At 72.1% G+C, this 57671-nt stretch carries 51 protein-coding genes and 2 pseudogenes; 28 read left to right on the forward strand and 25 right to left on the reverse strand.

Features of this window, described 5'->3' with window-relative positions:
• From A6Q81_RS08870 to A6Q81_RS08880, 3 genes are all read right to left on the reverse strand, one after another.
• Positions 1-1296: hypothetical protein (locus tag A6Q81_RS08870; RefSeq protein WP_286690231.1), on the reverse strand; the 1296-nt coding region annotated here is incomplete at its 3' end.
• Positions 1297-1474: 178 nt separating this feature from the next.
• Positions 1475-2956, reverse strand: a complete 1482-nt coding sequence (locus tag A6Q81_RS08875) for a vWA domain-containing protein (RefSeq protein ID WP_067857536.1) — start codon at positions 2954-2956, stop codon at positions 1475-1477.
• An 8-nt stretch (positions 2957-2964) separates the two neighbouring features.
• Positions 2965-3840 (reverse strand): AAA family ATPase, encoded by an 876-nt coding sequence (locus A6Q81_RS08880; protein ID WP_067857533.1) that lies wholly within the window; start codon positions 3838-3840, stop codon positions 2965-2967.
• Between the two features lie 36 nt (positions 3841-3876).
• Between A6Q81_RS08880 and A6Q81_RS08885 the strand changes: the two genes are divergently transcribed.
• Together A6Q81_RS08885 and A6Q81_RS08890 are read left to right on the forward strand one after the other, a co-directional pair.
• Positions 3877-4275, forward strand: coding sequence for an SRPBCC family protein (locus tag A6Q81_RS08885; RefSeq protein WP_144433738.1), 399 nt, complete (start codon positions 3877-3879; stop codon positions 4273-4275).
• A 9-nt stretch (positions 4276-4284) separates the two neighbouring features.
• Positions 4285-5595 carry a M20/M25/M40 family metallo-hydrolase gene (locus A6Q81_RS08890; RefSeq protein WP_067857530.1) on the forward strand — a complete coding sequence of 437 codons (1311 nt, stop codon included), beginning with the start codon at positions 4285-4287 and terminating at the stop codon, positions 5593-5595.
• 25 nt (positions 5596-5620) lie between these two features.
• Here the strand turns inward: A6Q81_RS08890 and A6Q81_RS08895 are convergent, their stop codons facing one another.
• Both A6Q81_RS08895 and A6Q81_RS08900 read right to left on the reverse strand, forming a co-directional pair.
• Positions 5621-5818, reverse strand: coding sequence for a DUF5703 family protein (locus A6Q81_RS08895; protein ID WP_253024734.1), 198 nt, complete (start codon positions 5816-5818; stop codon positions 5621-5623).
• 2 nt (positions 5819-5820) lie between these two features.
• Entirely contained in the window at positions 5821-6786 is a 966-nt protein-coding gene (locus A6Q81_RS08900) for an aldo/keto reductase (RefSeq protein ID WP_286690232.1), read from the reverse strand.
• A 48-nt stretch (positions 6787-6834) separates the two neighbouring features.
• On the opposite strand from A6Q81_RS08900, the gene A6Q81_RS08905 reads away from it, so the two are divergent.
• Positions 6835-7674, forward strand: coding sequence for an undecaprenyl-diphosphate phosphatase (locus A6Q81_RS08905; RefSeq protein WP_067857522.1), 840 nt, complete (start codon positions 6835-6837; stop codon positions 7672-7674).
• A 38-nt stretch (positions 7675-7712) separates the two neighbouring features.
• Complete coding sequence (locus A6Q81_RS08910; protein WP_286690233.1) at positions 7713-8405, forward strand: SDR family oxidoreductase; 693 nt, start codon at positions 7713-7715, stop codon at positions 8403-8405.
• Positions 8406-8844: 439 nt separating this feature from the next.
• Here A6Q81_RS08910 and corA read toward each other — a convergent pair whose 3' ends face one another.
• The 3 genes from corA to A6Q81_RS08925 form a co-directional block, all read right to left on the reverse strand.
• A complete protein-coding gene (corA, locus tag A6Q81_RS08915) occupies positions 8845-9804 on the reverse strand; it encodes a magnesium/cobalt transporter CorA (RefSeq protein WP_286690234.1) in 960 nt (319 codons plus the stop codon).
• A gap of 101 nt (positions 9805-9905) precedes the next feature.
• Complete coding sequence (locus A6Q81_RS08920; protein ID WP_286690235.1) at positions 9906-10739, reverse strand: FHA domain-containing protein; 834 nt, start codon at positions 10737-10739, stop codon at positions 9906-9908.
• A gap of 1 nt (position 10740) precedes the next feature.
• Positions 10741-11010, reverse strand: a complete 270-nt coding sequence (locus A6Q81_RS08925; protein ID WP_286690236.1) for a hypothetical protein — start codon at positions 11008-11010, stop codon at positions 10741-10743.
• A gap of 121 nt (positions 11011-11131) precedes the next feature.
• On the opposite strand from A6Q81_RS08925, the gene mshC reads away from it, so the two are divergent.
• Complete coding sequence (gene mshC / locus A6Q81_RS08930) at positions 11132-12346, forward strand: cysteine--1-D-myo-inosityl 2-amino-2-deoxy-alpha-D-glucopyranoside ligase (protein WP_286690237.1); 1215 nt, start codon at positions 11132-11134, stop codon at positions 12344-12346.
• Positions 12347-12377: 31 nt separating this feature from the next.
• On the opposite strand, the gene A6Q81_RS08935 is transcribed toward mshC, so the two are convergent.
• From A6Q81_RS08935 to A6Q81_RS08950, 4 genes are all read right to left on the reverse strand, one after another.
• Positions 12378-13079 (reverse strand): DUF2786 domain-containing protein, encoded by a 702-nt coding sequence (locus A6Q81_RS08935; RefSeq protein WP_286690238.1) that lies wholly within the window; start codon positions 13077-13079, stop codon positions 12378-12380.
• Positions 13076-13921, reverse strand: a complete 846-nt coding sequence (locus A6Q81_RS08940; protein ID WP_308207064.1) for a PAC2 family protein — start codon at positions 13919-13921, stop codon at positions 13076-13078. Before A6Q81_RS08940 ends, A6Q81_RS08935 begins: the two co-directional genes overlap by 4 nt.
• 39 nt (positions 13922-13960) lie before the next feature.
• Positions 13961-17629, reverse strand: a complete 3669-nt coding sequence (gene metH, locus A6Q81_RS08945; protein WP_370200102.1) for a methionine synthase — start codon at positions 17627-17629, stop codon at positions 13961-13963.
• Between the two features lie 259 nt (positions 17630-17888).
• Positions 17889-19181 (reverse strand): MFS transporter, encoded by a 1293-nt coding sequence (locus A6Q81_RS08950; protein ID WP_286690240.1) that lies wholly within the window; start codon positions 19179-19181, stop codon positions 17889-17891.
• Positions 19182-19255: 74 nt separating this feature from the next.
• Between A6Q81_RS08950 and A6Q81_RS08955 the strand changes: the two genes are divergently transcribed.
• From A6Q81_RS08955 to A6Q81_RS08975, 5 genes are all read left to right on the forward strand, one after another.
• Positions 19256-19903: an HAD family hydrolase gene (locus tag A6Q81_RS08955; protein WP_286690241.1), complete on the forward strand. Its 648-nt coding sequence runs from the start codon at positions 19256-19258 to the stop codon at positions 19901-19903.
• A gap of 37 nt (positions 19904-19940) precedes the next feature.
• Positions 19941-20894: a site-2 protease family protein gene (locus A6Q81_RS08960; RefSeq protein ID WP_286690242.1), complete on the forward strand. Its 954-nt coding sequence runs from the start codon at positions 19941-19943 to the stop codon at positions 20892-20894.
• Positions 20891-21778: a tRNA (adenine-N1)-methyltransferase gene (locus tag A6Q81_RS08965; protein WP_253025354.1), complete on the forward strand. Its 888-nt coding sequence runs from the start codon at positions 20891-20893 to the stop codon at positions 21776-21778. Before A6Q81_RS08960 ends, A6Q81_RS08965 begins: the two co-directional genes overlap by 4 nt.
• Positions 21779-21999: 221 nt before the next feature.
• Positions 22000-23712: a proteasome ATPase gene (gene arc / locus A6Q81_RS08970; protein ID WP_253025356.1), complete on the forward strand. Its 1713-nt coding sequence runs from the start codon at positions 22000-22002 to the stop codon at positions 23710-23712.
• A gap of 95 nt (positions 23713-23807) precedes the next feature.
• Positions 23808-24236 (forward strand): GNAT family N-acetyltransferase, encoded by a 429-nt coding sequence (locus A6Q81_RS08975; protein ID WP_286690243.1) that lies wholly within the window; start codon positions 23808-23810, stop codon positions 24234-24236.
• A 35-nt stretch (positions 24237-24271) separates the two neighbouring features.
• Here A6Q81_RS08975 and A6Q81_RS08980 read toward each other — a convergent pair whose 3' ends face one another.
• A complete protein-coding gene (locus tag A6Q81_RS08980) occupies positions 24272-25447 on the reverse strand; it encodes a glycosyltransferase family 4 protein (protein ID WP_286690244.1) in 1176 nt (391 codons plus the stop codon).
• Between the two features lie 140 nt (positions 25448-25587).
• Here A6Q81_RS08980 and dop point away from each other — a divergent pair, with 140 nt between their 5' ends.
• The 5 genes and pseudogenes from dop (at position 25588) to A6Q81_RS09005 (ending at position 30998) form a co-directional block, all read left to right on the forward strand.
• On the forward strand, positions 25588-27090 hold the full coding sequence (dop, locus tag A6Q81_RS08985; RefSeq protein ID WP_286690245.1) for a depupylase/deamidase Dop: 1503 nt from the start codon (positions 25588-25590) through the stop codon (positions 27088-27090).
• Positions 27091-27682: 592 nt separating this feature from the next.
• Positions 27683-27883 (forward strand): ubiquitin-like protein Pup, encoded by a 201-nt coding sequence (locus A6Q81_RS08990; RefSeq protein WP_067857466.1) that lies wholly within the window; start codon positions 27683-27685, stop codon positions 27881-27883.
• 11 nt (positions 27884-27894) lie between these two features.
• Complete coding sequence (prcB, locus tag A6Q81_RS08995) at positions 27895-28710, forward strand: proteasome subunit beta (RefSeq protein WP_067861533.1); 816 nt, start codon at positions 27895-27897, stop codon at positions 28708-28710.
• A gap of 11 nt (positions 28711-28721) precedes the next feature.
• Positions 28722-29294: pseudogene (prcA, locus tag A6Q81_RS09000) on the forward strand (proteasome subunit alpha); the annotation flags it as partial.
• 84 nt (positions 29295-29378) lie between these two features.
• The gene (locus tag A6Q81_RS09005) at positions 29379-30998 is read left to right on the forward strand and encodes an alpha/beta hydrolase (RefSeq protein ID WP_286690246.1); all 1620 of its coding nucleotides are present in this window, start codon (positions 29379-29381) and stop codon (positions 30996-30998) included.
• A 30-nt stretch (positions 30999-31028) separates the two neighbouring features.
• Here A6Q81_RS09005 and A6Q81_RS09010 read toward each other — a convergent pair whose 3' ends face one another.
• Positions 31029-32009 (reverse strand): aldo/keto reductase, encoded by a 981-nt coding sequence (locus tag A6Q81_RS09010; RefSeq protein WP_067857457.1) that lies wholly within the window; start codon positions 32007-32009, stop codon positions 31029-31031.
• A 77-nt stretch (positions 32010-32086) separates the two neighbouring features.
• On the opposite strand from A6Q81_RS09010, the gene pafA reads away from it, so the two are divergent.
• From pafA to A6Q81_RS09050, 8 genes and pseudogenes are all read left to right on the forward strand, one after another.
• Positions 32087-33448, forward strand: coding sequence for a Pup--protein ligase (gene pafA, locus A6Q81_RS09015; RefSeq protein WP_067857454.1), 1362 nt, complete (start codon positions 32087-32089; stop codon positions 33446-33448).
• A gap of 315 nt (positions 33449-33763) precedes the next feature.
• Positions 33764-33958: pseudogene (locus A6Q81_RS17220) on the forward strand (FKBP-type peptidyl-prolyl cis-trans isomerase); the annotation flags it as partial.
• A gap of 352 nt (positions 33959-34310) precedes the next feature.
• Positions 34311-35297: a helix-turn-helix transcriptional regulator gene (locus tag A6Q81_RS09025; protein WP_286690248.1), complete on the forward strand. Its 987-nt coding sequence runs from the start codon at positions 34311-34313 to the stop codon at positions 35295-35297.
• On the forward strand, positions 35294-36259 hold the full coding sequence (locus tag A6Q81_RS09030) for a helix-turn-helix transcriptional regulator (RefSeq protein WP_067857447.1): 966 nt from the start codon (positions 35294-35296) through the stop codon (positions 36257-36259). The genes A6Q81_RS09025 and A6Q81_RS09030 overlap by 4 nt, the downstream gene beginning before the upstream one ends.
• Before the next feature lie 25 nt (positions 36260-36284).
• Positions 36285-36548, forward strand: coding sequence for a twin-arginine translocase TatA/TatE family subunit (tatA, locus tag A6Q81_RS09035; protein ID WP_083516367.1), 264 nt, complete (start codon positions 36285-36287; stop codon positions 36546-36548).
• A gap of 3 nt (positions 36549-36551) precedes the next feature.
• Positions 36552-37409 carry a twin-arginine translocase subunit TatC gene (tatC, locus tag A6Q81_RS09040; protein WP_236749699.1) on the forward strand — a complete coding sequence of 286 codons (858 nt, stop codon included), beginning with the start codon at positions 36552-36554 and terminating at the stop codon, positions 37407-37409.
• A 33-nt stretch (positions 37410-37442) separates the two neighbouring features.
• Positions 37443-38312, forward strand: a complete 870-nt coding sequence (locus A6Q81_RS09045) for a YegS/Rv2252/BmrU family lipid kinase (RefSeq protein WP_286690249.1) — start codon at positions 37443-37445, stop codon at positions 38310-38312.
• A 19-nt stretch (positions 38313-38331) separates the two neighbouring features.
• A complete protein-coding gene (locus tag A6Q81_RS09050) occupies positions 38332-41109 on the forward strand; it encodes a DEAD/DEAH box helicase (RefSeq protein WP_286690250.1) in 2778 nt (925 codons plus the stop codon).
• Here A6Q81_RS09050 and A6Q81_RS09055 read toward each other — a convergent pair.
• Both A6Q81_RS09055 and A6Q81_RS09060 read right to left on the reverse strand, forming a co-directional pair.
• Positions 41099-42061, reverse strand: a complete 963-nt coding sequence (locus tag A6Q81_RS09055) for a 5'-3' exonuclease (RefSeq protein ID WP_286690251.1) — start codon at positions 42059-42061, stop codon at positions 41099-41101. The genes A6Q81_RS09050 and A6Q81_RS09055 overlap by 11 nt on opposite strands.
• A 286-nt stretch (positions 42062-42347) precedes the next feature.
• Positions 42348-43901 carry a M20/M25/M40 family metallo-hydrolase gene (locus A6Q81_RS09060; RefSeq protein ID WP_286690252.1) on the reverse strand — a complete coding sequence of 518 codons (1554 nt, stop codon included), beginning with the start codon at positions 43899-43901 and terminating at the stop codon, positions 42348-42350.
• A 107-nt stretch (positions 43902-44008) separates the two neighbouring features.
• Here A6Q81_RS09060 and A6Q81_RS09065 point away from each other — a divergent pair, with 107 nt between their 5' ends.
• The 3 genes from A6Q81_RS09065 to A6Q81_RS09075 are packed head-to-tail and all read left to right on the forward strand — an operon-like array spanning position 44009 to position 47404.
• Positions 44009-45085, forward strand: coding sequence for a M24 family metallopeptidase (locus A6Q81_RS09065; RefSeq protein ID WP_067857430.1), 1077 nt, complete (start codon positions 44009-44011; stop codon positions 45083-45085).
• Positions 45086-45098: 13 nt separating this feature from the next.
• On the forward strand, positions 45099-46598 hold the full coding sequence (gene lnt / locus A6Q81_RS09070) for an apolipoprotein N-acyltransferase (RefSeq protein ID WP_067857427.1): 1500 nt from the start codon (positions 45099-45101) through the stop codon (positions 46596-46598).
• 14 nt (positions 46599-46612) lie between these two features.
• A complete protein-coding gene (locus tag A6Q81_RS09075) occupies positions 46613-47404 on the forward strand; it encodes a polyprenol monophosphomannose synthase (protein WP_502692810.1) in 792 nt (263 codons plus the stop codon).
• A gap of 1 nt (position 47405) precedes the next feature.
• On the opposite strand, the gene A6Q81_RS09080 is transcribed toward A6Q81_RS09075, so the two are convergent.
• From A6Q81_RS09080 to A6Q81_RS09105, 6 genes are all read right to left on the reverse strand, one after another.
• Positions 47406-47780: an RNA polymerase-binding protein RbpA gene (locus A6Q81_RS09080; protein WP_067857424.1), complete on the reverse strand. Its 375-nt coding sequence runs from the start codon at positions 47778-47780 to the stop codon at positions 47406-47408.
• 62 nt (positions 47781-47842) lie between these two features.
• Entirely contained in the window at positions 47843-49168 is a 1326-nt protein-coding gene (locus tag A6Q81_RS09085) for an MFS transporter (RefSeq protein ID WP_286690254.1), read from the reverse strand.
• Complete coding sequence (locus A6Q81_RS09090; protein WP_286690255.1) at positions 49155-49940, reverse strand: glycerophosphodiester phosphodiesterase family protein; 786 nt, start codon at positions 49938-49940, stop codon at positions 49155-49157. Before A6Q81_RS09090 ends, A6Q81_RS09085 begins: the two co-directional genes overlap by 14 nt.
• A 62-nt stretch (positions 49941-50002) precedes the next feature.
• Positions 50003-51538 (reverse strand): UDP-N-acetylglucosamine 1-carboxyvinyltransferase, encoded by a 1536-nt coding sequence (locus A6Q81_RS09095; protein ID WP_286690256.1) that lies wholly within the window; start codon positions 51536-51538, stop codon positions 50003-50005.
• A gap of 38 nt (positions 51539-51576) precedes the next feature.
• The gene (locus A6Q81_RS09100; protein ID WP_067857412.1) at positions 51577-52545 is read right to left on the reverse strand and encodes a DMT family transporter; all 969 of its coding nucleotides are present in this window, start codon (positions 52543-52545) and stop codon (positions 51577-51579) included.
• Position 52546: 1 nt separating this feature from the next.
• Entirely contained in the window at positions 52547-53206 is a 660-nt protein-coding gene (locus A6Q81_RS09105) for an MBL fold metallo-hydrolase (RefSeq protein WP_286690257.1), read from the reverse strand.
• Positions 53207-53273: 67 nt separating this feature from the next.
• On the opposite strand from A6Q81_RS09105, the gene A6Q81_RS09110 reads away from it, so the two are divergent.
• On the forward strand, positions 53274-54167 hold the full coding sequence (locus tag A6Q81_RS09110) for an alpha/beta hydrolase (RefSeq protein WP_286690258.1): 894 nt from the start codon (positions 53274-53276) through the stop codon (positions 54165-54167).
• Positions 54168-54208: 41 nt separating this feature from the next.
• Positions 54209-55003: an alpha/beta fold hydrolase gene (locus tag A6Q81_RS09115; RefSeq protein ID WP_286690259.1), complete on the forward strand. Its 795-nt coding sequence runs from the start codon at positions 54209-54211 to the stop codon at positions 55001-55003.
• A gap of 27 nt (positions 55004-55030) precedes the next feature.
• Here the strand turns inward: A6Q81_RS09115 and A6Q81_RS09120 are convergent, their stop codons facing one another.
• The 3 genes from A6Q81_RS09120 to A6Q81_RS09130 are packed head-to-tail and all read right to left on the reverse strand — an operon-like array spanning position 55031 to position 57018.
• A complete protein-coding gene (locus A6Q81_RS09120; RefSeq protein WP_286690260.1) occupies positions 55031-55417 on the reverse strand; it encodes a low affinity iron permease family protein in 387 nt (128 codons plus the stop codon).
• Positions 55418-55426: 9 nt separating this feature from the next.
• The gene (locus tag A6Q81_RS09125; RefSeq protein WP_067857397.1) at positions 55427-56599 is read right to left on the reverse strand and encodes an MFS transporter; all 1173 of its coding nucleotides are present in this window, start codon (positions 56597-56599) and stop codon (positions 55427-55429) included.
• Positions 56596-57018, reverse strand: coding sequence for a DoxX family protein (locus A6Q81_RS09130; protein ID WP_286690261.1), 423 nt, complete (start codon positions 57016-57018; stop codon positions 56596-56598). Before A6Q81_RS09130 ends, A6Q81_RS09125 begins: the two co-directional genes overlap by 4 nt.
• Positions 57019-57671: the final 653 nt, after the last annotated feature.

The raw sequence follows: 57671 nt of genomic DNA on the forward strand, positions 1-57671 counted from the left end.
GTTCGGCGACGTCGTCCAGCCGAGTGCGCCGGAGCGGCAGGTGCTGTTCGGCACCCACTCGCCGGCACGGCCCGGCGGCGGGGGCTCAGGCGTCGGGGTCGGGCTCGCCGTCGGCGTGGGCGTCGTGGGCTCGGGCGTCGGTCCCGGGTCCGTGGGGGTCGGCTGCGTGGGCGTCGGCTCGGACGGCGTCGGCTGGGGGGCCGGTGTCGACGGCGACGTCACCGTCACGTCCGCACCGCGGAACCGGAGGGCGGCGCCGCGCGCGAGGCCGTCGCCGCGGTAGACGACCCGGATGCGACTGCCGGAGCGCTCGGTGCGCAGCCGCGCGCCCAGCCAGGCCCAGTCGGTCACGGCGTCGCGGGAGCCGCTGAACGACTGGACGACGCTGCCGTCGGTCGCCACCTCCTGCAGGGTCAGGCGCACGGGACGCGCGCCGCCCACCGTCGACACCTGGCTCGCGACGTGCACGAGCGAGCCGGCTTCCAGGCGGTCGCCCGACCGACGCGAGGTGGCCGTGAGGTTCCCGCTCCCGCTGGCGCGCAGCTGGCAGACGCGCTCGGGCGCGTCGACGCCGGAGAGCAAGGCGTTCGGCGACGTCGTCCAGCCGAGTGCGCCGGAGCGGCAGGTGCTGTTCGGCACCCACTCGCCGGCACGGCCCGGCGGCAGCACCGCGCGCACGCGCACCGGGCGGACGAAGAACCGGGCGTGCCCGCGGGTGCGGGTGTGCACCGGGCGGACGGCGATCCGGCTGCCCTCGTGCGCGATGGTCAGGGTGGTGGAGACGGTGCGGTACGTCCAGCTGCCCGGCACGGCGCGTCCGGTGACGATGCGGGTCGCGCCCGACGTGCGTCGCTCGGTGACCCGTAGGGCCAGCCGGCCGCCGCGCAGGCCCGACGCCATCGGTGCGGTGACCGTGACCCGGGTGCCCGCGGGGAAGGCCAGCAGGCTGGAGCTGCTCTGCGCCGCGACGTCACGGGTGCGGGGCGAGTGGTTCTTCACGACGAGCGCACGACGGGACGAGCGTTGCTGGACCGCCAGGCGGGCACGGTCGCCGGGGTGCCACGACGCACGGCCCGCGGCGAAGTCGTGGTTGCGCAGGACCTGCGCCGTCGTGGGGGAGGTCGTGGCCGAGGCGGTCGTCGCGGTGGCCGGCCCCGGGTCGAGCGAGCGCGCGGGGGCTCCAGCGAGCGCGGCGGAGGCCGGAGCGGCCATCGCGCCGACCGCGAGCACCCCCGACAGGAGGTGGATGCCGATGCGCGGCACCCACCCCCCGGGGGCGATGGTGCGTTCTCCCATGACGTGCCACCTTGGTGTTCTTCTCCCTGGCGCAGCACGCGGTCTCCCGTCCGCGACGCTGCTCGTGGGACGAACTCAACCACAGGTCGGGACTTTGGTCCTGATTTAAATTGAGAATCTTCGGGACAACGTCCCGGGGCCGTCCGGGACCTGCGGGCGAAGGCCCCGGGACACCCGCTCAGGTCGGGAGCAGACGGCCGACGAAGGCCTCGAGCTGGGCGATGGTGCTGCAGGCGTGCATGGGCACGACCTGGGCGTACTCGGGTGCCACGGAGTCGCCGAGACCCCACCGGGTCGGGTGCTCGGGGTTCAGCCAGAACGTGCGGCGCGCGCGGTCCGCCACCGCAGCGAGCGCGGGCAGGCCGAGGGGCTGGTTGTTGTTCCGCGCGTCGCCCAGCACCAGCACGCTCGTCCGCGGACCGACGGCGTCGAGGTGGTGCTCGGCGAAGTCCGCGAACGCCTCGCCGTAGTCGCTCGAGCCGTGCCAGGAGGTCACGCGCGCCTCGGCCGCGATGCGCGCCGCCAGGTCGCCCCCGTCCTTGACGATGTCGGTCACCTCCGCAGTGGCGTTCACGAAGGCGAACACGCGCACCTTGCTGAACTGGTCGCTCAACGCACGGACGAGCAGCATCGTGAACGCCGAGAACCCCGCCACCGACCCCGACACGTCGCACAGCAGCACCAGCTCCGGTCGTCCCGGGTGCGGCCGGGCGTGGACGGGCACGATCGGGACGCCACCGGTCGACAGCGCCTTGCGCATCGTCCGGCGGACGTCGATCCGTCCGCGCTGCGACGCGCGTCGTCGGGCCGACAGCCGGGTCGCGAGCCGACGCGACAGCGGACCGACCGCCACCCGCAGCTCCTCGAGCTGCTGACGGTTGGCGCTCAGGAAGTCGACGTGCTCGCTCGTGCTGCGCACGGCGTGCCGCAGGATCGTGTCGCGCCCGCGCGACTCCGCGGTCCGACGTCGAGCCTCGGACGCCACCATCTGGCGGAACGCCTCCACGAGCCGCCGGACCTCGTCACGCTCCAGGCGGTCGGTGAACGGCGTGGCGTCGACGTCCCCGTCGCCGGACTGCGCGGCAGGACCCTGGGCACCGCCGGGCCCTCGACCTGGCCCCGAGCCACCCTGGCCCTGGCCCGACGCGCCCTCGCCGCCGGCGCCGCGCAGGGCGAGGGCGCGGGCGATCGCCGTCTGCGGAGCCATCCTGTCGAGGGTCTGGAACGCCGACCAGCCCGTGCTGCCCGTCCCGGGCGTCCCCACCGTGCCCAGCGCGTCGACGGCCAGCTCGGCGAGCTGCTCGAGCGTGCGCAGGTCGCCGTCCGCCAGGGCCATGACCAGCAGGTCGCGCAGGTCCTCGGTGTCGAGCGGCCCGTCGTGCTCGGCGACGCTCGCCGACGCGCCGACGCCCGTGGGGAAGAACAGGTCGAAGGTCATGTCGAAGACCTCGCGCTGACCACCGCGGCGCACCAGCGCGGATGCCAGGCCCTCGCGCAGGAGCGCCCGGTCCTCGAGACCGAGCACCGTCGCCACCTGTCCGGCGTCGACGACCTCGCTGGTGCCCACCTGCATGCCCTTCGAGCGCAGGGCGGTCGCGAACGCGACGAGCCGGCCGGCGAGGTCCTCGCCGACCGCTGCCGTCCCGCTGACGTCGTCCACGCGGCCGCTCAGACCTCGAGCGCGGCGCCGACGTCGAGCGTCTCGCGCGCCTTCTCGATGTCCTCGTGGTGCTTCAGCACGACGCCGAGCGTCTGCTGCACGGCGTCGTCGTCGAGCCGGCCCCCGAGGGCGAGCAGCGTCTGCGCCCAGTCGATGGTCTCCGAGACCGACGGCGTCTTGCGCAGCGGCATCGCGCGCAGGGCGTTGACCACGCGCACCAGCGAGGCCGACACCGCGTCGTCGAGGCCCGGGGCCTTGAGCTCGACGATGCGCCGCTCCAGCTCAGGGTCCGGGAAGTCGACGTGCAGGAACAGGCAGCGCCGACGCAGCGCCTCCGACAGCTCGCGCGTGGCGTTCGAGGTGAGCACCACGAACGGGCGGCGGGTGGCGCGGATCGTGCCGAGCTCGGGCACCGTCACCTGGAAGTCGCCGAGCACCTCCAGCAGCAGCCCCTCGATCTCGACGTCGGCCTTGTCGGTCTCGTCGACGAGCAGGACGGTGGGCTCCGTCCGACGGATCGCCGTCAGGAGCGGGCGGGGGAGCAGGAACTCCTCGCTGAACACGTCGGTGCGGGCCTCGTCCCACGACTCGTCGCGTCCCGCGGTGATGCGCAGCAGCTGCTTGGCGTGGTTCCACTCGTACAGCGCCCGGGCCTCGTCGACGCCCTCGTAGCACTGGAGCCGCACCAGCTCGGCGTCCTGCGAGGCGGCGACGGCACGCGCGAGGTCGGTCTTGCCCGTGCCCGCAGGCCCCTCGACGAGCAGCGGCTTGCCGAGCACCGACGCCAGGTACACGGTCGTGGCGATCGCGTCGGACGCGAGGTAGCCCTGCTGCGCCAGGCGATCCTTGACGTCCTGCACCGAGCTGAAGTTGGTCGTGGCCATCGTGCCCCTTCCGGCGATCGTGCCTACCATCGTGCCGTGGGAGCTTTCGAGGTCGTGCGCGAGGTGCCGATGGAGCCCGCCGAGGTCTTCGCGCGGCTCACCGACTGGGAGCGTCACGGCGAGGCCGTGCCCCTCACGCGGATCCGTCGGACGGAGTCCGGGTTCGTGGCCCGCACGGGCGTGGGGCCGCTCGGGTTCGACGACGTGATGGACGTCGTCGCCTGGGACCCGCCACGCTCGTGCCGCATCGAGAAGCGCGGCCGGGTCGTGAAGGGCTGGGCCGAGGTGCACGTGGAGCCCACGCCGCACGGCTCGCGCGTGGTGTGGCGCGAGGTCGCGCACACGGTGGGCGTCCCGCGCTTCGCGGCGCGCCTGGAGGAGGCTGCGGGTCGGCGGCTGTTCGGCCGCGTGGTCGACCACCTGCTGCGCACCTAGACTGCCCGCATGGGCACCAGCGAGCAGTCGTACACCGCCGAGGCCGAGGCCCTGGAGATCTGCCGTGACCTGATCCGGCTCGACACCTCCAACTACGGCGACGGCAAGGGACCGGGCGAGCGCAAGGCGGCCGAGCACGTCGCGGCCCTGCTGGCCGACGTCGGCATCGAGTCCGAGATCGTCGAGGCCGCGCCGGGTCGGGCGAGCGTCGTGGCGCGCTGGGGCGACCAGACCTCCAGCCGCGACGGTCTCCTCGTGCACGGCCACCTCGACGTCGTCCCGGCGCAGGCCGCCGACTGGACGGTCGACCCGTTCGCCGGCGAGGTCCAGGACGGCTACCTGTGGGGCCGCGGCGCGGTCGACATGAAGGACTTCGACGCCATGCTGCTGTCGGTGGTGCGTGCCCGTCAGCGGGCCGGCGTCGTGCCGGAGCGCCCCGTCACGCTCGTGTTCACGTCCGACGAGGAGGCCGGCGGACGCGAGGGCGCCCACTGGCTCGTCGAGCACCGTCCGGACCTGTTCGAGGGCTGCACCGAGGCGATCGGCGAGGTGGGTGGCTTCTCCGTCGAGGTCGGGGGACAGCGGCTGTACCTGATCGAGTCCGGCGAGAAGGGCATCAGCTGGATGCGGCTGCGGGCGCGCGGCACGGCCGGGCACGGGTCCATGCGGCAGAGCGACAACGCGATCACCCACCTGGCGCAGGCGCTCGCGGCCATCGGCGAGCACGCCTGGCCGGCGACGCCGGGACCGTCGATGCAGCTCCTGCTGGCCAAGATCGCCGAGCTCACCGGCGACGACGCGCAGGACCCCGACACGCTCCTCGAGCACGTCGGCCCGGCCATCCGCATGCTCGGTGCCGGCCTGCGCAACTCCACCAACGCGACCATGCTCGAGGCCGGCTACAAGCACAACGTCGTGCCGGGGGAGGCCATCGCCTACGTCGACGGCCGCTACCTGCCGGGACACACCGACTCCTTCCTGCCGGCCGTGCAGGAGATCGTCGGCGACCGGGTGGACGTGGAGCCCTACATCGTCGACCGCGCGCTGGAGTACCCGTTCCGCGGCGACCTCGTCGACGCGATGACGGTGGCCCTGCACGCCGAGGACCCCGACGCGCACATCGCGCCCTACCTGATGTCCGGCGGCACCGACGCGAAGGCGTGGGACAAGCTCGGCATCACCTCCTACGGCTTCACGCCGCTGCGCCTGCCCGGCGACCTCGACTTCACGGCGCTGTTCCACGGCGTCGACGAGCGCGTGCCGGTCGACGCCCTGGAGTTCGGCGCGCGGGTCTTCGACCGGTTCCTCGACCTCGCCTGAGGCCGGGATCCCGGCGGAAGATCGTTCAGAGCGTCGCGCGGACGCGGATGATCTTTCGTCGTAGCCGAACAGTGCGGTGGCCGGAGCGGTCCTTGCGGAGCCGGTCGATCTCCCAGCCCTGGAACTCCGCCGCGTCGGTCAGGAGCCGGCAGACGGCGTTGCGCGACTGCGTCCGCGGGATCGAGAAGTCCCAGAACTCGTACTCCACGGCACCTCGTCGCATGCTCACCTCTCGTCCTCCCAGGTGTGGGGCGCGGACACGTCGTCCAGCGCCGCGATGATCTCCGTCGGCAGCTCGAGCGCGTCCGAGCCCAGGGCTGTGCGCAGCTGCGCCGTGGTGCGCGCGCCGACCAGCGTGGAGGCCACCGTCGGGCGGTCGCGGACCCAGGCGAGTGCCACGTGGGCCGGTGCGGCGTCGAGGCCCTCTGCGGCCCGGACGACGGCGTCGACGACGGGCGCCAGGTCGGGGCCGAGGTACGGGGCGACGAAGCCGCTCCACTGGCTCGACGCGGCCCGCGAGTCGGCCGGCGTGCCCGTCCGGTACTTGCCGGTCAGCACGCCGCGCGCGAGCGGGGACCACGCGAGGTGCCCGAGCCCGAGGTGCTCGGCCGCAGGGACGAGCTCCTCCTCGACGGTGCGGTTGAGCAGCGAGTACTCGACCTGGTGGGCGACGAGCAGCGGTCCGAGCGTGCGCGCTGCCGTCGCCGCGGCCAGGCCCACCTGCCAGCCGGCGAAGTTGGACACCCCGACGTAGCGGACACGGCCGGTCGTCACGGCGTGCTCGAGGGCGGACAACGTCTCCTCCCATGGCGTCAGCGGGTCCCAGGCGTGGAGCTGCCAGAGGTCGAGGTGGTCGGTGCGCAGTGCGCGCAGCGACGCGTCGAGCTGGGCGAGCAGGTGGCCGCGGGAGGCGTCGGTGACCGCGTGGCCCCGCCGGAACCCGACGACGCCCTTGCCGGCGAGCACGACCTGGTCGCGGACCCCGCGCTTGGCGACCAGGTCGCCGACCAACGCCTCGGCCCGGCCCTCGCCGTAGACGGGAGCGGTGTCGATGAGCGTGCCGCCGGCGTCGAGGAACGCGTCGAGCTGCTCCTCGGCCTCGACCTCGTCGACCTGGGAGCCGAAGGTCATGGTGCCGAGACCGAGCCGCGAGACCCGCAGCCCCGAGTGACCGACCTGACGCTCCTGCATGCCAGCACCCTAGACCGCAGGTCCACACCGGAGGTCTAGGCTCGCAGGGTGGATGTCCTGCGATCTGTCGTGCTCGGCCTCGTCCAAGGGCTGACCGAGTTCCTCCCCATCTCCAGCAGCGCGCACCTCGCGATCGTTCCCCGCTTCCTCGGGTGGGACGACCCCGGCGCGGCGTACACGGCGGTCGTGCAGATCGGCACCGAGCTGGCCGTGGTCCTGTACTTCTGGAAGGACATCTGGCGGATCGGCACCGGCTGGCTGCGCGGTCTCGTGTCGTCCGACGCGCGCGCCCTCCCGGAGTGGCGGATGGGTTGGTTCGTCATCATCGGCTCGATGCCGATCGTGCTGCTCGGGCTCGCGCTGGAGAGCCTGATCGACCGGCAGTTCCGCAACCTGTGGGTCATCGCGACGATGCTGATCGTCCTCGGCATCGTGCTGGGTGTCGCGGAGCGCGTCGGGCGGCGCACCCGCCCGATCGAGCAGCTCACCTGGACCCACGCGGTGGCGCTGGGCCTCGCACAGGCTGCCGCGGTGGTCCCGGGCGTCTCGCGCTCGGGCGCGACGATCAGCATGGGCCTGCTGCTGGGCTACGAGCGCGCCGCGGCCACCCGGTTCGCGTTCCTGCTGGCCATCCCCGCGGTGGTGGGCGCGGGTCTCTACAAGCTGAAGGACGTGCCGGGCGGGGAGAACGCCTACGGCTGGGGTCCGACCCTGATCGGCACCGTCGTGTCGTTCGTCGTGGGTCTCGCCGTCATCCACTGGCTCCTGCAGTACGTGAGCAAGCACTCGTACGCGCCGTTCGTCGTCTACCGCATCGCTCTCGGCACACTCGTGCTCGCGCTCCTGGCCTTCGGGGTCATCGGAGCGGGAGTCTCGGCGTCGGTCTAGCGGCTGCGACCTCCCAGGCGTCGTCCTAGGGTCGGGACATGACCCGTCCCACCGCGCTCGTCACCGGAGCCACCCGAGGGATCGGCCGCGCCGTGGCCGAGGACCTCGCCCGTACGCACGACGTCGTCCTCGTCGGACGTGACGTCGAGGAGCTCGACGCGGTGGCGTCGGGTCTCGAGGGCTCAAGCGTCCTGGCGCTCGACGTCGCGGACGCCGACGCGGTCGACGCGGCGTCGTTGCCGGAGCGTCTCGACGTGCTCGTGCACGCGGCGGGCGTGGCGGTGAACGGCACGGTCGGGGAGGTGACGCGCGACGACTGGCGCTCGGTGTTCGAGGTCAACGTCTTCGGCGTCGCTCACCTGACGTCGCGGCTGCTGCCCACGCTGCGCGACGGGGGAGGGACGGTCGTGCTCGTGAACTCCGGCGCCGGGCTGTTCTCGACGCCCGGGAACGCGGTGTACTCGGGCAGCAAGTTCGCGCTGCGCACCTTCGGCGACTGCCTGCGCGAGGAGGAGCGCGAGCACGGCGTGCGTGTCGTGTCCGTGCACCCGGGGATCGTCGACACGGCGATGGGCCGGCAGGTGCTGGAGCGTGGCGACGGCGGCCACCCGGAACGGATGATCCAGCCCGCCACCATCGCCGCCGCGGTGCGCGTCGCCGTCGACGCCCCGCCCGAGGCGCAGTTCGAGACCATCTCCGTCCGCCCGACGCTGGACCCTAAGGGGGACTGAGGGCGGGGGACAGGGGGCCGTTCTGGTGCGCGGCCTCGGCTCACGCTGGGCGCCGTCTCCGCGCGGGCCTCGACCGGGCAGCTGGGCGCGACCTGGTCTGGGTTCTCGGGCCCTGGCGGGGCCTGGGTGACGCACGATTCTGCCTTGGTGTGGACCGTTCCACACGCGCCATCGGTGGATTCCCCACCGCAGAAGCGCTCCTGCGGTTGCAGATCCACCGATAGGACGCGCCAACGCAGAAGCCTGGCCCGAGAACGCAGAAACGAAGAATCGTGCGTCCAAGGGCGGGCCCAGACGAGACGCCGAGACCCGAGGTCGCCCCCAGCCCCGCTGCCGGTCGAGGCCCTCTCGGTGGCTACACCCAGCGCGACCGCAGGCCGCGCACCAGCAGGTGGAGACCCGCAGCTACCGCACCAGCAAGGCCCAGCCCCCACCCGCCCTACAGCCACCCCGACCGCTTGAAGCGCCAGTAGATGTAGAGGCAGAGGCTGCCGATGACGGCGAGGCACAGCGGGTAGCCGAGGTGCCAGGAGAGCTCGGGCATGTACCGGAAGTTCATGCCGTAGATGCCGGCGATCGCGGTGGGGACGGCGAAGATCGTCGCGCCGGCGGTGAGCTTGCGCATGTCCTCGTTCTGCTGGACCGACAGCTGCGCGAGGTGCGCGTTCAGCGCGTTGTCGAGGAGGTGGTCGATCGCGTCGATCGCCTCGGACGCCCGGGCGAGGTGGTCGGCGATGTCGCGGAAGTAGGGGCGCGCCTCCTCGGGCACCGCCACCGTCGCGAAGCGGTGCACCGGCTCGCGCAGGGGCAGCACCGCACGCCGGAACTCCAGCGTCTCGCGCTTGAGCCGGTAGATGCGCGTCGAGTCGCTGGTGCGCTCGTCGGAGAACACCGACGTCTCGACCTCCTCCACGTCCTGCTCGAGCTCGCGGGCGACGTCCTCGTAGTGGTCGACGATCGTGTCGATCACGGCGTGGAAGGCCGCCGTGGGACCGTGCGACATCGCGCCGTCGACCGACTCGGCCCGCCGCCGCGCCTCGCGCAGCGACTCGCCGCCGTGGCGGACCGTCAGCAGGAACTTCTCGCCGAGGAAGACGTTGACCTCGTGCGTGCGGATGTCGTCGTCGCTGTACGTGACGCTGCGCAGCGACGCGAACAGGTGGTCGGAGTAGCGCTCGACCTTCGGCCGCTGGTGCGCCTCCAGCGCGTCCTCGACGGCCAGCGGGTGCAGCGAGAGCGCCGACGCGACCCGCGACAGCTCGTCGACGCGCGGGTTGGCCATGCCGATCCAGATGAACTCGTGGTCCTCCAGGGCGTCCAGCGCCTCGCGGAGCGACTGCTCGTCGTGGGCGGTGTCCTGGCGGACGCCGTCGCGGTAGGTGGCGCAGTCGACGATCACGCACACATTCTGGACCACCGACGGTCCCAGTACGCGCGACGCGCCCCGCGGTGGTCACCGCGGGGCGCGTGGCCGTCCCGTCGTCCTGCGCCGTCGTCGGGTCAGCGCTGGTACCGCGGCGGCTCCTGGGGGCGCTGCCGGCCGATCTCGCCGCCCTGGCGCCCGCCGAACGGGCGACCGTGGTCGGCGAACTCGTCGCGCACGTAGGTCAGGCGCCACGGTCCGACCTCGATCCGCGCGCCCGTGCGCAGCGTCTGCACCGGGAGCTCGCGACCGTTGACGAACGTCGGCGTCGCTCGGCCCCGTGCGCCGATCACGTACTCGTCGTCGTCCGTGCGCGTGACGACGGCCTGCAGCTCGCTCGTGTCGTCGAGCACGAGGTCACAGCTCTCGGCGGCGCCGATCGACGTCTCCCCGAGCGCGAGGTGGTGCACCCGCACCTCGCGCGCCATGGCGGGGACCCGCGTGTCGGAGAGGTAGAGGCGGGGGTGTCCGCCGCCGTACGGGTCGTGGGTGGTCGTCACCCGACGTCGTGCCCACGGCGCGGTGGGCAGGTCCGGCCAGGCGACCGGCGGCGGCACGTCGAGCGCGTCGCCGCCGCTCGTCAGGGCGCGCGTCTTCAGCCGGGCGGCGGCACGCCAGCGCAGCACCTGCACGTGGCGCGAGCCGGTGGCCAGCCGGTGCCAGACGTGCGTCGGCACCGCACCGAGCCGCAGGATCGGCCCGTCGTCGTCGGCGACGTCGAGCGTCCACCCGTCGTCGGCCAGCCGGGCGGCGACCGTGCGCAGGTCACCGCCGCTGCGCCCCGCGACGAGCACGTCGAGGTCACGGCTGTGCAGGACGACGCGGTGGCCGACGGACGTCACGCGCGCCGACGCCACGGCGCCGCTGTCGCGCAGCAGCTCCACGGTGACGTCCGCGGCGAGCCCGGGCATGTCAGCGGCGCGCCGGGTCGGCGCCCGGCAGGTCGTCGTCGCTGGTGGTCACGCGCACCGTGCCGTTGAAGCGCCACAGCGCACGAGGGGCGTCGGGGCCGGTGTCACGCGGCACCTCGACGTCGAGGTCGCGCAGCTCGTAGTTGACCGCGGCGCCACGTCCGGTGAGGTACTCCCACATCTCGCGACCGAGGTCGGTCCAGTCGGTCACCGGCTGCGGTCCGGCAGCCTGTCCGGTCAGGTCGCGGTCGTGCTGAGGGGTGGTGGTCATGTCGGATCCTCCTGTCAGGGGTGCCTCCAGCGTGACCAGCGCCCGAGGGTGCGGCAACTCGAACGGGACAGCCGTCGACTCGCCGCGCGACCCCTCCCGGCCGGCGGATACGCTCGGACCCATGCGCGCCTGGACGGGACCCGAGGTCCCCACGATCGAGCTTCCCGGGGTCGACGTCCCGCCGCTGCGGATCCACGACACCCGGACGTCGGGACTCGTCGAGTCGGCCCCCGAGCGGGTGGCGCGGCTCTACGTCTGTGGCATCACGCCCTACGACGCGACGCACCTGGGGCACGCCTCGACCTACCTCACCTTCGACCTGCTGCAGCGTCAGTGGCTCGCGCGCGGACTCGACGTGTCCTACACCCAGAACGTCACCGACGTCGACGACCCGCTGCTCGAGCGCGCCACGGCGACGGGCGTCGACTGGCAGGAGCTCGCCGAGCGCGAGACCGAGCTGTTCCGCACCGACATGTCCGCGCTGCGCGTGCTGGCACCACAGCACTACATCGGTGCGGTGGAGTCGATCGACCTCGTCACCGCCCTGGTGGAGCGTCTGGGCGACGCCGTCTACCGGGTCGACGACGACCTCTACTTCGACGTGCACGCCGACGCCGCCTTCGGATCGGTGTCGGGGCTGGACGACGACACGATGCGCCGCGTGTTCGGCGAGCGCGGCGGCGACCCCGACCGGCCCGGCAAGCGGCACCCGCTCGACTGCCTGGTCTGGCAGGCGCCCCGTGAGGGCGAACCCTCCTGGGAGTCGCCGCTCGGTCCCGGCCGTCCCGGCTGGCACGTGGAGTGCGCGGCGATCGCGCTCGAGCACCTGGGCACCGACTTCGACGTGCAGGGCGGCGGCTCCGACCTCGCGTTCCCGCACCACGAGATGTCCGCGTCCGAGGCGCGCGTCGCCACGGGCGAGGAGTTCGCCCGCGCCTTCGTGCACGCCGGCATGGTCGGCTTCGAGGGCGAGAAGATGTCGAAGAGCAAGGGCAACCTCGTCCTCGTGTCGCGGCTGCGCGAGTCCGGGACCGACCCGATGGCCATCCGGCTCGCCCTGCTCGCGCACCACTACCGCAGCGACTGGGAGTGGTTCGATGCCGACCTGACGGCTGCCGAGGAGCGTCTCGCGCGCTGGCGTACCGCCGTCGGGCGGCCTACGACGGCGCCGGGCGACGACGTCGTGCGCGACGTCCTGGCGGCTCTCTCCGACGACCTCGACGCGCCGCGCGCCCTCGCGGCCGTCGACGCCTGGGCTGCGGCCGACGGGTCCGACGGGGACGCCCCGGCCAGCGTGCGGGCCGCGCTCGACCTCCTGCTCGGCGTCCTGCTCTGACTCGCCCCGCCCTGGCTCGTCCCGCGGTGCGTCAGCGCTGTAACGACGTGCCGCGCCCCAGGTCGGCGCGCTCCCCGCTGGCGTAGCCGTCGGCGAGCCCGCCGCCGCTGAGCCTGCGCCGCGGAGCGCGCCGCAGGTCGCCGTACCGGGCGTGCATCGCCGACTCGACCTCCGCGCTGCGGTCGGCCAGGACGAGCTCGACCGACGGCTCCTCCTGCGAACGTTCCGCCTGGGCGTCGGCGCGAGCGGCGTCCTCGACGCTGCGCAGCCTGACGTAGACCGCCTGCGCGAAGCCCTGCCACCACGAGCGCCGGAAGGCCGCGGTGTGCTCGCCGGGCGGCACGACGACCCGCGCGAGCTCGTGCGCGGCCTGCAGCAGCAGGCTGGTCACGAGGATCTCGGTGCCCCGCACGTCGGCCTCGAAGCCGAAGACGTGCACCGTCGTCGTGCGCTCGCCACCGACGAGCACCGACTGGCAGCGCAACGCGTGCGCGACGTGCACCGCGAGCGTCGCCTTGTCGCGCAGGTAGGGCGCGTCGAGCCGCAGGTAGGCGTCGACCACCCCGCTGGTGCGGTGCCCCTCGGCGGCGAGCAGCGCGGCGTCGATGCCGTAGCGCGCCATCAGTGCCTCGGCCTTGTCGCGGCACGCCTGCGCCTCGGCAGGGGTCGCTCCCGGGTCGTCGGCGAGCACGAGCAGCTGCCGGACCCGACGCAGGGTGGCGTCGTCGCTCACGGACCGCCGTCGACGTTGCGCCGGCGCAGGTAGCGCTCGAACTCGCGCGCGATCGCGTCGCCGCTGGCCTCGGGCAGCTCGTCGGTCGTGTGCTCCTCCTCGAGCTCCGACACGTACTCGGCGATCTCCGGGTCCTGCGCCATGAGGTCGTCGGCGCCGTGCTGCCAGGCCTGGGCCATCTCCTCGAGCGCGCCCTGGGGGAGCGGCACCCCGACAGCGTCCTCGAGCGACCCGAGGAGGGCCAGCGTGGCCTTCGGGCACGGCGGCTCCGCCACGTAGTGCGGGACGGCGGCCCACAACGAGATGGCGGGCAGTCCGTCGGCCGACGCGACCTCGCCGAGCACCGCGTTGATGCCGACGGGTCCGACGTAGCTGGAGGGCCGCAGCGAGAGCCGCTCGGCCAAGGTGGGGTCGCTCGTGGAGCCGCTCACCGGCACGGGTCGCGTGTGCGGGGTGTCCGCGAGCAGCGCGCCGAGCGTGACCACCTCGGTCACCCCGGCGAGCCGCGCGAGCCCCAGCACGGTGGAGCAGAAGTGCTTCCAGCGGAAGTTCGGCTCGGGTGCCTTGAACAGCAGCACGTCGCGCTCGGACGAGCGCGGGCGCGCGTGCCACAGGGTCGGCGTGGGCCAGTGCAGCACGCGCGCACCGTCCTCGTCCGGGTGCACGATGGGTCGGGTCACCTGGAAGTCGTAGTAGTCCTCCGGGTCGAGCTCGGCGAGCACCTGCGCGTCCCACTCCTCGACGAGGTGGTCGACGACCGACGACGCAGCGTCGCCGGCGTCGTTCCAGCCCTCGAACGCGGCCACCATCCAGGGGTCGTTCAACGGGGGGATCGACTGCACGTCCACCACCCTACGGGGGAGGGTGTGCAGTGCTGCTCCCTACTCGTCGTCAGGGCGGTACCCGAGGTTGGGGGAGAGCCAGCGCTCCGCCTCGGCGACGCTCCAGCCCTTCCGCTCGGCGTAGTCGGCGACCTGGTCGCGGCCGAGGCGGCCGACGACCATGTACTGCGACTGCGGGTGCGAGAAGTACCAGCCGCTCACGGACGCCCCGGGCCACATCGCCATGCTCTCCGTGAGCTCGATGCCGGTGTGCTTCTCGACGTCGAGCAGCTCCCACAGCGTCTGCTTCTCGGTGTGCTCCGGGCACGCCGGGTAGCCGGGCGCCGGGCGGATGCCGACGTACTTCTCGGCGATGAGCTGCTCGTTGTCGAGCGACTCCTCCGGCTGGTAGCCCCAGATCTCGCGGCGGACCCGCTCGTGGAGCCGCTCGGCGAACGCCTCCGCGAGCCGGTCGGCGAGTGCCTCGAGCAGGATGGCGCTGTAGTCGTCGAGCTGCTCCTTGAACTCGGCGATGCGGTCGGCGCCGCCGAGGCCCGCCGTGACCGCGAACGCCCCCACGTGGTCGGGCAGCCCGGTCTCGAGCGGCGCGACGAAGTCGGCGAGGCTCTTGTGGGCGACGCCCTTGCGGTGCTCGGTCTGCTGGCGCAGGTGGTGCAGGACGGCCACGGACTCCTCGCGCGCCTGGTCGGCGAAGACGACCGTGTCGTCGCCGCGCCCGTTGGCGGGGAAGATGCCGACCACGCCGCGCGCCGTGAGCCAGCGCTCGGCGACGATGCGGTCGAGCATCTCCTGGGCGTCGGCGTACAGCTTCGAGGCCGCCTCGCCGGTGGCGGGGTTGTGCAGGATGTCGGGGAAGCGTCCCTTCATCTCCCACGCGTTGAAGAACGGCTGCCAGTCGATGTACTGGCGCAGCTCGTCGAGGGGGTAGTCCTCCAGGACGTGCGGGACGCCCACCTCCCACTGCGGCTGCGGCGGGGCGTAGCCGTCCCAGTCGATCGGGGTCGCGTCGGCGCGGGCCTCCTCGATGGGCAGCAGCTTGCGCGTGTCCTGGCGGGCGGCGTGCCGCTCGCGCAGGCCGTCGTAGTCGTCCTTGAGCGCCTCGAGGAACTGCGGCTTCTGCGCGTCGGACAGCAGCGACGCGACCACCGGGACCGAGCGCGACGCGTCCTTCACCCACACCACGGGACCGTGGTAGCGCTCGTCGACCTTCACGGCCGTGTGCGCCCGCGACGTCGTCGCGCCACCGATGAGGAGCGGGACGTCGAAGCCCTGACGCTCCATCTCGCCGGCGACGGTCACCATCTCATCGAGCGAGGGCGTGATCAGGCCCGACAGGCCGATCACGTCGGCACCGTGCTCCTTCGCCGCGTCGAGGATCTTCTGCGGCGGGACCATGACACCGAGGTCGATCACGTCGTAGTTGTTGCACTGCAGCACCACGCCGACGATGTTCTTGCCGATGTCGTGCACGTCGCCCTTGACCGTGGCCATGATGACGGTGCCGTTGCTGCGGCCCTTGTCGGACTCGTCCTTCGTGGCCTCGATGTACGGGATGAGGTAGGCGACGGCCTTCTTCATCACGCGTGCCGACTTCACGACCTGGGGGAGGAACATCTTGCCTGCACCGAAGAGGTCGCCGACGACGTTCATGCCGTCCATCAGCGGCCCCTCGATGACCTCGATGGGCTTGCCGCCGCGCTCCTCGATGATCGAGCGCAGCTCCTCCGTGTCGTCCTCGACGTGGGCGTCGATGCCCTTGACCAGGGCGTGCGTGATGCGCTCGCCGATCGGGAGGGAGCGCCACTCCTCGCTCGCGGCCTCGGCCTTCTCGCCGGTGCCCGCGAACTCGGTCGCGATGTCGAGCAGCCGCTCCGTGGCGTCGGGGCGACGGTTGAGGACCACGTCCTCGATGCGTTCGCGGAGCCTCTCGTCGACCTGGTCGTAGACCACGAGCGCGCCGGCGTTGACGATGCCCATGTCCATGCCCGCGCGGATGGCGTGGAACAGGAACACGGCGTGGATCGCCTCGCGCACCGGATTGTTGCCGCGGAAGGAGAACGAGACGTTCGAGACGCCACCCGAGACGAGCGCGTGCGGCAGGTTCTGCTTGATCCAGCGTGTGCCTTCGATGAAGTCGATGCCGTACTCGGCGTGCTCCTCGATGCCCGTGGCGACCGCGAACACGTTCGGGTCGAAGATGATGTCCTCGGCCGGGAAGCCGACCTCGTCGACGAGGATCCGGTAGGCGCGCTCACAGATCTGCTTGCGCCGCTCCAGGGTGTCGGCCTGGCCGTCCTCGTCGAAGGCCATGACGACGACGGCGGCGCCGTACTTGCGGCACAGCCGCGCGTGCTCGACGAACGGCTCCTCGCCCTCCTTGAGCGAGATCGAGTTGACGATCGACTTGCCCTGCAGCACGCGCAGACCGGCCTCGATGACTTCCCACTTGGAGGAGTCGACCATGACCGGGACGCGGCAGATGTCGGGCTCGGCCGCGACGAGCTTGAGGAAGCGGTCCATCGCGGCGACGCCGTCGATCATGCCCTCGTCCATGTTGACGTCGATGACCTGCGCGCCGTTCTCGACCTGCTGGAGGGCCACGGCGAGGGCGGTGTCGTAGTCGCCGTCGCGGATGAGGTTGCGGAAGCGGGCCGAGCCGGTGATGTTGGTGCGCTCGCCGACGTTCACGAACAGCGAGTCGGCGTCGACGACGAGCGGCTCCAGGCCCGAGAGGCGCAACGCCGGCTGGACGGTGGCGGGCACCCGCGGGGGGAGGCCCTCGACGACCTGGGCGATGTGCGCGATGTGGTCGGGGGTCGTGCCGCAGCAGCCGCCGACGAGGTTGTAGAGCCCGGCCTCGGCGAACTCGCGCAGCACCGCCGCCGTCTGGTCGGGCTCCTCGTCGTACTCGCCGAACGCGTTGGGCAGACCGGCGTTCGGGTAGCAGGACACGAAGCAGTCGGCCAGGCGCGACAGCTCGGCGACGTAGGGACGCATCTCCTCGGCGCCGAGGGCGCAGTTCAGGCCCACGAGCAGCGGCTTGGCGTGGCGCACGGAGTACCAGAAGGCCTCCGTGGTCTGGCCCGAGAGCGTGCGCCCGGACGCGTCGGTGATGGTGCCGGAGATGACGATCGGCCAGCGCCGCCCGTACTCCTCGAACACCGTCTCGACGGCGAAGATCGCGGCGCGCGCGTTGAGCGTGTCGAAGATGGTCTCGATGAAGACGAGGTCCGCACCGCCGTCGAGGAGCGCCCGCGTGGCCTCGGCGTACGCGTCGACGAGCTCGGTGTAGGAGACGTTGCGTGCACCCGGGTCGTTGACGTCGGGGGAGATCGAGGCGGTGCGGGTGGTCGGGCCGAGCGCGCCGGCGACGTAGCGCGGCCGGTCGGGGGTCCGGGCCGTCACCGCGTCGGCCTCGCGGCGCGCGAGGGCGGCCGCCTCGTAGTTCAGCTCGTAGGCCAGCTCGACCATGTCGTAGTCGCGCAGGGAGACCGCGTTCGCGTTGAACGTGTTGGTCTCGATGACGTCGGCGCCGGCCTCGAGGTACTCGCGGTGGATGCCCGCGATGATGTCGGGCTGGGTGAGCGTCAGCAGGTCGTTGTTGCCGACCACGTCGCTCGGCCAGTCCTTGAAGCGCTCGCCGCGGTAGCCGGCCTCGTCGGGCCGGTCGCGCTGGATCGCGGTGCCCATGGCGCCGTCGAGCACCATGATGCGCTCCGAGAGTCGGGCCGTCAGGTCCTCGGTGGCGTCGGGACGCCACGCCTGGGGTCGGGTCACACGCTGCTCCACTGTCGCCTCAGTCCTCCACGATCGACACGAACGGACGGCGTCCTCCGGCCTGGTGCACGGAGCGATGACGTCCTGGTGATGGTGGGAACCCCCAGCCGGCGGCGGGCTCGCGTGGACCTTCGCGGAGATTCGTGCACCATCATCCCACGAGAACGCAAGGTGACGCGGGAGGTCACGCTCACAGGGGGTGCGCGGCCTCGTCGGCCGGCATCCGCGCCCACACGACGGCGACGACCGCAGCGACCACCGGGACCACCGCGGCGACGAGGAACACCTCGCGGACACCGACCAGCTCGCCTGCCGGACCGGCGAGGGCGACGGACGCGGGCACGAGCAGTAGCGAGACGAAGAAGTCGAGGCTCGACGCTCGGCCGAGCAGGTCCGGCGGCACCCGACGCTGCAGCAACGTGCCCCAGATCACCATCGGCGCGGAGAGCAGGACGCCGACGACGAACAGGGCCGCGGCGATGGCCGGCACCGACGACGTGAAGCCGACGACCACGAACGGCACGCAGCCGAGGCCCCACATGAGCACCATGACGGTGAGGTAGCGCCGCGGCATCCTCAGCATGCTCATGCCGAGCGACGCGAGGGCGCTGCCCGCGCCGTACGCGGCCAGGATCCACGCGTGGCCCGTCGCGTCGCCCCCGCCGTCCTTGACCACGAACGGGATGAGCACGTCCATCGGACCGACGACGAGCAGCAGCATGAGGCAGGCGAACAGCAACGTCGCGAGGAACCAGGGCGTCCTGACCATGTAGCGCACCCCGCCGCGCAGGTCGGCGACGGCGCCGCGCAGGGGGTGGTCGCCCAGCGCCGCGGCGTCGCGGCGCAGCGGCACCGGGTGCAGGAGCAGCAGGGTGAGCAGGCAGCCCAGCTGGCAGACGGCGACGAGCAGCAGCGCCCAGGCCGGGGAGGCCAGCGCCACGACGAGGCTGCCGAGGGCGGGCCCGCCGGCGTGCTGGAGCGTCGGTCGCAGGAACCCCTCGATGCCGTTGGCGGCGAGGAGGTCGTCGGCCTCGACGACCGACGGCAGCAGCGCGCTGTAGGCCGGGAAGTAGAAGCCGACCGCCATGCCGAGCACGGCGCCAGCGACCGTCAGGTGCCAGATCTCCAGCCCGCCGGCGAGCGCCAGCGCCGCGACCACGGCCAGGACGGCCATGCGGGTGGTCGCCGTGGCCATGAGGATGCGCCGCTGGGGCACCCGGTCGGCGGCGACGCCCCCGACGAGCACCGTGACGACCATGCCGAGGGCGTAGCCCGTGACGGCCAGCGAGAGCGCTCCGGGACCACCGCCGAGCGCGATGACCTGCCACACGACCGCGATGACCCAGACGCCCTCGCCGAGCAGCTCGAACGCCGCCGCGCCGATCAGCGGACGGTACTGGCGGTGGCGGAACGGGCGCAGCGGTCCGCGGGCCCACCCCCGGACCGGCAGCGCGCCGCCGGGACGGGGCGTGAGCTCGGTCATGTCGGTCCCAACCTAGGCGTCGGCTCCGACAGGCCGTGTCCGAGGGCGGGGGTCGGATCTCCTAGGCTCGTGCGGTGACCACACCCGCCGCCGTCCTCTGGGACCTCGACGGCACCATCGTCGACACCGAGCCCCTCTGGATGGCCGCCGAGACCGCGCTCGCCGCGCGGCACGGCGCGACCTGGACCGAGGAGGACGGGCTCGGTCTCGTCGGCAACGACCTCATGGAGTCCGCGCGCATCATCGAGGCCCGGATCGACTCGGGGCTCACGCCGGAGCAGATCGTCGCCCACCTGGTCGACGAGATCGCCGTCGCGATGCGCCGCGACCTGCCGTGGCGCCCGGGCGCACGGGAGCTGGTGCACGCGCTGGCCGATGCCGGCGTGCCCCAGGCGCTGGTCACGATGTCCTACCGCGAGATCGCGCAGCCCGTGGTCGACCTCCTGCCGTTCGACGCCGTCGTCACGGGCGACAGCGTCACCCACGGCAAGCCCCACCCCGAGCCGTACCTCGCCGCCGCGCGGGCCCTCGGGGTCGACGCCGCCTCCTGCCTCGCCATCGAGGACTCCGCCACCGGCGCAGCCTCGGCCGACGCCGCCGGTTGCGTCGTGCTGGCCGTGCCGCACATGGTGAGCGTGCCCGACGGACCCCGTCGGAGGCTGCGCACCACCTTGGCCGGCCTCGACCCCGCCGGTGTCGCCGCCCTGTGGTCGGGCGCCTGAGCACGCCGACGCGGCCCGCACCGCTAGGTTGGGAGGCGTGAGCGTCCCGTCGAACCCGCCGCCGCGTGGCACGATCCGCTTCGGCCGGCTGGGCGGCGCCGACCTGGTCGCCCGACCGTCGCTCCTGGCGATGGGCGTCGTCCTCGTGGTGCTGTTCGCGCCGCGCTTCCAGGCGGAGGCCCGGACGAGCGCGTATCTCCTTGCCGCGAGCTTCGTCCTCGCGCTCTACGTGTCGGTGCTCGTGCACGAGCTCGCGCACCTGGGCGTCGCCCGCGCGTTCGGCATGCGCGTCCCGTCGGTCACGTTGCACCTGCTCGGCGGGGAGACGGCGATCGAGGGGGAGAGCCGCACCCCATGGCAGGAGCTGCTGACGTCGGTCGTGGGACCCCTGGCCTCGCTGGGCATCGGGCTGCTCGCGCACGCCCTCGCCGACGGCAGCGACGGCGTCGCGCGGGACCTGTGGTGGTCGATCGGGTGGGTCAACCTGCTCGTGGCCGCCTTCAACATGCTGCCCGGCCTCCCGCTCGACGGCGGCAGGGTGCTGCGTGCGCTCGTCTGGATGGCCACCCGGTCCGAGCGGCTCGGCGTCGTCGTGACCGCGTGGATCGGACGGGTCGCGGCCGTCGGCATCAGCGCCTTCGTCCTCTGGCGCGCCGCGCAGGGCGAGACGTGGAGCGCCCGATGGTGGCTCGACGTCGTGCTCGTCGCGTTCGTCGCCTCGTTCCTCTGGGTCGGTGCCACCGGCGCCTTGCGCGGCGCCGACCGCGGCACCCGCATGAACGGCCTGCGCGCCGACGAGCTCGGCCGTCCGCTCACCGACGACGTCTCGCCCCACTGGCCCCGCCTCAGCGTCCGGACGCAGGGCACCGCCCTGCTGCGCGCGATGACCGCACGCCCGGCCGAGGTGTACCTCCTCGTCGACGACGAGGAGCGGCCGGTGGGCGTCCTCCTGGCGTCGGACGTCGACGCCGCCTACCGAAGGGAATCATGACCACCTGGATGCGCAGCGGACCGTTCGTCGAGGGCGAGTGGGTCCGACTCTCCGACGCCAAGGGTCGCAAGCACAACATCCGGCTCGAGGCCGGGCGGGAGTTCTCGACGAAGAAGGGCCAGCTCCGCCACGACGACATCATCGGCGAGCCCGAGGGCATCATCGTCACCTCCACGCTCGAGGGCCAGTACCAGGTGTTCCGGCCGCTGCTGTCGGAGTACGTGGTTTCGATGCCGCGCGGCGCGGCGATCATCTACCCGAAGGACGCCGCGCACATCGTCACGATGGCCGACATCTACCCCGGCGCACGCGTCGTCGAGGCAGGCGCGGGCTCGGGCAGCCTGACCGCCTACCTGCTGCGCGCGGTCGGCCCGGACGGCCACCTGGGGTCCTACGAGATCCGGGAGGAGTTCGCCGAGACGGCGCGCAGGAACGTGGAGCAGCTCGTCGGCACGGACCACCCGGAGTGGACGCTCACCGTGGGGGACGTGCGCGAGGTCATGGCCGAGCCGGAGATCGACCGGCTCGTCCTCGACATGGTCGACCCGTGGTCGTGCGTCCCGCTCGCGGCCGAGCGGCTCGTGCCCGGCGGCATCGTCTGCGCCTACGTCGCCACGACGACCCAGCTGTCGCGCTTCGTCGAGACGCTGCGAGCCGACGGCGGCTTCACCGAGCCGCACGCGTGGGAGACCATGCAGCGCTCGTGGCACCTCGAGGGTCTCGCCGTGCGTCCCGACCACAAGATGGTGGGCCACACGGCGTTCCTCGTCACCGCGCGGCGCATGGCGCCGGGCCACCCGGCCCTGGAGAAGACCCGCCGCCCCGCGCCGGGCGCCTACGGCCCCGACTACACCGGGCCCCGGCCGGCAGGCACCGAGCTCTGACCTCGCCCGGCCAGGACGGCCTGGCGGGGGTTCCGGGCCGTGGGCGGAGGACGGTCCGGCGGGGGTTCCGGGCCGTGGGCGGAGGACAGCCTGTCGGGGGTTCCGGGCCGTGGGCGGGGAGGAGCCCCGCAACACGATCGTCATCCGACGCGCGCCGAGACGACCTTTCGTGCAACCTGATCTCCGTTAGGGTCGAACTCGACGAGCAGGAGGTGGCGATCGTGAACGAGAACCCCCGTGGCGCCGACCACGAGCTGGCATATCTGCGCGCCGAGGTCGAGCACCTCAGGCGACGCCTGGGCTCGGAGGGGTCACTCGACTCCCGGCTCTCCGACCTCGAGGCCCGACTGGCCTCCACGACGTCGCAGAACGAGCGGCTGAGCTCCACGCTGCGCGACGCGCGTGACCAGATCGTCGCCCTCAAGGAGGAGGTCGACCGTCTGGCGCAGCCGCCGACGGGCTTCGGCACCTTCCTGCAGCGCAACGACGACGACACGGTCGACGTGTTCACCGGCGGCCGCAAGCTGCGGGTCACGGTCAGCCCGGCGGTCGACCGCGACGAGCTGCGCCGCGGCCAGGAGGTCATCCTCAACGAGGCGATGAACGTCGTGGCCGCGCTGGAGTTCGAGACCACCGGCGAGGTGGTGATGCTCAAGGAGCTCCTGGCCGACGGCGAGCGTGCCCTGGTGCTGGGCAACACCGACGACGAGAAGGTCGTGAAGCTGGCCGACTCCTTGGTCGGGCTCAAGCTGCGCGCCGGCGACTCGTTGCTGCTCGACAGCCGCGCCGGCTGGGTCTACGAGCGCATCCCGAAGAGCGAGGTCGAGGAGCTCGTCCTGGAGGAGGTGCCCGACGTCGACTACGAGTCGATCGGTGGCCTGCGCGGACAGATCGACTCCATCAAGGACGCCGTCGAGCTGCCCTACCTGCACCCCGACGTGTTCGTCGAGCACGAGCTCAAGCCGCCGAAGGGCGTGCTGCTCTACGGTCCGCCCGGCTGCGGCAAGACGATGATCGCCAAGGCGGTCGCGGCGAGCCTGGCCAAGAAGGTCTCCGAGCGCACCGGTGAGGAGGGGCGCTCGTACTTCCTCAACATCAAGGGCCCCGAGCTGCTCAACAAGTACGTCGGCGAGACCGAGCGGCACATCCGTCTCGTGTTCCAGCGGGCGCGTGAGAAGGCCAGCGAGGGCACGCCGGTCATCGTGTTCTTCGACGAGATGGACTCCCTGTTCCGCACCCGCGGGTCGGGCGTGTCCTCCGACGTGGAGAACACGATCGTGCCGCAGCTCCTGAGCGAGATCGACGGTGTGGAGGGCCTCGAGAACGTCCTCGTCATCGGTGCCTCCAACCGTGAGGACATGATCGACCCGGCCATCCTGCGTCCCGGGCGCCTCGACGTGAAGATCAAGATCGAGCGCCCCGACGCGGAGTCGGCGCGCGACATCTTCAGCAAGTACCTGACGCCGACGCTGCCGTTGCACCCCGACGACCTCGCCGAGTGGGGCGGCGACCGCGTCGCGACGACGCAGGGCATGATCCAGCGCACCGTCGAGGCGATGTACACCGAGTCCGAGGACAACCAGTTCCTCGAGGTCACGTACGCCAACGGCGACAAGGAGGTCCTGTACTTCAAGGACTTCAACTCCGGCGCGATGATCCAGAACATCGTCGACCGCGCCAAGAAGATGGCGATCAAGGACCTCCTGGAGACCGGGCAGAAGGGTCTGCGGGTCCAGCACATGCTGCAGGCGTGCCTCGACGAGTTCAAGGAGAACGAGGACCTCCCGAACACGACCAACCCGGACGACTGGGCCCGCATCTCGGGCAAGAAGGGTGAGCGGATCGTCTTCATCCGCACGCTCATCACCGGCAAGGGCGGCAACGAGCCCGGACGGTCGATCGACACGGTCGCGAACACGGGGCAGTACCTCTGAGCGGCGACCTCAGCGCGAGCGCGTCGGGTGCGGCCGTCCCCTCGGGGCGGCCGCTCCTGCGTGTCGCGCGGTACGACGACCCCGAGGTGGTCGCCATGACCGCGGAGGTGCAGGCCGAGTACGGCCGTCGCTACGGGGGAGAGGGCGACGTCTCGCCGATCGATGCGGAGCAGTTCGTGCCGCCGGCCGGCCTGTTCCTCGTGCTCGAGGTCGACGGCCGGGCTGCGGCGATGGGCGGCTGGCGTCGCGGCGGGCCGCAGGGCGCGTCCGACGCCGAGATCAAGCGGATGTTCGTCCGCGAGACGCACCGTCGGCGCGGACTCGCGCGGATCGTGCTCGCGGAGCTCGAGCGCACCGCCGCGCAGGCCGGTGTCCGACGCCTCGTGCTGGAGACGGGCGACCAGCAGCCCGAGGCCATCGCCCTCTACACCTCCAGCGGCTACGCCGACGAGCCTGCGTTCGGGTTCTACGCCGGCTACGACGACAGCGTGCACCTCGCGAAGAGCATCGCCGGGGAGGAGTGAGCAGGGCCCGCGTCCCCGCACAGCCACCCGGTGGCTCAGCCCTTGACCATGCGGCGCGTGGTCCAGTGCAGGAGCCCGATGTCCTGGGGGCCGACGCCCGCGTGCCGCTCGATCGCCGTGGCGTAGTGACCGACGAGCTGGGAGCACACGGCCTGCCAGCCCCGTCCGTCGACGGCCCGGCGCGCGGCACGGCCGAACGCCGCGCGCTTGGACTCGTCGCCGGTCAGGTCGCGCACGAAGCCGGCCATCGCGGCCAGGTCCCCCGCGGGGTACAGCCAGCCCGTGCGGCTGTGGTCGACGAGATCGACGGGTCCGCCCACCCCGGCCGCCACGACGGGCACGCCGCTCGCGAGCCCCTCCTGGACGACCTGGCAGAACGTCTCCGTCTCGCTCGTGCTCACCAGGACGTCGAGGCTCGCCATCGCGGTCGCGAGCTCGGTGCCGTGCAGCATCCCGGTGAAGTGGGCACCGGGCAGCAGCCGCTCGAGCCGCCCCCGCTCCGGTCCGTCGCCCACGACGACGAGGCGGGTGCCGGGCACGCCGGCGAGGGCCGCGAGGTCCTGCACCTGCTTCTCCGGCGCGAGTCGGCCGACGTACCCGACGAGCCGCTCGCCGTCCGGCGCGACGGTGCGGCGCCAGGCGTCGTCACGGCGGGCGGGGGAGAAGCGCTCCGTGTCGACACCGCGGCGCCACAGCACCAGGCGCTCGACGCCCTGCGCCTGGAGGGTGTCCAGGGTGGCGGTGGACGGGACGAGATTGAGGTCGGCGCGGCCGTGCACGTCGCGCACCCGCTTCCACAGCAGATTCTCGACGCCGCGGATGCCGTAGCGACCCGCGTACGTCGGCACGTCGGTCTGGTAGACGGCCACCACCGGGATGTCGAGGGCGTTGGCCGCCAGTGCGGCGCGCCAGCCCAGCGCGAACGGCGACGCCAGGTGCACGACGTCGGGGTCGAAGTCGCGCAGGATCGCGGTGACGGGGGAGACCCGACCGGTCGCGACCCTGACGTCGGGGTAGCCGGGGAACGCCCAGGCTGGCAGGGTCACGACGCGCGCGCCGGCGACCTCGTGCGGCACCTCCGTCGCCGCGTCCGGCACGACGACGAGCACCTCGTCACCTCGCGACGCGAGGTGGTCGAGGACCCTCAGCACCGAGTGCACGACACCGTTGGTCTGGGGGAGGAAGGACTCTGCGACGATCACGATCCTCATGCGTCGAGCGTCGTGGCGGCCGACGTCGGCCGGGCCACGCCCAGGTGACCTCGGGGCGAAGTCGGCGTGACGCTCCGGCACCCGTCCCGTCAGGACGCGGGCGGCCGACGTCGCGAGGACGACACCCCTACGCTGGGCCCATGACGGTGCGTCGGGTCCAGGGCAGCGAGGTCGAGTACGGGATCGCGGTGCAGGGGCAGCCCAGCGCGAACCCCATGGTGGCGTCGACGCACGTGGTGAACAGCTACGCCGCCGCGCACGGCCTGACGCGCCGAGCCCGCTGGGACTTCGAGGAGGAGAGCCCGCTGCGCGACGCGCGCGGCTTCGACCTCAGCCGCGACCGCGCCGACCCGACGCAGCTCACCGACGAGGACCTCGGGCTCGCCAACATCATCCTCACCAACGGCGCCCGGCTCTACGTCGACCACGCGCACCCCGAGTACTCCTCGCCGGAGGTCACCTCGCCGCGCGACGTCGTCGTCTGGGAGAAGGCCGGCGAGCACGTGATGCGTCGTGGTGCCGAGCTCGCCGCGCAGGTGCCGGGTGCGGGCTCGATCGTGCTCTACAAGAACAACATCGACAACAAGGGCGCGTCGTACGGGTCGCACGAGAACTACCTCGTCGACCGGGCCGTCCCCTTCGACGCGATCGTCGCGCAGCTGACGCCGTTCTTCGTCTCCCGCCCCGTCGTCTGCGGCGCTGGCCGGGTCGGGCAGGAGCAGGACGGCAGCGTCCACGCCTTCCAGCTCTCGCAGCGCGCCGACTACATGGAGGTCGGCGTCGGGCTCGAGACCACGCTGAAGCGGCCGATCGTCAACACCCGCGACGAGCCGCACGCCGACCCGAAGAAGTACCGGCGGCTGCACGTCATCGTCGGCGACGCCAACCTCGCCGAGACGTCCATCTACCTCAAGCACGGGACGACGTCGCTGGTGCTGGCGATGCTCGAGGCCGGCTTCCTGTCACCTGCGCCGGCCCTCGCGCAGCCGGTCGTCGCCCTGCACGCCATCTCGCACGACCCGACCCTCACCGCGCTCGTCGAGCTGCAGGACGGCAGCACGATGACGGGCCTGGACCTGCAGTGGCACTACCTCGAGCAGGCACGCGCCTTCGTCGCCCGCGAGGGGTCCGACGAGCAGACCGACGACGTCCTCGCCCGGTGGGAGAGCGTGCTGACCCGCCTCGGCCGCGACCCGATGGAGTGCGTGCGCGAGCTCGACTGGGTCGCGAAGCTGTCGCTGCTCGAGTCCTACCGCGACCGCGACGGGCTCGACTGGGACCACGCGAAGCTGCACCTCGTCGACCTGCAGTACCACGACGTGCGACCCGAGCGCGGCATCTACCACCGTCTCGTCCACTCCGGCCGCCTCGAGCGGATCGTCGACGACGCGGAGGTCGTCCGCGCGATCGAGGAGCCCCCGCACGACACGCGCGCCTACTTCCGCGGCCGCTGCCTCAGCACCTTCGCCTCCGAGGTCGCCGCCGCCTCCTGGGACTCCGTCATCCTCGACCTGCCCGGCTACGAGTCGCTGCAGCGCATCCCCACCATGGAGCCGCTGCGCGGGACCGCCGAGCACGTCGGCGCGCTGTTCGAGGACAGCGCTGACGCGACCGCCTTCTTCCGCACCATCACGGGGCGCTGACCTCTCTTCTCGTCGACGCGCTGGTGCGCTGCCTGCGGGGGTCTTGTCTCGCTGCTGCGCTGCCGCAGGGGGGTCTGACCTTGCTGGTGCGCTGCTTCGGCCTTCGCTGGGTCTGGCCTCCGCAAGGGCCTCGACCGGGCGGCTGGCGACGGCGCTGGTCCGGGGTCTCGGGCTGCAGGTTGGGCACGGGGTTGACGCAAGACTCTGCGTTCGCTCGTCGGGGTCCAAGGATTCTGCATTTGTCACGGGATCCCGTCGCGAACGCAGAGACATCTGCGCCGGCAGCCCGCTATCGGTGGATCTTCAACCGCAGAACGGCTCCTGCGGTTGCAGATCCACCGATAGGACGCGCGAACGCCGATCGGTGGGTCAAGAACGCAGGAACGAAGAATCTTGCGTCGAGGGCGGGCCTAGGCCAGACCCCGAGACCCGGAACCGCGTCCAGGCCCGCTGCCGGTCGAGGCCCTTTCGGAGGCCACCGCCAGCGCCAGCCGGGGCAGCGCACCGGCAAGGCCCACGCCCCGCGCACGACGCACCCGCACCACGCGGAAACCCGAGCGGCGCGTGGGCCTCAGGGGGCTAGGGTGAACCCATGGCCGAGCAGCAGCACAGGACGCCCCGCAGGTCCGACGACGAGCAGGCGGAGACCGCCGAGACCACCGCGCCCCAGGACACCGAGCGCAAGGAGAAGCTCGACGACGACGTCGACGCGATCCTGGGCGACATCGACGACGTCCTCGAGGAGAACGCCGAGGAGTTCGTCCGCAGCTTCGTGCAGAAGGGCGGCCAGTGAACGGCCCAGCGATGCTGCCCGACGGGTACCGCTCGGTGGGCGGGTCGTCGTTCGCCGACCTGCTCGCCTCGCAGGCGCCGGAGATGATGCCGGGCGCGGCCGGGGCCGCCACCGGTGAGCTCGCCGGCGTCGCGCACGGCACCACCATCGTGGCCGCCACGTTCGCCGACGGAGTCGTCATGGCCGGCGACCGCCGGGCGACGATGGGCAACGTCATCGCGCAGCGCGACATCCAGAAGGTCTTCCCGACCGATGAGTACTCGTGCGTCGGCATCGCCGGCACGGCCGGCATCGCGATCGAGATGACCCGGCTCTTCCAGGTCGAGCTCGAGCACTACGAGAAGATCGAGGGTGCGACGCTGTCGACCGACGGCAAGGCCAACCGGCTCGCCACCCTCATCCGCGGCAACCTCGGCATGGCCATGCAGGGCCTCGCCGTCGTGCCGCTGTTCGCCGCCTACGACCTCGACCAGCAGTGCGGGCGCATCTTCGCCTTCGACGTCACCGGCAACAAGAACGAGGAGCGCACGTTCCACTCCGTCGGCTCCGGCTCGACGTTCGCGCGCGGCTCGCTCAAGAAGCTGTACGCCGAGGGCATGGACGAGCGCTCGGCGGTCACCGCCGTCATCCAGGCGCTCTACGACGCGGCCGACGACGACACCGCCACCGGCGGCCCGGACCTCACGCGGCGCATCTTCCCGCTGGTCAGCGTCATCACCGCCGACGGCTACCGGGCGTGGGACGAGGCGCAGACCGCCGCCGTCGCCGACGCCGTGATCGGCGGCCGCATGACCCGTCCCGACGGGCCCTCGGCCCCCCTCACCTGAGGAGACCCCGCATGACCGCACCGTTCTACGTCTCGCCCGAGCAGCTCATGAAGGACCGGGCCGACTTCGCGCGCAAGGGCATCGCCCGTGGCCGCAGCGTCGTCGTGGTCCAGTACGCCGACGGCATCCTGCTCGTCGCGGAGAACCCCTCGCAGGCGCTGCACAAGATCAGCGAGATCTACGACCGCATCGGCTTCGCGGCGGTCGGTCGCTACAACGAGTTCGAGAACCTGCGCATCGCGGGCGTCCGGCTCGCCGACATGCGCGGCTACGCCTACGACCGGCGCGACGTCACCGGTCGCGGGCTGGCCAACGCGTACGCGCAGACGCTCGGCACGATCTTCTCCTCCGGCGGCGAGAAGCCGTACGAGGTGGAGATCTTCGTGGCCGAGGTGGGCGACGACGCCGCCCACGACCAGGTGTACCGCCTCACCTACGACGGCTCGGTCGCCGACGTCCGTGGCCACGGCGTGATGGGCGGACAGAGCGAGCAGGTCGACGCGCACCTCACCGAGCACTACACCGAGGGTCTCGGGCTGGAGGAGGCGCTGCGGCTCGCGGCCGCCGCGCTCGGCCAGGACGACGACTCGGCCTCGCGGCCGATGCGCGGGACGACCCCCCACGCCTAGCGTCGGTGACGTCACGTCATCGATCCTTCGGGGGGAACCATGCGACGACTCCTGTCGTCCGTCACGGTGGCCGTACTGGCCGCCGGGCTGCTGACCGCGACCACCACCACGGTCCAGGCACGCGCCTTCGACGAGCAGCAACGCCTCGATCGCATCGCCACGCCCACCATCGACTGGCAGGCGTGCGACGAAGGTGCGCCCGCTGGCTTCGAGTGCGCGAGCGTGCAGGTGCCGACCGACTACGACCGCCCCCGTGGCGCCACGACGACCGTTGCGCTCACCCGTCTTCCGGCGAGCCGGCCGTCGTCGCGCAAGGGGAGCCTCTTCCTCAACTTCGGAGGCCCCGGCGGTGAGGGGGTCTCGACCCTGCAGCAGGTCTTCGACGTCCTCGTCACCCCCGAGGTGCGCGAGCACTACGACCTCGTCGGGTTCGACCCGCGCGGGGTCGGCCTCTCCGATCCCGCGCGCTGCTTCGACGACGCGGACGCGGAGGCGGCCGCGCTCGAGGGCCTTCCGGCCTTCCCGGTCACGCGGTCCGAGGAGCGCGCCTTCGTGCGCCAGACGGCACGGATCTCGCGCGCCTGCCGTGCGGAGGCCGGTGACGTCATCCGTCACGCGTCGACCGCGAACGTGGCCCGTGACCTCGAGCTGTTGCGGCGCGCCGTCGGCGACGACACCCTCGCCTACCAGGGCTACTCCTACGGCACCTACCTCGGCGCGACGTACGCTCGGTTGTTCCCCGACCGGGTCGGCTCGATGGTGCTCGACGGCACGGTCGACGTCGAGGCCTACTCCGGCGCGAACCGCGACCCGCGCTCCGTCGGCGCTCGCCTCGCGCAAGGTCCGGCGGCGGAGGAGGTGTTCGACGAGTTCCTGGAGCATTGCCGCCTCGCCGGGGAGCGTTGCTCGTTGAACGCGCTGGGTGATCCCGCAGAGGTCGTCGACGAGGTGCTCGAGCGGCTACGGACGCGACCCGTGACGATCGACGTCCAGGGCACGCCGGTCGAGTTCACCTACCCGCTGGCCATCTCCTCGATCTTCCTCCAGCTCTACTCGCCGAGCGCGTTCTCTGGCCTCTCGGACTTCCTGGTGCTGCTCGCGGAGGGCGGTGGCGAGGCGCCGACGACCCTGCAGCGTCAGCTGGCCCCCACGCAGGAGCGGTACACCTCACTCGGCAGCTCGCTCGCCCAGCTCTGCGTCGACTCCCGCTCGGTTCTCCCGCCCGCCGCGTACCCCGCGCTCGCCGACCGCGAGGACCGGGTCGCGCCTCGGTTCGGACGCTTCCGCAGCTGGGTCGGTGTCCAGTGCCCGCAGATCGGCCTGCGCGATCGCGACGCCTTCACCGGACCGTGGACGCAGACGACCGACGCCACCGTGCTCGTGATCGGTACGCGCTTCGACCCGGCGACCCCGTACGCGAACACCCGGCCGTTCGCCGAGAAGTTCGACGACGCTCGCGTGCTGACGGTCGAGGGCTACGGCCACACGACCCTCGCGGTGAGCACGTGCGCCGACGCTGCGATCGCCCGGTACCTCGTCGACGGGGAGGCGCCACGCGATCGCTCGACCTGCGAGCAGGACCGTGCGCCGTTCACCGACGAGCCGACCACTCGACGGGCACCCGCACCGGTGCTGCCGGCGCCGCTGCCCGGGCTCTGAGCCGACCAGACCGTCCACCCCCGCTGGTGCTCACCAGCGGGGGTGGACCGCCTCGCGCAGGTGCTCGTCGTAGATCCGCTGCACGCCCTCCAGCACGGAGGCGTCGAGGGTGACGTCGGCGGCCGACGCGTTGCCCCGTGCCTGCTCGGGGTTCCGGGCGCCGGGGATGACGGTGCTCACGCCGTCCTGCGCGACGACCCAGGCGAGGGCGGCCTGCGCCGGGGTCACGTCGTCGGGCAGCAGCGCGGCGAACTCCTGCGCGGCCTGCACGCCGACCTCGAAGTCGACGCCGGAGAACGTCTCGCCCACGTCGAACGCCTCGCCGTGGCGGTTGTAGGTCCGGTGGTCGTCGGACGCGAACGTCGTGTCGCGCGTGTAGCGGCCGCTCAGCAGACCGCTCGCGAGCGGGACGCGCGCGATGATGCCGACGCCGGCCTCGCGGGCAGCGGGGAGCACCGCGTCGAGCGGCTTGAGCCGGAACGCGTTGAGGATGATCTGGATCGACGCGACGTTCGGGCGGGCGATCGCCGCGAGGGCCTGGTCGCACGTCTCGACGCTGACGCCGTACGCGGCGAGCACGCCCTCGTCGACCAGCGTGTCGAGCGCGTCGTAGACCTCGTCGTCCTCGACGACGGCCGTCGGGGGGCAGTGCAGCTGCACGAGGTCGAGCGTGTCGACGTCGAGGTTGCGGCGGGAGCGCTCCGTCCACGCCCGGAAGTTCTCGATCACGTAGTTCTCCGGCACCTGGTCCAGGCGGCGGCCCATCTTCGTGGCCACCGTGAGATCCAGGTCGGGGTGCGCGCGCCGGAACGCGGCGATCGCCTGCTCGCTGCGACCGTCGCCGTACACGTCGGCGGTGTCGAGGAAGGTCACGCCGGACTCCACGGCCGCCTCCAGGACGGCGGCGGCGTCATCGCTGCTCACGTCGCCCCAGTCCGCTCCGAGCTGCCACGTGCCGAGACCGACGACCGACACGTCGCGGCCGGTCCTTCCGAGAGTCCTGTGCTCCATGGCGACGACCCTACGGCTGCCTCGCGTCCGCGGCGCTTCGAACCCCATCGGCTGGTACTCAGGACTACGCTGACGACATGGACCGGCGGATCTTCGGGATCGAGAACGAGTACGGCGTCACCTGCTCGTTCAAGGGACAGCGCCGTCTGTCGCCCGACGAGGTCGCGCGCTACCTCTTCCGACGGGTCGTGTCGTGGGGACGCAGCAGCAACGTGTTCCTGCGCAACGGCGCGCGGCTGTACCTCGACGTCGGCAGCCACCCCGAGTACGCCACGCCCGAGTGCGACGACCTCGTCGACCTCGTCACCCACGACCGCGCGGGGGAGCGGATCCTCGAGGGCCTGATGATCGACGCCCAGCAGCGCCTCGCCGACGACGGCGTCGACGGCGACATCTACCTGTTCAAGAACAACACCGACTCCGCCGGCAACTCCTACGGGTGCCACGAGAACTACCTGGTCGGTCGAGGCGGGGAGTTCAACCGGATCGCCGACGTGCTGATCCCGTTCCTCGTCTCGCGGCAGATCATCTGCGGCGCGGGCAAGGTGCAGCAGACGCCGCGCGGCACGATCTTCTCGGTCAGCCAGCGTGCGGAGCACATCTGGGAGGGCGTCTCGAGCGCCACGACCCGCTCGCGGCCCATCATCAACACGCGCGACGAGCCGCACGCCGACGCCGAGCGGTTCCGGCGCCTGCACGTCATCGTCGGCGACTCGAACATGAGCGAGACCACGACGCTGCTCAAGGTCGCCACGACCGACCTCGTGCTGCGGATGATCGAGGCCGGCGTGGTCATGCGCGACATGACCCTCGAGAACCCGATCCGCGCGATCCGCGAGATCTCCCACGACATGACCGGGCGTCGCACGGTCCAGCTGGCCAACGGCCGCGAGCTGTCGGCGTTGGAGATCCAGGCCGAGTACTTCGCGAAGGCGGCGGAGTTCGTCGACCGGCACGGTCTGCACACCCCGACGATCGACCGGACGATGGACCTCTGGGAGCGGACGCTCAAGGCCGTGGAGTCCGAGGACCTCACGCTCGTGGAGCGCGAGATCGACTGGGTCATCAAGTTCCGCATGCTCGACCGCTACCGCACCGCGCACGGTCTCAGCTGGGCCGACCCGCGCATCGCGCAGCTCGACCTCGCGTACCACGACATCCGCCGCGACCGCGGCATCTTCTACCTGCTGCAGAACCGGGGCGCCGTCGCCCGGGTGACGAACGACCGCGACGTCTTCGCCGCCAAGTCGGTCCCGCCGCAGACCACGCGCGCGAAGCTGCGCGGCGACTTCATCAAGCGTGCGCAGGAGCGTCGCCGCGACTTCACGGTCGACTGGGTGCACCTCAAGCTCAACGACCAGGCGCAGCGCACCGTGCTCTGCAAGGACCCGTTCCGCGCCGCCGACGACCGGGTCCAGAGACTCATCGACGGCATGTGAGCACGGGCGTCGCCCGACGTCCGCAGCGTGTTCTGGGCGGTCGTTCAGGCTGCTCTTGGTCGGTGCCGATAGCGTGACGGAGGCCATCACCTCGACGAAAGTGATTCCGTGCGTCGCCATCTCGCCCTCGCCCTGACCTCCGTCCTCGCGCTCGTGCTCGCCGGCTGCGGTGCCGGGTCCGACGGACTCGACGACGTGAAGGTCAGCTCGGCCAAGAGCCCGTCCGTCACGGTCCCCGACGACTTCACCGCGTCGGCCACCGAGACGCGTGTCGTCAAGGAGGGCAGCGGCGCCGAGGTGAAGGACGGCGACACCGTGAAGCTGAACTACGTCGCGGTCAACGGGCGCACCGGCAAGCAGTTCGACAACTCCTTCAAGGCCGAGCGCCCGCTCACCACGAAGCTGTCGACCGAGAGCGTGCTGGCGGGCTTCGTCAAGGGACTCACCGGCCAGAAGGTCGGCAGCCGCGTGCTCGTGGCGATCCCGCCGAAGGACGGCTTCAAGGACGGCCAGGCCCAGACGCAGGCCGAGCAGACCCTCGGCGTGAAGAAGGACGACACGATGGTCTTCCTGTTCGACATCGTCGGCAAGGTCGGCACCGAGGCCAAGGGCACGGCCGAGAAGCTGCCGAGCAGCGTGCCGTCGATCGTGCTGAAGGACGGCCAGCCGAGCGGCTTCAAGGACGGCAAGGACGTCACGAAGGACCCGAAGCGCGCCGCGGCGTACGTCGCGATCAAGGGCGACGGCGAGAAGGTCAAGAAGGGCGCGGAGATCACCGCGCAAGCGACATCAAGGCGGGCGACACCCTGGCCTTCGCGATCGACATCCTGGACGCGTCCTGACCGTCTGACATGCTGGGGGCGTGGCCGACCGCAAGACAGAGAGGTTGATGAACCTCATCTTCACCCTCCTCGTCACCCGTCAGTACCTGTCGAAGGACCAGATCCGCCAGGCGATCGCCGACTACCGCGAGTCCAACCAGGTCGCGTTCGAGCGCAAGTTCGAGCGCGACAAGGAAGAGCTGCGCGAGCTGGGCATCGCCGTGGAGACCGGCACCAACGACAAGTACTTCGACGACGAGCCCGGCTACCGCATCCGCCGCGACACCGCAGAGCTGCCCGACCTCGACCTGACCCGCGAGGAGGCTGCGGTGCTGGGCCTCGCCGCGCAGGTGTGGGAGCACGCCGGGCTCGCCTCGAGCTCCACCTCGGCGCTCGTGAAGCTCAAGGCCGCCGGCGTCGACGTCGACACCGACGTGCTCCGCATGGCCGAGCCGAAGCTGTCGGCCCACGAGCCGGCCTTCGAGGTCGCGCTCGACGCGGCGGCCCGCAGCGTCCCCGTGCGCTTCGCCTACCGTCGCCCCGGCGCCGACGAGCCGTCGCAGCGGCACGTCGAGCCGTGGCGGATCCTCTCGTGGCGCGGTCGCTGGTACCTGGTCGGCCACGACGTCGACCGCGACGCACCGCGCATGTTCCGCCTCTCGCGCGTGGTGGGCGACCTCGAGCTCGACGGTGAGCCGGGAGCGTTCCGCCGCCCGCCGGAGGAGGTCGTCTCGGCGGCCGCCACCGCACTCTTCCCCCGCCCGTCCGACCGCGTCGCCCGCTTGAGCGTGGCCGAGCGCCGCGCGAACGCACTGCGACGCACCGCCACGCACGTCGAGACCGGCCCCGACGGCCGCGACGTCCTCGTCGTCCCGTTCTCCACCGGGTGGGACCTCGCGGCCGAGATCGCGTCGTACGGGCCGGACGTCGTCGTGCTCGACCCGCCCGACCTGCGCGACCAGGTCGTCGCCCGGCTGCGCGCGGTGCTGGCGGACACCGGACTGCCGAGCCCGGGGGTGGGCGCGTGACGCGGCCCGCGAACCGCTCCGCGCAGCAGGTCGTGCGGATGCTGGCGCTCGTGCCGTACCTGCAGGGCAACGACGGCGTGCCCGTGCGCGAGGTGGCCCGCGAGTTCGGGGTGACGCCCAAGCAGATCCGCGACGACCTCCGCCTGCTCATGTTCACGGGCGTGGGGGAGTACGCCGGTGAGCTGATCGACGTCGACCTCGCCGCGCTGGAGGTCGACGACGTCATCCACATCCGCGACGCCGAGTTCCTCAGCCGGCCCCTGCGGCTCACGGCCGACGAGGGCGTGGCGCTCGTGGCTGCCCTGCGCACCCTGCGGGCGTCGGCGTCGGGTTCGCAGCTGCCCATCGTCGACGCGGCGCTCGCGAAGCTCGAGACGGCGGTGGCCGCCGAGGGTGCCGTCGAGGCGGTCGACGTGCACGTCGCCGACGTCGACCCTGCCGTGCGCGACACCGTGGCCGCGGCGCTCGCCGACGGGCACCGTCTCGAGATCGACTACGCGACCGACTCCCGCGACGACGTCACGACGCGCCAGGTCGACCCGCAGCGGCTCTTCACGCGCCAGGGCCACACCTACCTCGAGGCGTACTGCCTGCGCGCCGACGACGTGCGCTTCTTCCGCCTCGACCGTGTCGTCCGCGCCGACGACACCGGTCGTCGCGCCCAGCGGCACGACGCGACGTCGCGCGACCTGGGCGACGACCTCTTCGAGGTGGGTGAGCAGACCCCCTCGGCCGTCCTCGACCTCGACCCCGCCGCGCACTGGCTCACCGAGTACTACACCGTCGAGGAGCTGGGCGACGTCGCCGGCCGACGTCGCGTGCGCCTGTACGGTGGCGACGAGGCGTGGCTGCGTCGGCTCGTGCTGCGCAACGGCGGCACCGTGCACGTCGTCGAGCCGGACGCACTGCGCGTACAGGTGCTGGACACCGCCCGTTCAGCACTTGCGGCGTACGATGGATGAGACCGCACCCGACGAAAGAGACACCATGTTCAGGCAGATCGGCCCCACGGAGATCCTTCTCATCCTCGGCGTGGTCCTGCTGCTGTTCGGAGGCCGCAAGCTCCCTGAGCTCGCCCGTGGCTCCGGACGCGCGCTCCGCATCTTCAAGTCCGAGGTCAAGGAGCTCAAGGACGACGAGAAGCCGTCCCACGACCTCGACGGCGAGGTCGTCGACGACTCCGGCGCGCGGACCGAGGCAACCACCCGCTCCGAGCAGCTGCGCCGCGACGGCACGTCCGAGCAGGCGTAAGTCTTGGCGTCGCTGAGCGGCGCGCCGTCCGGGGCCGCGGGCGGCACCATGCCCCTCGTGGAGCACCTGCGGGAGCTCCGCTCCCGACTCACCCGCGCGGTCCTCGCGATCGCCGTGTTCACGATCCTCGGGCTGGTCTTCTACGCCCCGATCCTGAACTTCCTCACGCACCCGTACAACGAGATGCGTCCGCTGCTCGAGCGCGAGGGCATCGACACGCAGCTGATCATCACCGGCGTCGGCGGCGCGTTCCAGTACCAGCTCAAGATCTCGCTGGTGTTCGGGCTGCTCGCGTCGAGCCCGTTCTGGCTGTGGCAGATCTGGGCGTTCGTGCTGCCCGCCCTGCACCGCCACGAGAAGCGCTGGGCGCTGCTGCTCGCCGGTACCGGCGCGCCGCTGTTCATCGGCGGCGCGGCGCTCGCCTACGTGGTGCTGCCGAAGGCCATGGAGATCCTCATCGGGTTCGTGCCCGACGGCTTCGGCTCGCTCGTCACCGGCGCCGAGTACTTCGACTTCATCGTCAAGATGATGCTGGTGTTCGGCGTCGCGGCCGAGATCCCGCTGGTCGTCGTGCTGCTCAACCGGCTCGGACTGGTCTCGGCGAAGCAGCTCGCGTCGGCCCGGCCGTGGACGATCATCGGCATCTTCGTGTTCGCCGCCATTGCCACGCCCACGACGGACCCGCTGACCATGCTGTTCCTCGCGGTGCCGATGACGATCCTCTACCTCATCTCCGAGGTGATCGCGAAGCTCACCGACCGCAAGCGTGGACGCGAGCGGGTCGACGAGACGGCGGACGACGACGCGTCGCCGCTGGACGGGCCGTCCGAGCTCGAGGGTCCGTCGTCGGTCGACGACTGAACGACGGACGGGGGACCCCCTAGGCTGTCCGCCATGCTCGTGACGTTGGTGGTGAACCCGGTCTCCGGCCGCCGCCAGGGCGAGCGGATCGCCGCAGCCGCCGCGGCGCGACTCACCGGCGCGGGGCACCAGGTGGCCCGGATCCACAGCAGCGACGGGGCCCAGGCGCGTGAGGCGGTCGCGCGCGAGGTCGCGGCGGGCACCGAGCTGGTGCTCGTCGTCGGCGGCGACGGGCTGCTGCACGACGTGCTGCCGGCCGTGGCGGAGCGCGACGTCACGGTCGGCCTGCTGCCCGCAGGGACGGGCAACGACACCGCCCGCGCGCTGGGCCTGCCCGTCGGCGACCCGGACGCGGCGCTCGACGTCGTGCTCCGCGGACGCACCCGTGTCGTCGACCTCGCGAGCACCGACCGGGGTCACGTCGTCACCGTGGTGGCGTCGGGGTTCGACTCGAAGGTCAACGAGCGCGCCAACGCCATGAGGTGGCCGCGCGGGAACCAGCGCTACAACCTCGCGATCCTCGCCGAGCTGCGGACGTTCCAGCCGCTGGCGTTCACCCTCGACCTCGACGGCACGCGCCTCGACACCGAGGCGATGCTGGTGGCCGTCGGGAACGGTCCGTCGTTCGGCGGCGGACTGCGCATCGCCGAGGGCGCGGTCATGGACGACGGACTGCTCGACGTGTGCGTCATCCGACCGGTCAGCAAGGCGCGGCTCGTGCGGGTGTTCCCGCAGCTGTACCGCGGCACGCACGTCGACCTGCCGGAGTTCGAGCGGCACCGCGTGCGTCGCGTGCACCTCGCGTGTCCCGACGTCGTCGCGTACGGCGACGGCGAGCGTCTGGGCCCGCTGCCGCTCACCGTGACGGTGCTCGAGCGCGCGTTGCGCGTGCTCGTGCCCTGAGGGTCCGTAGGCTGGGGGCATGACGAGCCCGGCCGAGAAGTTCGCCCAGGCCTCGGCCACGAGACGTCACCCCCACCTCGCGGAGTTCCGCGGGCTGCACGGGTTCACGCTCGACCCCTTCCAGGTACAGGCGTGCCAGGAGGTCGAGGCGGGCCGCGGCGTGCTCGTGGCGGCGCCCACCGGGTCGGGCAAGACGATCGTGGGCGAGTTCGCCGTGCACCTCGCGCTCGCCACCGGGCGCAAGTGCTTCTACACGACGCCCATCAAGGCACTCTCCAACCAGAAGTTCCACGACCTCGTCGAGCGCTACGGCGCCGACCGGGTGGGACTCCTCACCGGCGACAGCACAGTCAACGGCGAGGCGCCCGTCGTCGTCATGACGACCGAGGTGCTGCGCAACATGCTCTACGCGGGCTCGCGCACCCTCGACGGCCTCGGCTACGTGGTCATGGACGAGGTGCACTACCTCGCCGACCGCTTCCGCGGTGCCGTGTGGGAGGAGGTCATCATCGGCCTGCCCGAGTCGGTCAGCGTCGTCTCGCTGTCGGCGACGGTCTCCAACGCCGAGGAGTTCGGTGACTGGCTGAGCGAGGTGCGCGGGTCGACCACGACGATCGTCGAGGAGCGCAGGCCCGTGCCGCTGCACCAGCACGTGCTCGTGGGTCGCAAGATGTTCCCGCTATTCGAGGACGATGCGGCGGAGTCGGCGCCCGGGTCCGGGAACGAGGCCGTGCGCGTCAACCGTCAGCTCGAGAGCATGGCCCGCCAGGACTGGCAGCTCGACCGTGCCCGCAAGGGAGGCGGTCGCGGGCGGCCGCCGAAGGGCCACCGGCGCCCGCAGAGCCGGCACCGCACGCCGAGCCGCGTCGAGGTGGTCGAGAAGCTCGAGGCCGAGGGTCTGCTGCCCGCGATCGTGTTCGTGTTCAGCCGAGCGGGCTGCGCCGCGGCCGTCCAGCAGCTGCTCGACGCCCGCGTCATGCTGACCACCCCCGACGAGCGTCGCGAGATCGAGGACCGCGTCGACGAGGCGTGCGCGCACCTGCCCGACGAGGACCTCCACGTGCTGGGCTTCCACGAGCTGCGCGAGGGACTCGGTCGCGGGGTCGCCGCCCACCACGCCGGCATGCTGCCCGCGTTCAAGGAGGTCGTCGAGCAGCTGTTCAGCGATGGCCTCGTCAAGGTCGTGTTCGCCACCGAGACGCTGGCGCTCGGCATCAACATGCCCGCCCGGTCGGTCGTCATCGAGCGGCTCACCAAGTGGAACGGCGAGGCGCACGTCAACGTGACGCCGGGGGAGTACACCCAGCTCACCGGCCGCGCGGGGCGTCGCGGCATCGACGTGGAGGGTCACGGCGTGGTGCTGTGGCAGCCGCAGCTCGACCCCAAGCAGGTCGCCGGCCTCGCCTCCACGCGGACCTACCCGCTCAACTCCTCCTTCCGCCCGTCGTACAACATGGCGGTCAACCTCGTCGACCAGATGGGGCGTCGGCCCGCGCGCGAGCTGCTGGAGCAGTCGTTCGCGCAGTTCCAGGCTGACCGTGCCGTCGTCGGGTTGGTGCGTCAGATCCGCAAGGCCGACGACGCGCTCGAGGGGTACCGCGAGGCCGCGCAGTGCCACCTCGGCGACTTCCTGGAGTACGCGCGGCTGCGGCGCGAGCTGGGCGAGATCGAGTCGTCGGGGGCACGTCAGCGCAAGGCCGACCGACGTCAGGACGCGGTCGCGTCGATGGCGAGGCTGCGCACGGGCGACGTCATCAACGTGCCCGGTGGCAAGTTCGCGGGACTCGCCGTCGTCCTCGACCCGGGTGTCGTCGGTGCGGCCGAGGCGCCACGGCCGCTCGTGCTCACCGCGAGCCGCCACTCGCGTCGTCTGGGCCCGGTCGACTTCCCGGTGCCCGTCGAGCCGATCACGCGGATGCGGATCCCCAAGTCGTTCAACGCCCGCAACGCGCAGGCCCGCCGCGACCTCGCGTCCTCGCTGCGCAGCCGGGCCGAGGGTCTGCGCTGGCAGACCGACACGCCCTACCGTCCCGACCGGCCCACCGAGCGGGTCACCGACGAGCGCACCGACCCGCGTGTGGCCGAGCTGCGTGCCGCGCTCAAGGCGCACCCCTGCCACGCCTGTCCCGACCGCGAGGCGCACGCCCGGTGGGCCGAGCGGTACACGAAGCTCGAGCGCGACACCGAGCAGCAGCGCCGACGCATCGAGCAGCGCACGAACACCGTCGCCCGTCAGTTCGACCGCGTCTGCGACGTGCTCGACGAGCTCGGCTACCTCGACGGGGACACCGTCACACCGGACGGTCGGCGCCTGCAGCGGCTCTACAGCGAGCTCGACCTGCTGGTCAGCGAGTGTCTGCGGCGCGGGGTGTGGGACGGGCTCGACCCCGCCCAGCTCGCGGCCGTCCTGTCGGGCCTCACCTTCGAGAGCCGCAAGGACGACCCGCCGGCGCCGCGCTTCCCCGACCGCACGACGCTCGACGTCTCCGAGGAGATGGCGTTGCTCTGCACCGACCTGCAGGCGCTCGAGCGCCAGCACCGGGTGAAGTTCCTGAGCACGCCCGACTTCGGGTTCGCGGAGACGGCGGCGGCCTGGGTCGGGGGCGCGTCGCTCGACGACGTCCTGCGGACCACGGGCATGGCGGCCGGCGACTTCGTGCGCGCCATGAAGCAGCTCATCGACCTCGTCGCCCAGGTGGCCGACGCGGCCGGGCCCGGCCCGCTGCGGACCACCGCCCGCCAGAGCCTCGACGGTCTGCGGCGCGGCGTGGTGTCGTACTCCTCGCTCAGCGGCTGAGCGCGGCCGTCAGCCGCTCGACGACACCGCCGAGGCCCCACGTGGTGCCGAACGCCTCGAGCGCGTCACGCTGCTCCGGCGCGAGCGGGGCGAGGGCGCGGACGACCTCGGTGCCGCACACGTCGTCGCGCACCCGCACGACCTGACGCATCACCCCGACGAGCTCCTCGTTCTCGACGAGCGAGGCGCGCACCCGCGGCTTCACGGCCGAGTCGGGGTCGTGCGCCGCCGTGAGGATGCCGTCGAGGTCGCCGTAGGCATCGAGCAGGAGGGCCGCGGTCTTCTCGCCGATCCCCGGGACGCCCGGGATGCCGTCGGACGTGTCGCCCCGCATGGTCGCGAAGTCGGCGTACTGCTGCGGCTCCACGCCGTACTTGGCGCGGATCCAGGCCGCGTCGACCACGTCGGCCGAGGACACCCCACGGGCCGTGTAGAGGACCCTGACGCCGGCGTCGTCGTCGACGAGTTGGAAGAGGTCGCGGTCGCCGGTGACGATGTCGACGGGTCCGTCCCACGCCTGCGCGAGGCTGCCGATGACGTCGTCGGCCTCCGCGCCCTCGCGACCGACGACCGGGACCCCGAGGATGCCGAGCGCCTCGGCGATGAGCGGCACCTGCGGCGTGAGCAGCTCGGGCGACTCCTCGGCCGCGCCGGTGCCGCCCGCGCCGTCGCTGCTCGCCTCGCCCAGGCCGCCCTCGCCGGCCTGCGCGACACGGTGCGTCTTGTACGAGGGCAGCAGGTCGACCCGCCACTGCGGGCGCCAGTCGTCGTCCCAGCACGCCACGACCGCGTCGGGACGATGCTGGTCGACCAGCGTCGAGACGAAGTCGAGCAGACCACGCAGCGCGTTGACGACCGTCCCGTCCGGCGCCTTGAACGAGTCGGGCACGCCGTAGAAGGCGCGGAAGTACAGGCTCGCGGAGTCGAGCAGGAGCAGGCGTCCGGTGGTCACGCGCTCAGCCTAGGCCGTCGTCAGGCTGGCGGATGGGCGCAGAGTCCAGGATCGGCCGAGCGCCTCCGATCAGTCGGCGTCGACGTTCGCGCGTCGAAGACCAGCGTCCCCGCCGTCGCCGCACGGAATTCTCACCGGTGCACGGAAAGCAAGCCGTGCACGCGTCGGTTCCCCGTGCGCGGTGGAGATTCCCAGGTCAACCTGGGAATCTCCGCGACCTGGAACACCATCGCCCATCCGGCGGGGCCAGATGGGCGATGGTGTTCCGAAACGTGGGGACGGCTCGTCAGCGCTGGGCTGCGGGGCCCTCCGTGACCTTCGGGGCCTTCTTGGCGGTGGCGTTGGTGCGCACCTTGGTGCGGGCGCCGTCGCCGTACAGACCCTTCTTCGACACGCCCAGGGTGGCGACGGCGTGGGCCGCGCCGTCGGTGAGCTGGCCGAGCACCGTGGTGTTCAGGCGGGTGATGTCGTCCTGCGGCGTGTGGTAGTTCGGGTCGAGGATCTCGCCCGCCGTCCCGCCGTAGATGCTCGCCTGACGCTCGGTCTTCACGTCGTCGGCACCGCTGAACAGGCCGCCGGCCGGGATGCCGTACTGGATGAACGGGCCGTAGTCGGAGCGACCGTCGAACTCGGTCGGGTCGGTCGCGAGCCGGGCGCGGCCGAAGTAGTCGGTGAAGACCTTCTCGATCTGGGCCGAGCCCGCGGGACCGGCGGTGCCGAACGACGAGCCGTCCCCGTCGTAGACCAGCCGCACGTAGTTCGGCGAGCCGAGCATGTCGAAGTTCAGGTTCGCGTAGATCTTCGAGCGTGCGCCGTCCGACAGCGTGTCGACGTAGTGCTGCGAGCCGAGCAGGCCCAGCTCCTCCGCTCCCCAGAACGCGAACCGGACCGGACGCTGCAGCTTCTTCGTGTAGCCGGTCTTCGCCAGCTGCTTCGCGATCTCCAGCGTGCCGGCGACGCCGGTGCCGTTGTCGTTGATGCCGGGCCCCTCGGGCACCGAGTCGAGGTGCGCGCCGACCACGACGACCTGGTCGTCGTGCTTCGTGCGACGCGGCCAGTCGGCGATGAGGTTGTGCGTCTCGCGCTCCAGGTCGGTGACCGTGTCGGTCGTGACCGTGGCCGTGGCGCCACCCGCGCGGACGTCGTCGACGAGCGCCACGGCGTCGTCGTACGACAGGCCCACGACCGGCAGGTCGACCGGCGAGCCGAGCGTCCCGGTGGCCAGCTCGGTGCGGTCGGGGTTGCCCTCGTTGAAGATGATCACGGCGTCGTAGCCGGCGGCCTGGGCGTTCGACGCCTTGAGGCCGAAGTCGCAGGTGCCGCGCTGCACGAGCGCGACCGAGGGTTCCGTGGGAGCCGGCTCGAAGTCGGCCTCCTCGCAGCCCGACGTGCTGCTCGGCGTGGGCGAGGCCGGGATGACGACGTCCTTCGTGGGGACGACCGGCCCGGTGACCGAGCCGGAGCCGGAGTAGGTGAAGACCCCGGTCTCGAGCGTCTTCTCCTCAGGCGTGCGCTGCACGAGCGTCGCCGGGCTGTTCTCCGCGAAGAACGGGAAGGTGAAGGTCTGCTTGCGGACCCGGTAGCCGGCCGCACGCAGCGTCTTGGCGACGTAGTCCGACGACGCCTCGTAGCCCGGCAGCCCCGACGCGCGGTTGCCGCCGTTGCGGTTCGCGATGGTCTGCAGCTGACGCAGGTGCTGGAGCACCCCGTTGACCTGGACGGCCTGCGTCAGCCTCGTCGTGTCGACCTCCGGCTTCGAGCCACCGGCGACGGCCGGTGACGCGGAGACGAGGCCTGCGGACAGGACGACCGCTGCGGTGGCAGCGACGATCTTGCGCATGGGGATCCCCCGATCCACTCGTGATGTGATCCGTACACCCTAGGGGAGACGCGCCGCCACGGCACCTGTCGACGGCTGCGGCGGGCTCCACGACGTAGGCTCGACGCGTGACCTCCCGTTGGACCCGTGCCCAAGACCTCGCCCGCAGCCGGTCCGTCGGGGCCCTGCTCATCACCCCGGGCGCCGACCTGCGCTACCTGACCGGCTACCACGCCAAGCCGCTGGAGCGGCTGACCTGCCTCGTCGTGCCCGCCGACGGCGACCCGGTGCTCGTCGCGCCCGCGCTGGAGCGCGCCGCCGCGGAGGCGTCGGGCGTCGAGGTCGAGATCGCGACGTTCGGCGAGACCGACGACCCCTACGCCCTCGTCGGCTCGCTGCTGCCCGCCGACGCCGTCGTCGCGGTCGACAACCAGATGTGGGCCGAGCGGGTGCTCGCCTTCCAGCGACGCTTCGCCGACGTCCGGCTCGCCGGCCCGCTGCTCGCGGAGCTGCGCATGCGCAAGGACCCGCACGAGGTGGCCGCCCTGCGCGACGCCGGTGCCGCGATCGACCGCGTGCACCAGCGCATGGGGGAGTGGCTGCGACCCGGCCGCACGGAGCGTGAGGTCGGCGCCGACATCGGCCGCGCCATCCTCGAGGAGGGGCACGAGCAGGTCGACTTCGTCATCGTCGGCTCCGGCCCGAACGGCGCGTCCCCGCACCACGAGGTCTCGGACCGCGTGATCCAGGAGGGCGACCCCGTCGTCGTCGACATCGGCGGCACGAACGCGGCCGGCTACTGCTCGGACTGCACCCGCAACTACCTGGCCGGAGGTACAGCCCCGCGCGAGTACCTCGACGCCTACGCGGTGCTGGAGGAGGCGCAGCAGGTGCAGCGCGAGCACGCGCGACCTGGCGTCACCGCCGAGTCGGTCGACGCGGTCGGACGTCAGGTGCTCGCCGACGCCGGGCTCGGAGACCTCTTCATCCACCGCACCGGCCACGGCATCGGCACCGAGACGCACGAGGAGCCGTACATCGTGGAGGGCAACGAGCTCGTCCTCGAGCCCGGCATGGCCTTCTCGATCGAGCCCGGCGTGTACCTCGAGGGTCGCTACGGCGCGCGGATCGAGGACATCGCCGTCTGCACCGACGACGGCCTCGAGGTGCTGAACAACACCTCCCGCTCCCTGACCGTCCTGTGACGCGGCGTCGACCGTGAGGTGGTACCTGGCGGCGCCGCTCGCCGCGGTCGCCGGCCTGTTGAGCGCCGCCGCGTTCGACCCGTGGTCGGTGCCCTACGCGATGATCGTCGGCGTCGCGCTGCTCGTGTGGGTGCTGCGTCGTCAGCGTGACGTCCGGGTCGCGGCCGTGCTCCTCTCCGGTGCGCTCTACGGGGCGGCCTTCATGGGTCCGCTCATCTGGTGGATGAATGCCGTGAGCAGCGGCGCGTACGTCGCCCTCGTCGCCGCGCAGGTCGTGATGCTGGCGGTGATCGCCGTGCCGCTGCGCGCAGCCCTGCGGCTGCCGGGCTGGCCGCTCTGGGGCGCTGCTGCCTGGGTGCTGGGGGAGCAGGTGCGCAGCGGCTTCCCGTTCAGCGGGTTCCCGTGGGGCCGACTCGCCCACACGGCGATCGACACCCCGCTCGCCCCCTACGCCCGTCTCGTCGGCATGCCGGGGACGTCGGCGCTGCTGTTCGTGCTCGCGGCGATGCTCGTGGTGCTCGCCGGCGCCGGGGTCGCCCGGCGCTCGCTCGCCGTCGGCGTCGTGGTCGCGGTGGTCGTCGCGGGTCTGTTCCTGCCGTCGGGGCTCGCCGGGGGAGGCCCGGAGCGGCGGATCGCGGCCATCCAGGGAAACACGCCGGGTGCGTTCCTGACGTGGCCGCGCGGCGAGATCGGCGCCCTGCACCTCGCCGAGACGCAGCGCTACGCCGACGCCGTGTCCGCCGGCACCGAGCGCGCCCCGGACCTCGTCGTCTGGCCCGAGAACGCGCTCGACGTGGACCCGTTCGCCGACCCCGTCCTGGCCGGGCGCATCCAGGCCCTCGTGCAGCAGCTCGGCGCGCCCATCCTCGTCGGCGCGATCCTCGACGGGCTCTCCGACCGCACCGCCTACAACGCGGGCATCGTCTGGGACGGTGACGGCCCCGGCGAGGTGTACGTCAAGCGCAAGCTCGTGCCCTACGGCGAGTACGTCCCGTTCCGACGCGAGCTCGGCGACCTCGTGCCGCGTGTCGACCGCGACATCCCGCGCGACATGCTCCCCGGTCGACGGGCCGGCGACCTGCGCGCCGGGTCGGTCGTCGTCGGCGACACGATCTGCTGGGACATCGCCTACGACGGCGTCGTGGAGCAGGCCGTCCGTGGCGGCGCCGAGGTGCTCGTGGTCCAGACGAGCAACGCCAGCTTCACCGGCACGTCGCAGCCCGACCAGCAGTTCAAGATCTCCCGCCTGCGCGCTATCGAGACCGGACGCTGGGTCGTCGTGCCGTCCACGAACGGCATCAGCGGCATCATCGACGCGAGCGGTCGCGTCGTGGCCGAGGCGCCGCGGGAGCAGCCTGCGACGCTCGTCGCCGACGTCGGCACGGCGACCGGCCAGACCCCCGCGACGCGGGCCGGACGCTGGCCGGCCGTCGCGCTGATGACCCTCGGGCTCCTAGGGTGGGTCCTCGGAGCACGTGACCTGCGCCGGTCGCGTCGGAGGGAGCACGCGTGAGGGTCCTGGTCGTCATGCCCACCTACGAGGAGGCGGACAGCCTCCCGGGGGTGCTGCAGCGTCTGCGCACGTCGGAGCCCGACGTCGACGTGCTCGTCGTCGACGACGCGTCGCCCGACGGCACGGGCGAGCTCGCGGAGCAGGTCGCGGCGACCGACCCCGGCGTGCACGTGATGCACCGTAGCGGCAAGGCCGGGCTCGGCGTCGCCTACCGCGCGGGCTTCGCCTGGGGCCTCGAGCGCGGCTACGACGTGCTCGTCGAGATGGACGCCGACGGCTCGCACCTGCCCGAGGAGCTGGGTTCGCTGGTCGAGGCCGCCCGGACGGCCGACCTCGTCATCGGGTCACGCTGGGTCGCCGGCGGCTCCGTCGTGAACTGGCCGTGGTACCGCCGGCTGATCTCGCGTGGAGGCACTCTCTACGCGCGGGTCGCGCTCGGGCTGCCCGTCCACGACGCGACGGCCGGGTTCCGCGCCTTCCGTGCCGACACGCTGCGCCGCATCGACGTGGCCGGCGTCGCGTCGCAGGGCTACTGCTTCCAGATCGACATGACCCGTCGGGTGCACGAGGCGGGCCTGCGGGTCGTCGAGGTGCCGGTGACGTTCGTCGAGCGCGAGCTCGGCACGTCGAAGATGAGCTCGTCGATCGTGCGGGAGGCGCTGTGGCGCGTCACGGTGTGGGGACTGGCACGGCTCATCCCCGGACACCGCCGCCGCGCCCGGCGGATCGCCCCCGGACACGGCGAGACCCCGGCACCGGGCCGGGGTCTCGGATCGTCGTCCGACGTGGGGCGCGAGCCCCGCTGAGTCAGGCGGACTTCTTCTTGCGGCGGTGCAGGTGGGGCGGTCCGATCTCGCCGGAGCGCAGCAGCTCCAGGCGCTCGGTGAGGATCTCCTCCAGCTCGGTCTCCGAGCGGCGCTCCAGCAGCATGTCCCAGTGGGTACGTGCCGCCTTCTCCTCCTTCTTCTCCGGCGCGGTGCCGTCGCGAAGTCGGCCGATGCGACCCGTCTTCGGGTCCTCCCACTCGTAGGGGATCTCGGCCTCGTCGGACATCACGACCAGGAAGCTGTGTCCGTCGTCGCAGACGTACTCGATCTCCTGACGAGGGGCCATCTCGACCCCGCGCTCGTCCTCGAAGCTCTGGGCGCCCAGCCGGGCCCCCCGCAGTGCTCGTTCAGCCATGGGTCACTCCTCTCGTAGGTGACAACGTAGGTCACCCCCTTGAGATTCCCCTGAGGAGCGGGTCAGCGCATCTCGAGTGCCTTGTCGCGCAGCTGCGCCGGGACGAGCAGCAGGGCGACCAGGCCCAGGCCGAGCACGAGGATGAGCCCGAGGATGCCCCAGCGGTCGTCGCCGCCGACGAAGGCGAACAGGCCGAAGAAGGTCGGGGCGAGGAACGACGCGGCCCGCCCGGTCATCGCGTAGAGGCCGAAGTTCTGGCCCTCCTTGCCCGGGGCCGTGAGACGTGCGAGGTACGTGCGCGACGCCGACTGCGCCGGACCGACGAAGAGGCACAGCAGCAGGCCGAAGACCCAGAACCCGGCCGTGCCGTGCACGAAGACGAGCACCACGCCGACGACGATGAGGGACACCAGCGAGAAGACGATGACGCGCCGCGGGCCGAGGCGGTCGTCGAGCCGACCCGCGACGATCGCGCCGCCTGCTGCGGCGACGTTGGCGGCGATCGCGAAGTAGATGACCGTGTCGCTGGTGAACCCGTACACCGACACGGCGATGACGCCGCCGAAGGTGAACACGCCCGCGAGGCCGTCGCGGAACAGGGCGCTCGCGAGGAGGAACTGCAGGGTCACGCGGTCGTCGCGCCACATGGCGCGCAGCTCGGCGAACAGCACCCGGTAGGACTCGACGAAGCCGGCCCGGGGGAGCGGACTGGCCTCCGCCGGCAGCTCCGGCACGGCCAGCAGCACGGGGAGGGCGAACACGAGGAACCAGGCCGCCGAGACGACCGCGACGACGCGGATGTTGAGGCCCTCGTCGGTCGACACGCCCAGCAGGCCGCCGTCGCCGCTGATGAAGCCGAGGAACACGACGAGCAGGAGCACGATGCCGCCGAGGTAGCCGAACCCCCAGCCGATGCCGGAGACCCGGCCCACCGTCGCCGGCGTGGACACCTGGCGCAGCATCGCGAAGTAGGGCACCTGGGCGAGCTCGAAGAGCACCGTGCCGACCGCCAGGAGCAGCAGGCCCAGCCACAGGTGGTGGTAGTCGTCCTTGACGAAGAACATCAGCGCCATGCAGGTGACCACTGCGCCGGTGAGGAGCGCGAGGGAGCGCTTGCGGCGGCCGCCGCCGTCGGAGCGTTGGCCGAGGACCGGCGCGAGCACGGCGATGACCAGCGATGCGGCGGCGATGGACCACGCGAGCCAGGTGCTCGGCGAGACGGGGCCCGGCAGCCCCTTGCCGACGCTGTCGGTGAGGTAGACCGAGAAGACGAACGTGACGATGACGGCGTTGAAGGCTGCGGACCCCCAGTCCCACAACGACCAGGCGACGACCTGGCTGGGGCGGGTGCGCCCGGCGACGGCGTCGCCGGTCTCAGTGCTGCTCATCGGGCCAGCTCCCTCGTTCGTCCAGGACGTCGCGCAGGACGTCGGGCCGGTCGGTGACGATCCCGTCGACGCCGATCTCGAGCAACATTCTCATCTCGTCGGGGTCATCGACGGTCCAGACGTGCACCTGCAGACCCGTCTCGTGCGCGCGGCGGACGAAGCGCGGGGTGACGACCGTGATCGGGCCCCGCCGTACGGGCACCTGCACGCAGTGCACGCCCCGACGTGCCGCGAGCCGGCGGACCCAGCGCGTCGGACCGAGCTTGAGCGCGGCGATCTCCAAGGGTCCGCCCGAGCGGGCCGCGTCGGGGCAGAGCGCGCGGAGGCGGCCGAGGCGGGCCCCGGAGAACGACGCGAGGCACACGCGGTCCTCGGCGCGCGCCTCCTGCACGACCTGCACCGTCGCCTCCACGGCGGCGTCGGCCTTGACGTCGATGTTGAATCGGGCGTCGGGCAGCGTCGCGAGGAGGTCGGCGAGGCGGGGGACCGGCTCCCGTCCGGCCACCGGCACGCGGTCGATCTCGGCCGACGTCAGCGCGGCGATCGGCGTCTCGACGCCCGTCATGCGGCCGAGGTGCGCGTCGTGGAAGGCGTACACGACACCGTCGGCCGAGACGTGGACGTCGGTCTCGAGGAAGACGTAGCCGAGGGCCACGGCGTTGCGGAACGCCGTCAGCGTGTTCTCGATGCCGTCGTTCGCCGGGAGTCCGGCTCCTCCCCGGTGCGCGAGCGCGAGGGGGAGGGGCGCGTCGAGGTACGGGTGCGGGGACACGGCGACCACGCTAGCCCGACCCGGGGGGCAGCGCGGGCGCGCCGCGCGCCCGACGCCGACGCTCAGATGTCGCGGAAGGTCTCGATCTGGGCGCCGAGGGCGTTGAGGCGCTCGGCGAGGTCCTCGTAGCCGCGGTTGATCACGTAGACGCTGCGCAGGACCGACGTGCCCTTCGCCGCGAGCATGGCGAGCAGGATGACGACGGCGGGCCGCAGTGCCGGCGGGCACACGATCTCGGTGCCGCTCCAGTGCGTGGGGCCGTCGACCAGCACGCGGTGCGGGTCGAGCAGCTTCACGCGCGCGCCGAGCTTGTTCAGCTCGGTCAGGTAGATGGCGCGGTTCTCATAGACCCAGTCGTGCAGGAGCGTCTGGCCCTGCGCGGTCGCCGCGATGACGGCGAAGAACGGGAGGTTGTCGATGTTGAGGCCTGGGAAGGGCATCGGGTGCACCTTGTCGATCGGCGCGCGCAGGTCCGACGGGTAGGTCGTGATGTCGACCAGTCGGGTCTGTCCGTTCTCGGCGGCGTACTCGGCGCTGCGGTCGTAGCGGAAGCCCATCTCCTCCAGCAGCGCGAGCTCGATCTCCATGAACTCGATCGGCACGCGGCGCACGGTGATGCTCGACTGCGTGACGATGGCCGCCGCGATGAGGCTCATCGCCTCGATCGGGTCCTCGCTCGGGGCGTAGTCGACGTCGGTGTTGATGCGCGGCTTGCCGGTCACGCGCAGCGTCGTCGTGCCGATGCCCTCGATGCCGACGCCGAGCTTCTCGAGGAAGAAGCAGAGGTCCTGCACCATGTAGTTCGGGCTGGCGTTGCGGATGACCGTGACCCCGTCGTAGCGGGCCGCCGCGAGCAGCGCGTTCTCGGTGACGGTGTCGCCGCGCTCGGTGAGCACGATCGGCCGCTCCGGCCCGACGCCACGGGCGGCGTCGACGTAGTAGCTGCCCTCCGTGGCGACGACCTTCAGGCCGAAGGGGCGCAGGGCCGTCATGTGCGGCTCGACGGTGCGGGTGCCGAGGTCGCAGCCGCCCGCGTACGGCAGCTCGAACTGGTCGACCCGGTGCATGAGCGGGCCGAGGAACATGATGATGCTGCGGGTGCGTCGGGCCGCGGCCTCGTCCATCGCCGCGAGGTCGAGCTGGGCGGGCACGACGAGCTCGAGGTCGCCCTCGTCGCCGAGCCACCGGGTGCGGACGCCGATCGACGACAGCACCTCGAGCAGGCGGTTGACCTCCTCGATCCGCGCGACCTTCCGCAGGATCGTGGTGCCCTCGTTGAGCAGGGAGGCGCAGAGCAGGGCGACCCCGGCGTTCTTGCTCGACTTCACGTCGATCGCACCGGACAGCTGCGTGCCGCCCTTGACCCGCAGGTGGCTCGGGCCGGACGTGCCGACGCTCACGATCTCGGAGTCGAGCGCGGTGCCGATCCGGGCGATCATCTCCAGCGTCAGGTTCTGCTGGCCCTTCTCGATCCGGTTCACCGCGCTCTGGCTGGTGCGCAGCTCCGTCGCCAGCTCCGACTGCGTCAGCCCACTGTGCTGACGAGCGTCGCGGATGAGGGTGCCGATACGGGCCAGGTAGTCGTCTCGTGCGCTCACCCCACCAGGCTATCTCACAAGTGAGATAGGACAAGCACTCAGGTGCGGCGCCGTGTCGCCAGCGCGACGACCACGCCGACGACCGCCAACAGGCCGCCCAGCAGGCCCAGCCAGGACACGTCGACGGAAGGATCGAGCACCTCGATCACCTCCGCGGCGACCACCTGGCCGGCGATCGAGCAGAGCCCGAGGACCAGCACGCCGTGAATCTGCACGGCGACGGCGGAGATGGCGATGAAGCCGATGCCGAGCACGCCTCCGACGTAGTACCACCACTGCGAGGGGAACCCGTCGACGTGCCCCGGCGCGAGGAAGCTGACGAGGAGCAGCACCAGCAGCGCCGACGTGCCGACCAGGAAGTTGTTCCAGGTGGTGACCAGCGGTCCGCCGACCGCGGAGATCTTCCCGTTGAAGGCCTGCTGCACCGCCTGCAGGCACCCGGCCACGAGGGCGAGCGAGGCAAGGAGCAGCGACAGGCCGAGGTGGCTGCCGTCGAGGTCGCCGAGGACCTTCACGGTCACGGCGGCCACGGCGAACAGGGCAGCCACCGCCCGCGGTCGCGAGACGGGCTCGTGCCCGCCTGGCCCGAGCCCCACGTGGTCGACCACGAGCGAGGCCACCGACTGGCCCGCCGTGAACGCGACGATGAACAGCGCGACGCCGATGACGCCGACGGCGATGCCCTGGGACGCCACGAAGAACGCCCCGCCCAGCCCGCCGAGCAGGTGCACCGGCCGCAGTCGCGGGCGGTCGGCGCCGTCGGCAGGATCGCGCAACGCGTCGAGGACGCGACGCAGGCCGGCGCGCCGACGCGGGTGCGACAGCACGACGGCGCTCAGCAGGACCAGGCCGCTGCCGAAGCTGACGACCGCGGCCAGGGCGCCCGCCCGGAGGCCGTCGCCGAGCTGACCGGCGAGCGAGGCGTTGACGCGCGACTGCAGCGTGATGAGGGCGCCGACCAGCAGCATGAGCGGGACCGTGGCGGCCCGCAGGACGGGGTGCTCCACCTCAGACGTCGAGGCGCTGGCCGGGCGTCAGTCGGTGCGCGCGGTCGGCGTCGACCCCACCGAAGTTCACGACGTGGTTCCAGTACACGCCGTAGGCGACCTCGGAGATCGTCGCGTCGTGGATCGGCAGCAGGTTCGACGGCGACACCGTCTGCAGGAACTCGACGGTGTCGGCGATACGGGCCCACGGCGCGCTGAGCGGGAGGGCGAGGACGTCGACCCCGTCCGGGATCGACGCGTAGGAGTCGCCCGGGTGGAACAGGCGCACGCGGCCCCCGTCGGCCGACGGTCCCTCCACGAGGAGACCGACGTTCGCGACGACGGGCAGCGCCGGGAGGATCACGGCGTGCCGCTCGCCGACGCCGGTGAGGGTGAGGTCGCCGATCTCGGTGACGTGACCGGCGCGGTGGGCCTGCCACGGCTCGCCCTGCTGCTCCGCGGTCTCGGGGTCGGCCACGAAGAGCGCCTGCGGGTTCGCCTCGACGAGCTCGCGCGCCCGGTCAGGGTGCAGGTGGTCGGGGTGCTGGTGCGTGACGACGACGGCATCGAGGTCGCGCGCGGTGAACGCGTCGTCGAGGCTGAAGGCGCCGGGGTCGACGAGCACACGTGCTCGATCGGTCTCCAGCAGCAGGGCGGCGTGCCCGAGTCGGGTGATCCTCACCCCTCCATCATGCCCGCGTCCCTCACGGCCCGCCCATCCGTCCACCACCCGGCCACGAACGAGGGTCATGGGCCTCTACGCCGACGCGACCGCGCTCCTGATGAACCTCACCGCACCCCTGACGGTGCGCTACGGCGACGCGCTGCAGCTCGTGCGCGACGAGGTCGACGACCCGAGCACCTGGCGGGTGCCGACGCGCCACGGCCAGGTGCGGTGCTTCGTGTACCGGCCGCGTCCGGGCCGCCGGGCGGCACCGTCGACCCCGGGTGCGTACGTGCACCTGCACGGCGGCGCGTTCCTCATGCGGCACGCGGCGATGGACGACTTCTTCGCCCGGTGGGTGGTCGCGACGACCGGTGCGGTCGTCGTGAACGTCGACTACGACGTGGCCCCGCGGCACCGGTACCCCGTGGCGCAGGAGCAGGCGCACGACGTGCTGCGGTGGGTCCAGGAGCACGGCCACGAGCGCGACGTCGACGGCACACGGGTCGTCGTGGGCGGATTCAGCGCCGGCGGCAACCTGGCCGCGTCGGCCTGCCTCCAGGCGCGCGACGCCGGCGAGCCGCCCGTGCGGCTGCAGCTGCTCGGCGTCCCGTCGCTCGACGTCTCGACCACCGTCAAGCCCGCGACGATCCCGCGGCCGATGATCGACGAGCGCATCGTCGGGCTCGTCCGAGCCACGTACTTCAAGGACGCCGCGCGACGCACGGAGCCCTACGCGTCGCCGCTCCTCGCCGACGACGTCTCCGGCCTGGCGCCCGCACTCGTGCTGACCGCGCAGCACGACGCGTTGCGCGCCGAGGGCGACGCGTACGCACAGCGCCTGTCCGACGCGGGCGTCGCCGTCGAGCACCACGTCGTGCCGGGCCAGGACCACTACTTCCTCGATCCCGGCGACCTCGACCAGGCACGTCACTGGATGCAGGTGATGTCCGAGGCGATCCTGCGCGCGCTGGACTGACCCGGTCGGGTCCCGTGGGCGCGCGGTCCTAGGCTGGGCGCGTGAGCGACGCCATCTACGCCCGCGAGGTGGGGGAGAGCGGCGAGCGCGTCGCGTTCCTGCACGGTCTGTTCGGCCAGGGCCGCAACTTCACGCAGGCGGCGAAGGCGCTGCAGCCCGAGCTGCGCTCCCTCCTCGTCGACCTGCCGAACCACGGTCACTCGCGCTGGACCGACACCGTCGACTACGTCGACGTCGCCGACCGGGTCGCGGCGTTCCTGCGGGAGCGCTGGGTGGGCGGCGGTCGGACGCACCTCGTCGGGCACTCCATGGGCGGCAAGGTCGCGATGGTGCTCGCGCTGCGTCATCCCGAGCTCGTCGACCGGCTCGTCGTCGTCGACATCGCCCCCGACCGCAGCGAGGGTGCCGACGAGTTCGTCCACCTGCTCGACAGCCTCGCGTCGCTCGACCTCGCGACCCTCGTGCGTCGCGGCGACGCCGACGAGCAGCTGCGCTCCCGCATCGACAACGACACCGTCCGCGGCTTCCTCCTGCAGAACCTGCGCAGCGTCCCGGCCGAGGAGGGAGGCGGCTTCCGCTGGCAGGCGAACCTCGACCTCCTGCGCCGCGACCTCGAGGTGATCGGCGGGTTCCCCGAGGTCGACGCGACCTTCGACCGTCCGGTGCTGTGGCTGGCGGGGGAGCGGTCGGCCTACGTGGGCCCGCAGCACGCCGAGCACATGCGGCGGCTCTTCCCCCGCACCCGGCTGGTCACGGTGAAGGGCGCCGGCCACTGGGTGCACTCCGAACGGCCCGAGGCCTTCGTGTCCGCCCTGCGGACGTTCCTGCTCGCCTGAGGTCGGCGCCCGACCGCGCGGTCTGGATCAGTGCCGGTCCTCCAGCCCGACCGCCTCGCGCAGCCGCGTGACCGACTCGGCCAGGCGCTCGTCGTCGCGTGCCCGCGACTCCATGAGGTCGGCGATCGCCTCGGCGAGCACGTTGAGCTTCTCCTGCGACGCCTCCTCGGTCCGACGCCCGGCGTTCTCGAGCAGCGCCAGCAGGAACAGCGACTGCACGCTCGCCACGGTGTGGATCGCCACCTGCCACGACTTCAGGTCCGGCCAGAACGGCACGCTCACGAGCCAGGCCACCACGATGGCGGCGCACAGCAGGAAGAACGGTCCCCTGGAGACGAAGCCCTGCGTCGCCTCCACGAACCGGTCGAACATGGAACGGTCGTCCTGGCCGCGTGCGGCCTCCTCGGTACCCATGACCGGAGGCTAGGCCCGGCGCGCCTCCCGCGCAGCAGGGACGACGAGGGCCGACGGCACGAGGAGCACCGCCACGACGAGCAGCGCGTCGAGGGTGCCGACGTGGTCGGCCACGAAGCCGATGAGCGGGGGACCGGCGAGGAACGCCGTGTAGCCGATCGTCGACACGACGCTCACGCGCGCGGCGGCGCGTCGGGGGTCGTCGGCGGCGGCGCTCATGCCGACCGGGAAGCCCAGCGAGGCGCCGAGCCCCCAGAGCGCCACGCCGACCATCGCGACGACGACGTTGCCGGCGAGCACCGTGAGCAGCACGCCGACGCCGGCGAGCGTCATCGTCGACCACAGGACGGCGACACGTCCGTACCGGTCGAGCACCGACGTGCCGACGACGCGTCCCGCTGTCATGGCCGTGACGAACAGCCCGAAGCCGAGCGCGCCCGCCCAGTCGGGCAGGTCGTAGCCGTCGACGAGCGCCACGGTGAGCCAGTCGTTGGCCGTCCCCTCCGTGAGGGCGAGCGCCAGGACCATGAGGCCCACCAGCAGCGTGCGCGGCTCCAGCCAGGCGGAGCCGGCCGCGGGCGCGTCGTCGTCCTCGCTCGCCTCCTCGCCCGGCAGGAACGCGCGGACCACCCAGACCACGACCACGACGGCGGGCGCGGCGACGAGCCCCAGGTGCACCCAGAGCGCCAGGTCGGCGGCTGCGGCAGCGGCTCCCGCGCCTGCACCCAGGACCGTGCCGAGGCTGAACGCGGCGTGGAAGCGCGGCATGATCGTCCGGCCGAGGTCGTGCTCGACGCGAGCGCCGTGCAGGTTCATGGCGACGTCCCACGTGCCCACGCCGAAGCCGAAGACGACGAGCGCCGGCGCCACGGCGAGCGCGGTGGCGTGCTCCACCGCGAGCGCACCGCACACCTGGGCCACTGCGACGGCGACGACGCCCGCAGTCACGACGGCGCGCGCGCCGAAGCGCTCGGCGAGCCGTCCCGCCACGGGGAGACCGGTCAGCGAGCCCAGCGAGAGCGCCAGGAGCAGCAGCCCCAGACGGCCGGGGGTGAGCCCGAGCTCGTCGCGCACGAGCGGCAGCCGCGACATCCACGACGCGACCATGAAGCCGTTCACTGTGAAGACGACGGCGACGGCAGTGCGGGCCCGTACGAGCGGTGTCGTCGCTGTCGTCGTCATGCCCGACCCTCCTCGTCGCGCTGCCGAGGCCAGGCGCCGGTGCTCCACAGCGCCCACAGGACGAGCAGCGGCTGGAAGAACAGCCGCGTGAGCCGCGCACCGTCGGAGTCGAGCCCGAACGCGTCGACCCCCTCCACGTACTGGGCGACGTTGCCGGGGAAGACCGCCACGAAGAGTCCGGCGACGAGCCAACCCACCAGCGGACGTCGAGCTCGCGGCGCGAGCAGCACCGCCGCACCCAGTGCCAGCTCGACCGCACCCGACACGAGCACCGTGACGTCGGCGTCGACCGGGAACCACGACGGCACCTGCGCGTGGAACTCCTGCCTCGCCACCACGTGCGCCACCCCCGCCACCACGAGGAACGCACCCAGCAGCAGACGACCGACGAGGCGGGGGAGGGAGGTGGGAGCTGTCACCGGACGAGGATGTCAGGTGGGTGGGGCTGGACGCGCGCGGGTGGGCGTGGGCTTGGTGGTGTGCTGCCTGCGGGGTTCTGGTCCTGCTGCTGCGTTGCCTGCGGGGGTCGTGACCTTGGTGGTGCGCTGCCTCGGCCTTCGCTGGGGCGGCCTCCGAGAGGGCCTCGGCCGGCAGCGGGCCTGGGGTGTCTTCGGGTCTCGGGGTCTGGCTTCGGCCTGTGGGTGACGCACGATTCTTCGTTTCTGCGTTCTTGACCCACCGTTCTGCGTTGGCGCGCGTCCTATCGGTGGATCTGCAACCGCAGGAGCGTTTTTGCGGTTGAGAATCCACCGACGGTGAGCGTCGCGTCGGAACGATTCTGCTTTCGGGTGGACCGTTTCACCCGAAAGCAGAATCGTTCGTCACCCCAACGCAAAGGGCACCCACGATTCGTCACCCACGCGTGCGAGGCCGAATGCTTCTGCGTTCACGACGGGATCCCGTGACAAACGCAGAATCCTTGGACCCCGACGCGCGAACGCAGAATCTTGCGTCAACCCCGTGCCCAACCCTTAGCCCGAGACCCCAGACCAGCGCCGTCGCCAGCCGCCCGGTCGAGGCCCTTGCGGAGACCACTCCCAGCGAAGGCCGAGGCAGCGCACCAGCAAGACCA

Origin of the sequence: Aeromicrobium sp. REDSEA-S38_B2, assembly GCF_001628525.1 — a bacterium.
GTDB classification, from domain to species: Bacteria; Actinomycetota; Actinomycetes; order Propionibacteriales; family Nocardioidaceae; genus Aeromicrobium; species Aeromicrobium erythreum.

Bases quoted from the DNA above. Each gene is read 5' to 3' on its own strand.
- A6Q81_RS08900 (WP_286690232.1), bottom strand. From the start codon at position 6,786: ATGCAGGAGCGTCAGGTCGGTCACTCGGGGCTGCGGGTCTCGCGGCTC.
- A6Q81_RS08920 (WP_286690235.1), bottom strand. From the start codon at position 10,739: ATGCCCGGGCTCGCCGCGGACGTCACCGTGGAGCTGCTGCGCGACAGC.
- metH (WP_370200102.1), bottom strand. From the start codon at position 17,629: ATGGTGCTCGACGGCGCCATGGGCACCGCGATCCAGCGCGACCGGCCC.
- A6Q81_RS09005 (WP_286690246.1), top strand. From the start codon at position 29,379: ATGCGACGACTCCTGTCGTCCGTCACGGTGGCCGTACTGGCCGCCGGG.
- A6Q81_RS09060 (WP_286690252.1), bottom strand. From the start codon at position 43,901: ATGCGCAAGATCGTCGCTGCCACCGCAGCGGTCGTCCTGTCCGCAGGC.
- A6Q81_RS08965 (WP_253025354.1), top strand. From the start codon at position 20,891: ATGACCACCTGGATGCGCAGCGGACCGTTCGTCGAGGGCGAGTGGGTC.
- A6Q81_RS08910 (WP_286690233.1), top strand. From the start codon at position 7,713: ATGACCCGTCCCACCGCGCTCGTCACCGGAGCCACCCGAGGGATCGGC.
- mshC (WP_286690237.1), top strand. From the start codon at position 11,132: ATGCGCGCCTGGACGGGACCCGAGGTCCCCACGATCGAGCTTCCCGGG.
- A6Q81_RS08950 (WP_286690240.1), bottom strand. From the start codon at position 19,181: ATGACCGAGCTCACGCCCCGTCCCGGCGGCGCGCTGCCGGTCCGGGGG.
- dop (WP_286690245.1), top strand. From the start codon at position 25,588: ATGACGGTGCGTCGGGTCCAGGGCAGCGAGGTCGAGTACGGGATCGCG.
- A6Q81_RS09080 (WP_067857424.1), bottom strand. From the start codon at position 47,780: ATGGCTGAACGAGCACTGCGGGGGGCCCGGCTGGGCGCCCAGAGCTTC.
- A6Q81_RS08890 (WP_067857530.1), top strand. From the start codon at position 4,285: ATGGGCACCAGCGAGCAGTCGTACACCGCCGAGGCCGAGGCCCTGGAG.
- A6Q81_RS08990 (WP_067857466.1), top strand. From the start codon at position 27,683: ATGGCCGAGCAGCAGCACAGGACGCCCCGCAGGTCCGACGACGAGCAG.
- A6Q81_RS09050 (WP_286690250.1), top strand. From the start codon at position 38,332: ATGACGAGCCCGGCCGAGAAGTTCGCCCAGGCCTCGGCCACGAGACGT.
- A6Q81_RS09120 (WP_286690260.1), bottom strand. From the start codon at position 55,417: ATGGGTACCGAGGAGGCCGCACGCGGCCAGGACGACCGTTCCATGTTC.
- A6Q81_RS08975 (WP_286690243.1), top strand. From the start codon at position 23,808: ATGACCGCGGAGGTGCAGGCCGAGTACGGCCGTCGCTACGGGGGAGAG.
- A6Q81_RS08925 (WP_286690236.1), bottom strand. From the start codon at position 11,010: ATGACCACCACCCCTCAGCACGACCGCGACCTGACCGGACAGGCTGCC.
- A6Q81_RS09045 (WP_286690249.1), top strand. From the start codon at position 37,443: ATGCTCGTGACGTTGGTGGTGAACCCGGTCTCCGGCCGCCGCCAGGGC.
- A6Q81_RS09075 (WP_502692810.1), top strand. From the start codon at position 46,613: ATGCCCACCTACGAGGAGGCGGACAGCCTCCCGGGGGTGCTGCAGCGT.
- A6Q81_RS09010 (WP_067857457.1), bottom strand. From the start codon at position 32,009: ATGGAGCACAGGACTCTCGGAAGGACCGGCCGCGACGTGTCGGTCGTC.
- A6Q81_RS09085 (WP_286690254.1), bottom strand. From the start codon at position 49,168: ATGAGCAGCACTGAGACCGGCGACGCCGTCGCCGGGCGCACCCGCCCC.
- pafA (WP_067857454.1), top strand. From the start codon at position 32,087: ATGGACCGGCGGATCTTCGGGATCGAGAACGAGTACGGCGTCACCTGC.
- A6Q81_RS09125 (WP_067857397.1), bottom strand. From the start codon at position 56,599: ATGACGACGACAGCGACGACACCGCTCGTACGGGCCCGCACTGCCGTC.
- A6Q81_RS08895 (WP_253024734.1), bottom strand. From the start codon at position 5,818: ATGCGACGAGGTGCCGTGGAGTACGAGTTCTGGGACTTCTCGATCCCG.
- A6Q81_RS09110 (WP_286690258.1), top strand. From the start codon at position 53,274: ATGGGCCTCTACGCCGACGCGACCGCGCTCCTGATGAACCTCACCGCA.
- A6Q81_RS08980 (WP_286690244.1), bottom strand. From the start codon at position 25,447: ATGAGGATCGTGATCGTCGCAGAGTCCTTCCTCCCCCAGACCAACGGT.
- A6Q81_RS08880 (WP_067857533.1), bottom strand. From the start codon at position 3,840: ATGGCCACGACCAACTTCAGCTCGGTGCAGGACGTCAAGGATCGCCTG.
- prcB (WP_067861533.1), top strand. From the start codon at position 27,895: ATGCTGCCCGACGGGTACCGCTCGGTGGGCGGGTCGTCGTTCGCCGAC.
- tatA (WP_083516367.1), top strand. From the start codon at position 36,285: ATGTTCAGGCAGATCGGCCCCACGGAGATCCTTCTCATCCTCGGCGTG.